This is a genomic window from Stenotrophomonas sp. 22DLJC03, from assembly GCF_056861405.1.
In genome coordinates, this window is record NZ_JBSPUG010000001.1 from 167,867 (window position 1) to 224,681 (window position 56,815).

The 56,815-nt window shown below is 65.4% G+C and carries 48 protein-coding genes and 1 riboswitch (2 of these 49 cut by a window edge); of the genes, 23 read left to right on the forward strand and 25 right to left on the reverse strand.

The genetic code is table 11. The features are described 5' to 3' along the window. The 3 genes from AC13GA_RS00780 to gph form a co-directional block, all read left to right on the forward strand. Positions 1-544, forward strand: the 3' portion of a protein-coding gene (locus AC13GA_RS00780; RefSeq protein ID WP_482997359.1) for a LysR family transcriptional regulator. It extends 386 nt beyond the left edge of the window; only the last 544 of its 930 coding nucleotides appear in the window; its start codon lies beyond the left edge, outside the window; its stop codon occupies positions 542-544. Next, entirely contained in the window at positions 541-1,332 is a 792-nt protein-coding gene (locus AC13GA_RS00785; RefSeq protein ID WP_482997360.1) for a class I SAM-dependent methyltransferase, read from the forward strand. Before AC13GA_RS00780 ends, AC13GA_RS00785 begins: the two co-directional genes overlap by 4 nt. 63 nt (positions 1,333-1,395) lie before the next feature. After that, positions 1,396-2,052 carry a phosphoglycolate phosphatase gene (gph, locus tag AC13GA_RS00790; protein ID WP_136639258.1) on the forward strand — a complete coding sequence of 219 codons (657 nt, stop codon included), beginning with the start codon at positions 1,396-1,398 and terminating at the stop codon, positions 2,050-2,052. Between the two features lie 141 nt (positions 2,053-2,193). Here gph and btuB read toward each other — a convergent pair whose 3' ends face one another. Continuing rightward, entirely contained in the window at positions 2,194-4,035 is a 1,842-nt protein-coding gene (gene btuB / locus AC13GA_RS00795; RefSeq protein WP_482997361.1) for a TonB-dependent vitamin B12 receptor, read from the reverse strand. Positions 4,036-4,152: 117 nt separating this feature from the next. Then, positions 4,153-4,375, reverse strand: a riboswitch (cobalamin riboswitch). A 131-nt stretch (positions 4,376-4,506) separates the two neighbouring features. Here btuB and AC13GA_RS00800 point away from each other — a divergent pair. Then, complete coding sequence (locus AC13GA_RS00800) at positions 4,507-5,085, forward strand: histidine phosphatase family protein (protein ID WP_136639260.1); 579 nt, start codon at positions 4,507-4,509, stop codon at positions 5,083-5,085. 91 nt (positions 5,086-5,176) lie between these two features. On the opposite strand, the gene AC13GA_RS00805 is transcribed toward AC13GA_RS00800, so the two are convergent. Together AC13GA_RS00805 and AC13GA_RS00810 are read right to left on the reverse strand one after the other, a co-directional pair. After that, positions 5,177-5,539 carry a TfoX/Sxy family protein gene (locus tag AC13GA_RS00805; protein WP_125892467.1) on the reverse strand — a complete coding sequence of 121 codons (363 nt, stop codon included), beginning with the start codon at positions 5,537-5,539 and terminating at the stop codon, positions 5,177-5,179. Beyond that, complete coding sequence (locus AC13GA_RS00810; RefSeq protein ID WP_004140850.1) at positions 5,536-6,018, reverse strand: GAF domain-containing protein; 483 nt, start codon at positions 6,016-6,018, stop codon at positions 5,536-5,538. Before AC13GA_RS00810 ends, AC13GA_RS00805 begins: the two co-directional genes overlap by 4 nt. A gap of 68 nt (positions 6,019-6,086) precedes the next feature. Here AC13GA_RS00810 and bioD point away from each other — a divergent pair, with 68 nt between their 5' ends. Continuing rightward, the gene (bioD, locus tag AC13GA_RS00815; RefSeq protein WP_482997362.1) at positions 6,087-6,770 is read left to right on the forward strand and encodes a dethiobiotin synthase; all 684 of its coding nucleotides are present in this window, start codon (positions 6,087-6,089) and stop codon (positions 6,768-6,770) included. Between the two features lie 75 nt (positions 6,771-6,845). On the opposite strand, the gene AC13GA_RS00820 is transcribed toward bioD, so the two are convergent. From AC13GA_RS00820 to msrB, 4 genes are all read right to left on the reverse strand, one after another. Then, a complete protein-coding gene (locus AC13GA_RS00820; RefSeq protein WP_046983059.1) occupies positions 6,846-8,294 on the reverse strand; it encodes an aminotransferase-like domain-containing protein in 1,449 nt (482 codons plus the stop codon). Positions 8,295-8,437: 143 nt separating this feature from the next. Next, on the reverse strand, positions 8,438-9,175 hold the full coding sequence (gene msrA / locus AC13GA_RS00825; protein WP_253077866.1) for a peptide-methionine (S)-S-oxide reductase MsrA: 738 nt from the start codon (positions 9,173-9,175) through the stop codon (positions 8,438-8,440). A gap of 14 nt (positions 9,176-9,189) precedes the next feature. Then, positions 9,190-10,959: a cytochrome c biogenesis protein DipZ gene (locus AC13GA_RS00830; RefSeq protein ID WP_482997363.1), complete on the reverse strand. Its 1,770-nt coding sequence runs from the start codon at positions 10,957-10,959 to the stop codon at positions 9,190-9,192. A gap of 2 nt (positions 10,960-10,961) precedes the next feature. Continuing rightward, positions 10,962-11,534, reverse strand: coding sequence for a peptide-methionine (R)-S-oxide reductase MsrB (msrB, locus tag AC13GA_RS00835; RefSeq protein ID WP_136639263.1), 573 nt, complete (start codon positions 11,532-11,534; stop codon positions 10,962-10,964). A 144-nt stretch (positions 11,535-11,678) separates the two neighbouring features. Between msrB and AC13GA_RS00840 the strand changes: the two genes are divergently transcribed. Both AC13GA_RS00840 and AC13GA_RS00845 read left to right on the forward strand, forming a co-directional pair. Continuing rightward, positions 11,679-12,398, forward strand: coding sequence for a response regulator transcription factor (locus AC13GA_RS00840; protein ID WP_046983055.1), 720 nt, complete (start codon positions 11,679-11,681; stop codon positions 12,396-12,398). Continuing rightward, positions 12,395-13,864 carry a sensor histidine kinase gene (locus AC13GA_RS00845; RefSeq protein WP_046983054.1) on the forward strand — a complete coding sequence of 490 codons (1,470 nt, stop codon included), beginning with the start codon at positions 12,395-12,397 and terminating at the stop codon, positions 13,862-13,864. The genes AC13GA_RS00840 and AC13GA_RS00845 overlap by 4 nt, the downstream gene beginning before the upstream one ends. On the opposite strand, the gene AC13GA_RS00850 is transcribed toward AC13GA_RS00845, so the two are convergent. After that, a complete protein-coding gene (locus tag AC13GA_RS00850; protein WP_482997364.1) occupies positions 13,861-15,207 on the reverse strand; it encodes an ATP-binding protein in 1,347 nt (448 codons plus the stop codon). The genes AC13GA_RS00845 and AC13GA_RS00850 overlap by 4 nt on opposite strands. Next, entirely contained in the window at positions 15,204-15,893 is a 690-nt protein-coding gene (locus tag AC13GA_RS00855) for a winged helix-turn-helix domain-containing protein (protein WP_004141029.1), read from the reverse strand. Before AC13GA_RS00855 ends, AC13GA_RS00850 begins: the two co-directional genes overlap by 4 nt. 349 nt (positions 15,894-16,242) lie before the next feature. Between AC13GA_RS00855 and asnB the strand changes: the two genes are divergently transcribed. Next, positions 16,243-18,144, forward strand: coding sequence for an asparagine synthase (glutamine-hydrolyzing) (gene asnB / locus AC13GA_RS00860; RefSeq protein ID WP_046983052.1), 1,902 nt, complete (start codon positions 16,243-16,245; stop codon positions 18,142-18,144). A gap of 448 nt (positions 18,145-18,592) precedes the next feature. Here the strand turns inward: asnB and AC13GA_RS00865 are convergent, their stop codons facing one another. Together AC13GA_RS00865 and queD are read right to left on the reverse strand one after the other, a co-directional pair. Continuing rightward, positions 18,593-18,946: a phasin family protein gene (locus AC13GA_RS00865; protein ID WP_046984142.1), complete on the reverse strand. Its 354-nt coding sequence runs from the start codon at positions 18,944-18,946 to the stop codon at positions 18,593-18,595. 117 nt (positions 18,947-19,063) lie between these two features. Then, complete coding sequence (queD, locus tag AC13GA_RS00870) at positions 19,064-19,426, reverse strand: 6-carboxytetrahydropterin synthase QueD (protein ID WP_046984141.1); 363 nt, start codon at positions 19,424-19,426, stop codon at positions 19,064-19,066. 192 nt (positions 19,427-19,618) lie between these two features. Here queD and AC13GA_RS00875 point away from each other — a divergent pair, with 192 nt between their 5' ends. Together AC13GA_RS00875 and AC13GA_RS00880 are read left to right on the forward strand one after the other, a co-directional pair. After that, positions 19,619-22,258: a TonB-dependent receptor plug domain-containing protein gene (locus AC13GA_RS00875; RefSeq protein WP_482997365.1), complete on the forward strand. Its 2,640-nt coding sequence runs from the start codon at positions 19,619-19,621 to the stop codon at positions 22,256-22,258. A 74-nt stretch (positions 22,259-22,332) separates the two neighbouring features. Next, entirely contained in the window at positions 22,333-24,927 is a 2,595-nt protein-coding gene (locus AC13GA_RS00880) for a M14 family zinc carboxypeptidase (RefSeq protein WP_482997366.1), read from the forward strand. 545 nt (positions 24,928-25,472) lie between these two features. Here AC13GA_RS00880 and AC13GA_RS00885 read toward each other — a convergent pair. Then, complete coding sequence (locus AC13GA_RS00885; RefSeq protein ID WP_136639268.1) at positions 25,473-26,891, reverse strand: DEAD/DEAH box helicase; 1,419 nt, start codon at positions 26,889-26,891, stop codon at positions 25,473-25,475. 873 nt (positions 26,892-27,764) lie between these two features. Between AC13GA_RS00885 and AC13GA_RS00890 the strand changes: the two genes are divergently transcribed. Further along, positions 27,765-28,754 (forward strand): fumarylacetoacetate hydrolase family protein, encoded by a 990-nt coding sequence (locus AC13GA_RS00890; RefSeq protein ID WP_482997367.1) that lies wholly within the window; start codon positions 27,765-27,767, stop codon positions 28,752-28,754. Positions 28,755-28,768: 14 nt separating this feature from the next. Continuing rightward, the gene (gene maiA, locus AC13GA_RS00895) at positions 28,769-29,437 is read left to right on the forward strand and encodes a maleylacetoacetate isomerase (protein WP_482997368.1); all 669 of its coding nucleotides are present in this window, start codon (positions 28,769-28,771) and stop codon (positions 29,435-29,437) included. 46 nt (positions 29,438-29,483) lie between these two features. Here maiA and AC13GA_RS00900 read toward each other — a convergent pair whose 3' ends face one another. The 3 genes from AC13GA_RS00900 to AC13GA_RS00910 all read right to left on the reverse strand — a co-directional run bounded on the left by AC13GA_RS00900 (position 29,484) and on the right by AC13GA_RS00910 (position 33,446). After that, complete coding sequence (locus AC13GA_RS00900; protein ID WP_046983206.1) at positions 29,484-30,944, reverse strand: UdgX family uracil-DNA binding protein; 1,461 nt, start codon at positions 30,942-30,944, stop codon at positions 29,484-29,486. After that, positions 30,925-32,208, reverse strand: coding sequence for a putative DNA modification/repair radical SAM protein (locus tag AC13GA_RS00905; protein WP_482997369.1), 1,284 nt, complete (start codon positions 32,206-32,208; stop codon positions 30,925-30,927). The genes AC13GA_RS00900 and AC13GA_RS00905 overlap by 20 nt, the downstream gene beginning before the upstream one ends. Positions 32,209-32,318: 110 nt before the next feature. Continuing rightward, positions 32,319-33,446: a PilT/PilU family type 4a pilus ATPase gene (locus AC13GA_RS00910; protein ID WP_046983204.1), complete on the reverse strand. Its 1,128-nt coding sequence runs from the start codon at positions 33,444-33,446 to the stop codon at positions 32,319-32,321. A gap of 121 nt (positions 33,447-33,567) precedes the next feature. On the opposite strand from AC13GA_RS00910, the gene AC13GA_RS00915 reads away from it, so the two are divergent. From AC13GA_RS00915 to AC13GA_RS00940, 6 genes are all read left to right on the forward strand, one after another. After that, positions 33,568-33,933: a DUF4398 domain-containing protein gene (locus AC13GA_RS00915; RefSeq protein WP_046983203.1), complete on the forward strand. Its 366-nt coding sequence runs from the start codon at positions 33,568-33,570 to the stop codon at positions 33,931-33,933. Continuing rightward, positions 33,930-34,814, forward strand: a complete 885-nt coding sequence (locus AC13GA_RS00920) for an OmpA family protein (protein ID WP_482997370.1) — start codon at positions 33,930-33,932, stop codon at positions 34,812-34,814. The genes AC13GA_RS00915 and AC13GA_RS00920 overlap by 4 nt, the downstream gene beginning before the upstream one ends. 323 nt (positions 34,815-35,137) lie before the next feature. After that, positions 35,138-35,374, forward strand: coding sequence for an HP1242/YdcH family protein (locus AC13GA_RS00925; protein ID WP_012509964.1), 237 nt, complete (start codon positions 35,138-35,140; stop codon positions 35,372-35,374). Positions 35,375-35,672: 298 nt separating this feature from the next. Beyond that, a complete protein-coding gene (locus AC13GA_RS00930; RefSeq protein ID WP_046983202.1) occupies positions 35,673-37,043 on the forward strand; it encodes a pyridoxal-phosphate dependent enzyme in 1,371 nt (456 codons plus the stop codon). Positions 37,044-37,162: 119 nt separating this feature from the next. Continuing rightward, positions 37,163-38,146: a glycosyltransferase family 2 protein gene (locus AC13GA_RS00935; RefSeq protein WP_482997371.1), complete on the forward strand. Its 984-nt coding sequence runs from the start codon at positions 37,163-37,165 to the stop codon at positions 38,144-38,146. Next, on the forward strand, positions 38,143-39,963 hold the full coding sequence (locus AC13GA_RS00940; protein ID WP_482997372.1) for a DUF2142 domain-containing protein: 1,821 nt from the start codon (positions 38,143-38,145) through the stop codon (positions 39,961-39,963). Before AC13GA_RS00935 ends, AC13GA_RS00940 begins: the two co-directional genes overlap by 4 nt. 99 nt (positions 39,964-40,062) lie before the next feature. Here the strand turns inward: AC13GA_RS00940 and AC13GA_RS00945 are convergent, their stop codons facing one another. The 8 genes from AC13GA_RS00945 to AC13GA_RS00980 all read right to left on the reverse strand — a co-directional run bounded on the left by AC13GA_RS00945 (position 40,063) and on the right by AC13GA_RS00980 (position 49,464). Beyond that, positions 40,063-40,440: a DUF418 domain-containing protein gene (locus tag AC13GA_RS00945; protein WP_482997373.1), complete on the reverse strand. Its 378-nt coding sequence runs from the start codon at positions 40,438-40,440 to the stop codon at positions 40,063-40,065. Between the two features lie 645 nt (positions 40,441-41,085). After that, complete coding sequence (locus AC13GA_RS00950; RefSeq protein WP_482997374.1) at positions 41,086-44,367, reverse strand: glycosyltransferase; 3,282 nt, start codon at positions 44,365-44,367, stop codon at positions 41,086-41,088. 43 nt (positions 44,368-44,410) lie between these two features. Further along, positions 44,411-45,163, reverse strand: coding sequence for an ABC transporter ATP-binding protein (locus AC13GA_RS00955; protein ID WP_482997375.1), 753 nt, complete (start codon positions 45,161-45,163; stop codon positions 44,411-44,413). Between the two features lie 5 nt (positions 45,164-45,168). Continuing rightward, positions 45,169-45,948: an ABC transporter permease gene (locus AC13GA_RS00960; RefSeq protein ID WP_482997376.1), complete on the reverse strand. Its 780-nt coding sequence runs from the start codon at positions 45,946-45,948 to the stop codon at positions 45,169-45,171. 97 nt (positions 45,949-46,045) lie between these two features. Continuing rightward, positions 46,046-47,209, reverse strand: a complete 1,164-nt coding sequence (locus AC13GA_RS00965; RefSeq protein WP_253077851.1) for a trans-sulfuration enzyme family protein — start codon at positions 47,207-47,209, stop codon at positions 46,046-46,048. A gap of 111 nt (positions 47,210-47,320) precedes the next feature. Continuing rightward, complete coding sequence (locus AC13GA_RS00970) at positions 47,321-47,707, reverse strand: GtrA family protein (RefSeq protein ID WP_482997377.1); 387 nt, start codon at positions 47,705-47,707, stop codon at positions 47,321-47,323. A gap of 72 nt (positions 47,708-47,779) precedes the next feature. Continuing rightward, the gene (locus AC13GA_RS00975; protein ID WP_253077849.1) at positions 47,780-48,718 is read right to left on the reverse strand and encodes an electron transfer flavoprotein subunit alpha/FixB family protein; all 939 of its coding nucleotides are present in this window, start codon (positions 48,716-48,718) and stop codon (positions 47,780-47,782) included. Further along, on the reverse strand, positions 48,718-49,464 hold the full coding sequence (locus AC13GA_RS00980) for an electron transfer flavoprotein subunit beta/FixA family protein (protein WP_012509979.1): 747 nt from the start codon (positions 49,462-49,464) through the stop codon (positions 48,718-48,720). The genes AC13GA_RS00975 and AC13GA_RS00980 overlap by 1 nt, the downstream gene beginning before the upstream one ends. A gap of 373 nt (positions 49,465-49,837) precedes the next feature. Here AC13GA_RS00980 and AC13GA_RS00985 point away from each other — a divergent pair, with 373 nt between their 5' ends. From AC13GA_RS00985 to rfbD, 5 genes are all read left to right on the forward strand, one after another. Continuing rightward, on the forward strand, positions 49,838-50,629 hold the full coding sequence (locus AC13GA_RS00985; protein ID WP_253077847.1) for a class I SAM-dependent methyltransferase: 792 nt from the start codon (positions 49,838-49,840) through the stop codon (positions 50,627-50,629). A gap of 117 nt (positions 50,630-50,746) precedes the next feature. After that, positions 50,747-51,802 (forward strand): dTDP-glucose 4,6-dehydratase, encoded by a 1,056-nt coding sequence (gene rfbB / locus AC13GA_RS00990; protein ID WP_253077846.1) that lies wholly within the window; start codon positions 50,747-50,749, stop codon positions 51,800-51,802. Between the two features lie 14 nt (positions 51,803-51,816). Continuing rightward, positions 51,817-52,704, forward strand: coding sequence for a glucose-1-phosphate thymidylyltransferase RfbA (gene rfbA / locus AC13GA_RS00995; RefSeq protein WP_253077845.1), 888 nt, complete (start codon positions 51,817-51,819; stop codon positions 52,702-52,704). Then, positions 52,701-53,258, forward strand: coding sequence for a dTDP-4-dehydrorhamnose 3,5-epimerase (rfbC, locus tag AC13GA_RS01000; protein ID WP_004141806.1), 558 nt, complete (start codon positions 52,701-52,703; stop codon positions 53,256-53,258). Before rfbA ends, rfbC begins: the two co-directional genes overlap by 4 nt. Beyond that, complete coding sequence (gene rfbD / locus AC13GA_RS01005) at positions 53,255-54,151, forward strand: dTDP-4-dehydrorhamnose reductase (protein ID WP_482997378.1); 897 nt, start codon at positions 53,255-53,257, stop codon at positions 54,149-54,151. The genes rfbC and rfbD overlap by 4 nt, the downstream gene beginning before the upstream one ends. Before the next feature lie 73 nt (positions 54,152-54,224). Here the strand turns inward: rfbD and AC13GA_RS01010 are convergent, their stop codons facing one another. Continuing rightward, a complete protein-coding gene (locus AC13GA_RS01010) occupies positions 54,225-55,628 on the reverse strand; it encodes a mannose-1-phosphate guanylyltransferase/mannose-6-phosphate isomerase (protein ID WP_482997379.1) in 1,404 nt (467 codons plus the stop codon). A 12-nt stretch (positions 55,629-55,640) separates the two neighbouring features. After that, on the reverse strand, positions 55,641-56,815 hold the 3' portion of the coding sequence (locus AC13GA_RS01015) for a phosphohexomutase domain-containing protein (protein WP_046983189.1). The gene runs 172 nt beyond the window's last position; only the last 1,175 of its 1,347 coding nucleotides appear in the window; its start codon lies off the right edge, out of view — the gene reads right to left on this strand; it ends in the stop codon at positions 55,641-55,643.

A 56,815-nucleotide genomic window follows, 5' to 3' on the forward strand; every position in this document is an offset into this window, starting at 1 on the left:
CCGCACGGTGAACCTGGTGGAAGAGCGCGTGGATCTGGCGGTGCGCATCGCCCGCCAGATCGACCCGAGCCTGATCGCGCGGCGGCTGGCCACCTGCCGTTCGGTGCTGTGCGCGACGCCGTCCTACCTGCAGGCGCGTGGCACACCGACCGCGCCCGAGCATCTGGCCGCGCACAACTGCCTGACGCATCACTACGTCGGCAAGAGCCTGTGGCAGCTGCACCGGGAAGGCCGTTCGCTGTCGGTGGCGGTAGGTGGCAACATCAGTGCCAACGAGGCCTCGCTGCTGCTGGAGGCGGTGCGGGCCGGTGCCGGTATCGCCATGCTGCCGACCTACCAGGTGGCGCCGCTGCTGCGCAGTGGCGAGCTGATCGAACTGCTGCCCGAATTCAGTCTGGACGAACTCGGCATTCATGCGGTGTACGCGTCACGGCGCCAGCAGCCCGCTATCATGCGGCGATTCCTGGACTTCCTGGCCGAGTGCTTCGCCAGCCCGGCCTTCCAGGATCTGGATTGGCGCCCACCGGGCAAGGAGAACACATGAACCATGGACAGGCCTTGATCGACCACAACCGTGCTGCCTGGGACCGCCAGGCCAGCGAAGTGCGCGAATGGTCGCGCCCGGTGGAAAGCTCAACGATTGCTGCCGCGCGCGAGGGCCGCTGGCAGGTACATCTGACCCCGCGCGCGCTTCCGCTGGACTGGTTGGGTGATGTGCGCGGCCGTCGCATCCTGTGCCTGGCGTCGGCCGGTGGCCAGCAGGCGCCGGTGCTGGCGGCGGCCGGGGCAGATGTCACCGTGTTCGACCTGTCCGATGGGCAGCTGGAACAGGACCGCGCGGTCGCCGCGCGCGATGGCCTGCAGCTGCGCACCGTGCAGGGTGACATGCGCGATCTGCACGTGTTCGCCAACGACAGTTTCGATGTGGTGTTCCACCCGATCTCGAACCTGTACGTGCCCGATGTGCGCCCGGTGTGGACCGAATGCCGGCGCGTGCTGGCGCGCGATGGCATGCTGATGGCCAGCTTCTACAACCCGGTGCTGTTCGTCGGCGCGCGCGATCCGCAGCTGGATGCACAAGGCCTGATCCGGCCGCAGTACGCCATTCCCTATTCGGACCTGGAAGACCTGGCACCGGCCGAGCGCGAGGCGAAGCTGGCCCGTGGTGACGCGCTGACCTTCGGCCACAGCCTGACCGAACTGATCGGCGGCCAGCTCGATGCCGGCTTCGTCATCGATCGCTTCATGGAAGACTGGCAGCCGCAGCCGCGCTTCCTGATCGACCGCTATGTGCCCACCTTCCTGGCGACCCGCGCACGCCGGATCGGCTGAGGCGGAACTGCCAAAAAGGGGCGGCGTACAATGGACGGCCCCACGTCATGCAGGTGCCGTTCCTTGTCGTATCCTTATCCGCTGGTCGTGTTCGACCTCGATGGCACGCTGGTCGACAGCGCCGCCGATATCGCCGAAGCACTGAACCGCACGCTGGAAGACATCGGCGTTGCGCGCGTGCCGGAGGCTACCGTGCTGGGCTGGATCGGCGACGGAGTGCGCCGCCTGGTGGAGCAGGCCGTGCATGCGGCCGGCCGCGAGGTCGACATGAGCGAGGTGATGCCAGTGTTCATGGTGCACTACCGCGAATGCCTGCTGCGCAGCCCGCGCCTGTTCGATGGCGTTGCTGAAGCGCTGGCGAAGCTGCGTGAACGCAATGTGCCGCTGGCGATCTGCACCAACAAGCCCGAAGCACTGGTGCCACCGCTGCTGCAGCACCTGGGCATCGGTGATGCGTTCGCGCTGATACTGGGCGGCGATTCGCTGCCGCAGCGCAAGCCCAGTGGTGAACCGCTGCGGCACATCGCCGCGCACTTCGGCCTGGCCGTGGGGCAGTGCCTGATGGTGGGTGATTCGCTGACCGACTACCGCGCCGCCGAAGATGCCGGCATGCCGATCGCGCTGGTGCGCTACGGCTACCCGCGCGGCCTGGACCTGGCCACTGCGCATGCGGTGGCGGTGATCGACGACCTGCGTGAACTGCCGGGGTTGCAGGGCTGATTCAACGGATAACGCCGGTCGCCGGGCGGTAACCCGGGCCGACGCAATGGGTAGTGCCGGCCGCTGGCCGGCAACCCGGAATGCGCTGCCGAAGGTCATGATGTTGCCGGCCAGCGGCCGGCACTACCATGAACGTTGCGCTCACTTCGGCTGGTAACGCACGCTCAACTGGTACTCGCGACCGGGCTGGTTGAACCACGCCACGGTCTCGTAGCTGCGGTCGAACACGTTGGCGGCACGCGCCAGCAGCGACCACGATGGCGTCAGCGCGTACTCGGCGCGCAGGTCCAGCGTGCCGTAGCCGCCCACCTTCACTCTGTTCGCCGCGTCGTCATAGCGCTTGCCCGCACCCTGCACGGTCAGGCCGGCGCGGAAATCGCCGAAGCGGCGGTCGATGTCCAGGCGTGCGGTCTGTTGCGCGCGGCGTGGCAGCCAGTTGTCGAACTGGGTGCTGCCGTGGGTGCGGTTGCGCGGGTCGGTGTAGCTCAGCTGCGCATTGATGTCGAAACCGGCCAGCAGCACGCCACCGGTCAGTTCGGCGCCACGGATGCGCGCCTTCTCCACCTGCTGCATTTTCATCGTGAATGCATCGTAGGTGATCAGATCATCGATGCGCGTTTCGTACACGTCCAGGCCCCAATGCCAGCCCTGGCCCTGCTGCGAAACACCGAGGTTGGCGCTCTTGGACTTTTCCGGGTTCAACGTCGGCACGCCGCTCCACGGGTCGTACAGGTCGCTGAAGGTCGGTGCCTTGAACGCCGTGCCGTAGCTGGCATTGACGCGCAGGCCGTGGCCCAGCTCCATGGCCCAGCCAACGCTGCCGGTGGCGTGATTGCCGAACTGCTGGTTGTCGTCGTTGCGCGCGCTGACCTGCAGCTGATGGCGGCCGAAGCGGCCCTGGTACTGCACGAACACGCCGGTGTTGCGGCGGCTGTCGACGAGGTAGCCGGCGCTGCTGCCATCCAGGTTGTCTTCGCTCCAGTCCACGCCAGCACTCAGCAGCTGGCCCTCGGCCAACGTGATGTCACCCTGCAGCGAGGCGCTGTTGCGATGGGTCTGTGCACTGCCGAACACCCCCGGTGCGCCGAAGTTGTCCGACTCGTTGTCGCTGCGGCCGACATTGGCGGTGAATGCCAGGCGTTCGGACGGGGTGTAGCGCACCTTGCCGGCCAGCACCTGCTGGCGGGTTTCGGAGTAGTTGTAGTAACCGTCGTAGTGGTTCTTGCCGTCGGCGCGCAGTGCGCTGCCTTCCACGGTCCACTGGTCGTTGAAGCTGTAGCCACCGCGCAGGCTCTTGGACAGGTTGCGGTAACCGTCGCGGTCGTGTTCGTCGGCAAAGCAGCCGGCGAACAGCGTAGCCGAGCCGCGGCAGGCATCAATGCCGTCGGAGTGCTGGTAGGCGATGTCGGCGCCGAACCAGCCGCGCTCGGTACCACCGCCGATGCCGCCGCTGGCTTCGCGCAGGCCGTTGCTGCCGCCACCGAGCTGGAAGTGCGGGGCGAAGTCGCCCTGGTTGCGGCGGGTGAAGATCTGGATCACGCCGCCGATGGCATCGGCACCGTACAGGCTTGACTGCGGGCCGCGTACGATTTCGACGCGTTCGATCTGCGCCAGTGGCAGGTCCTGGTACATGGCCAGGCCGAGGTCGGCACTGTTGATGCGAACGCCATCGACCAGCACCACGGTGTGGCCCGAGTTGGTGCCGCGCAGGAACAGCGAGCTCTGCTTGCCGAGGCCGCCGGAGTTGGTCAGGTTGATGCCGGCACGGCCGCGCAGCAGTTCCTGCAGCGAGGTGGCCTGGCTGGATGCGATCTGCGCGCGGTCGATCACCTGCGCCGGCGCGATGCTGTCCTGCAGGGCGATCGGGGTACGGGTGGCGGTGACCAGGATCTGGTCAAGCGCGGTGGTGTCATCGGCGGCCTGGGCCAGCGTGGGCAGGGCGGCAAGCACGGCCAGGGACAGCATTCGGGACTGCAGCTTCATCGGGGGAACTCCGGGTGCCACGTACGCCCGCGTGGCGAAGGGGAGGAGCCGCGAAGGCAGGCACGCGCCGATGCCGCAGCACAGGCCGCGATCATCCAGCGCCATGCCCACCGCATCGCGACCTGAGGCTTCCGGGCCGGTCTCCGGGCTTGCCGCCGGGTGGCGCGAGGCCACCGTCCAGGCGCCTTCCCATGCCTGCGGCACAGTGGCGGTACTGCCTGGAACTGACGTGCTTACCGTTGCGGGGGCAGCGCCGGCATGGCGTGGAAACACGCGTCACCGGCTTCCCGTTTCAACCTGCCGGCCATGGCCGCAGGTCACCTGGAAGTGCGCGCAGTCTACGGCATCGCAGGGAGCGCGTAGCGTCGAGTTTGCTCGACTGCCCTTAGAATGGCCCCTTGATCCCGTGGTGCCGTTGCCGATGTCCGCCCGTTTTCCGTTGTACCTGCGTCGCCCGCATGGGACGCACGCATGATCCTCGACCTGGTCCGCCACGCCGGCAATGGTCGCGATGAATTCCTTGATGGCCGCAGCGATCCGCCGCAGCTGGCCCGCCTGCCACAGGAACTGGTCGAGGCCTACGGCGGACTTCCCTGGGAGCGGGTGATCAGCTCGCCGCGGCTGCGCTCGCTGCACACTGCCATGGCACTGGCCACCCCGCGCGGGCTGGACGTGGACGCGGACGAGGAATGGGAAGAACTGGATTTCGGTGATTGGGACGGGCAGTCGCTGTTCGACCTGCCGGAGGATGCACTGGCGGCCTTCCACGCAGATCCGCATGCGTACCCACCGCCGAACGGTGAAAGCTGGGGCCACTTCGAGCGGCGCATCGCGCGCGCGCTGGATCGCCTGCTCGATGATGACGATCCGGTGCCGACGCTGGTGGTCAGCCATGGCGGCCCGCTGCGCATGGTGCTGTCGCAGGTCTGTGGCCTGCCGATGTCGCTGTGCTGGGCCCTGCGCATCGACCACGGCACCCGCCTGCGGGTGAGGCTGGAACGCGGTGAGGTAAGTGTGGTGGGCGAGCTGCTGGAGCTGCAGCAGCCCTGAGCCCACGCGCCGGGCATGGCCCGGCGCTACCGATCCCGCATCAAAGTGGTAGTGCCGGCCGCTGTCCGGCATCCCCAGGAACGCGGAGGCTTCAATCCTCGTCGGCGCTCTCGGCCACGCTGTCTTCCGCGTCATCATCGGTGTCGAAGCGCTGCTCATGCACCGGGCCCGAGGCCGGGCCGGCCGCTTTCAACGGATGTGCGGCGATGCGCGCCTCATAGTCCTGCACCAGCGCCTCGCGCTGCGGCTCGCTCAGTTCCTGCCAATGGCAGTCCAGCAGTGCGCCTTCCAGCGAGTACAGCAGGTTCAGGCTGGGCTTGAAGCCTGCGCGCTTGACCTTGACGAAGGCGCCCACGGCACCAATCGCAACCAGGTCTTCGCGGCTGCGCAGGCCGACCTGGCGCAGCCACGCCGCACTCTTCGGGCCGATGTTGCGCAGCTTCGGTGCGCTCATCCCAGCGCCTCGACGAACACGCGGGCGATGGCTTCCAGGCCGGCCTGGTCGTCGGCATCGAAGCGGCCGACCTTGGGGCTGTCGATGTCGAACACGCCGATCAGTTCATCGCCACGCAGCAACGGCACCACCAGTTCCGAGCGCGAGGCCGAATCGCAGGCGATGTGGCCGGGGAAGGCATCGACATCATCCACGCGCTGGGTCACGCGCTGGCTGGCGGCGGCACCGCACACGCCCTTGTCCAGCGGGATGCGCACGCAGGCCGGCAGGCCCTGGAACGGTCCGACCACCAGCTCTTTGCCGTCGTACAGGTAGAAGCCCACCCAGTTCAGGTCGGGCAGGGCGTGGTAGACCAGTGCCGAGAGGTTGGCCGCGTTGGCGATGCGGTCGGACTCGGCGTAGACCAGGCCACGGGCCTGTTCCAGCAGCTGGGCGTATTGTTCCGGCTTGCTGCCGGTAAGCGAGGCATTGGCGAACATGCCCGCAGTCTAGCAAGCGCGCCGGGCCGGCGATAATGCACGCTCTGTTGCCCCGCTGGAGCTTATCGATGCCGTTGCCCGCCACGCTGCCGCCTGCCCTGTTCGTCACCGGCACCGATACCGAGATCGGCAAGACCGCGGCCAGCACCGCGCTGCTGCATGCACTGCGCCGGCGCGGCCTGCGCGCGGTCGGCATGAAGCCGGTGGCCAGCGGCAGTGAGGATCTGGGACAGGGCCTGCGCAACGAGGACGCGCTGGCGCTGCAGGCGGCCAGCTGGCCGGTGCCGGACTATGCCGACCTGAACCCGTATGCGCTGCGGCAGCCGCTGGCGCCGGAGCTGGCTGCTGCCGAGGACGGCGTGCAGGTGGAGCTGGCGCCTATCGTGGCCGCGTTCGAGCGCCTGCGCGCGCAGACAGACATCGTGGTGGTGGAGGGCGTTGGCGGTTGGCTGGCGCCGGTCTCGGCCACGCTGGACCAGCTCGATCTGGTGCGTGCGTTGCATCTGCCGGTAGTGCTTGTGGTCGGCATGCGGCTAGGCTGCGTCAACCACGCACGGCTGACCGCGCAGTCACTGCAGGCCAGCGGCGTGGAGTGCCTGGGCTGGATCGGCAATCATATCGACCCGGCGATGCAGCGCCAGGATGACAACATCGCCACGCTGCAGCAGCGCCTGCCGATGCCGTGCTGGGGGCGGTTGCCCAATCTTCCGGGGGCGAATGGCGAAGCGTTGGCGGCGCATCTGCTCGAGTGACCCTGAGTAGTGCCGGCCGCTGGCCGGCAACTGCATCCACCCGGCGATCCCGAGGTTGCCGGCCAGCGGCCGGCACTACCGTGTTGCAGCTGCCAGCTCCTTCGCGATCGCACCGAGCCGCTCCACCGCACCGATGAAGCGCGCATCCAACGTCTGGCAGCATGAGAGTCGCAAGCAGTGACGGTAGCGCGCGCCGCGCGAATACACTTGGCCGGGCATGAACACGATGTCCTCCTGCAGCGCACGTTCGAACAGTTCGCGGGTATCCACCCCCGGCAGTTCCAGCCACAGCAGGAAGCCACCCTGTGGCTCGGTGGCACGGGTGCCGGCCGGGAAGTGTTCGGCCACCAGCTGGCGCAGGCGACCGACCTGTTCGCGGTACAAGCGGCGCATGCGATGCAGGTGGTGTTCGTAGCTGCCTGCTTCCAGATACGCCGCCACCGCATCGCCCAGCAGCTGCGGTTCGCCACCGGTGGACTGGAACTTGAGCAGTGCGATGCGCTCGGCGAAGCGCCCCCCGTCCAGCCAACCGATGCGGTAGTCCGGCGCCAGCGTCTTGGAGAAACCACCGACCACCATCACCCAGCCATCGCGATCAAACGCCTTCAGCAGCGGTGCCGGCGGCTCGCAGAACTGCAGTTCGGCGTACACCGCATCTTCGATCAGTGGCAGCTGGCGCGCGTTGACCAGTTCGGCCAGGCGTTGCTTGGCCACTGTCGGCATGGTGCAGCCCAGCGGGTTGTGCACGGTCGGCATCACCACCAGTGCGGCCAGCGGCGTGTGCTCCATCAGTGCGTCCAATGCGTCGACGTCCAGCCCGTGCTGCGGATGGGTGGGCAGCTCGATGGCCTGCAGGCCGAGGTTGGCCAGCAATGGGTACAGGTTGAAGTAGGACGGTGCTTCGATGCCGACCGCATCACCGGGTTGGGTCACTGCACGCAAGGCCAGCTGCAGGGCTTCCATCGCGCCGTGGGTCAGCAGCAGCCGCTCGCTGTGGGTGTGCAGGCCCATGCGCGGACCGCGCCGCACGATCTGCGCCAGCAGTCGCGGCGAGCCGTTCGGGCGCGCGTAGGTTTCCACTGTCTGCTGACCGTGGCGCAGTACCTGCGCGGTGTGCCGGGCCAGCTGTGCGCCGGGATAGAACTGGCGTCCGCGCGGACCGGCAAAGGCCAGATCGATCACACCGGAGCGGCGTTGTGCCTCCAGCACGCGGGCCATCAGTACCTGCTGCAGCGGCGCGGTGGGTGCGGACGGAGTGTCGCGCAGCGAACGTTCCGGAACCGACAGCCGCGGCGCAACTTCGAAGCCGGCCTTCGGCCGCGGAATCACCAGGCCGGCATCTTCCAGCTGGCGATAGGCCGCGATCACCGTGTTCAGGCTGAGCCGGCGCTGCGACGCCATCTGCCGCAGCGAAGGCAAGCGGCTGCCAACCGGAAGACGTCCGCCGTGGATGGCTTCGGCCAGTTCATCCGACAGCCGTTGGTAGCGGGGTGGGATCATCGCGCTCTGGTCATCTGTATCCATCGAACTTCCCGCCATCTGGTTCTGTACCCATGATGATGGCGAGCCTAGCATGTCGTTGTCGGACGGGCCTGATCGGGGCGTGGCCGATACTTCCCAAGCGCACGGCTGGATGGCCGTGCGTCTTTTTTTTGTGTGTAGAGCCGTCAGCGCATCGGAACCAGCACCGCCTCGCGCCGGTACAGCGCCGGGAACTGCCTGCCCAGCGCGGCCAGCTTCGGTGCGTCGTAGTAGCGGATGTAGGCCGCCTGCGGGTAGTTGGTCATGTAGTTCTGGTGGTAGCTCTCGGCCGGGTAGAAACGTTGGCCGTTGCCGAGCTGGGTGACGATCGGCGCGCGATAGCTGCCGGCCTGGCCGAGCTGGGCGATGTAGGCGCGGCTGGCAGCCTGCTGGCGCGCGTCATCAGAGAAGATCGCCGATCGATACTGGCTGCCGTGGTCCGGCCCCTGGCGGTTGAGCTGGGTCGGGTCGTGCACCACCGAGAAGAACACCTGCATCAGCTGCCCATAGCTGACCTGGCGTGGGTCGTAGTCGATCTTCACCGCCTCGGCATGACCGGTCTGGCCGCTGCTGACCCGCTCATAGCGTGCATTGGCAGCGCTGCCGCCGATGTAGCCGGACACTGCATTGCTCACGCCTTTGACGTGCTGGAATACGCCCTGCACGCCCCAGAAGCAACCGCCGGCGAACACCACGCTGGCGTGGGTGGCGTCATCGCGGAACGCGGCGTCGCCGCTGGGCGCCGGTAGTGCCTTGGCCTGCGCGCTGGCTTCCAGCGGTGCCGCGACTGCACCGTGGTCGACCAGCAGCACGCCAGCGATCAATGCAGTAGCCACCAGGCCGGCGACACCGGCGGCGATACCTTGTTCAAAAGAGAGTTTCATCGTGTGCTCCCGTTTCAACCGAAGGTGAAGGCGTAGGCCTGCACGCCCGTGTCGAGGAATTCGATCTCGAAGCGGTGCGGGCCGACCGTGCCGCGCTGGCGAACCAGCTGGTACAAGCGGTGCTCATTGACCACGCCGCTGCCATCGGCACCGACATCGCTGCCGGCATCGGCAGCGGTCAGCGGCTTGCCGTCCAGCCACACGCGGAACCGTACCGGCGTGCCGTCCTGGATCGGTGCCAGCACCAGGTGCAGGTCCCGCGCGTGGAACTGGAAGGCGATGCGGCCACCGGCCTGCTGCAGCTGCGCGGCCTCGTCGGTGACGGTCCAGCGTCCGGACAGGCCCCACTGGTTCAGTGCCAGGGTGGTTGGCAGCGTGTAGTCGAACGGGCTATCGCTGCGTTGGCCGCCGGGTGAGGCGAACTGCTCGGCACGCGCGTGGCCCAGATAGGTCTCCGGCGAGCGCAGGTTGCTCATGTCGGCCTGCACGGCCACGCCCTGCAGGTCGGCTGCGGCGGGGTTGGCCGGTGGTGGCAGGTTGGTCTGCCCGGCTTCGGTCAGCAGCCGGCGGATCACTTGTTCCGAGCGTGCATAGTTGCCCTCGCCGAACTGGTGGCCGCGGATGTTGCCCTGTGCATCGACGAAGTACTGCGCCGGCCAGTAGCGGTTGTTGAACGCGCGCCAGATCGTGTACTGGTTGTCGAGCGCCACCGGGTACTCGACCTTCAGTTCCTGCACCGCCTTCATCACGTTGCTCGGGTTGCGTTCGAAGGCGAACTCCGGCGTGTGTACGCCGATCACCACCAGCCCATGGTCACGGTAGCGACGTTCCCATTCGTGCACGAACGGCATCGCGCGCAGGCAGTTGATGCAGGAGTAGGTCCAGAAGTCGACCAGCACCACCTTGCCACGCAGCTGCTGCGCGGTCAGCGGCGGACTGTTGAGCCAACCCGTGGCACCGTCCAGTGCGGGCAGGGTGCCTTCCACTGGCAGCGGTGCATCTGCACCCGCATTGGGGCCAGCCATCATCATCATCGGCGGTGCCGCCGGCTGCGCACCGGGCACGGCGTCCAGCAGGCCCTGCTCGATGCGCGCGGTGCTGACCGTGGACAGGCGGGTCAGCAGGCCAGTGTCCCAGCCCAGGCCGATCGCCACCACGGCCAGCAGTGCGGCCACGCCCAGCACCTTGCGCAGTGCGTCGCCGAGGCCGAGCCGCGCCTGCAGCGCATGGAACACGCGGCCGCCGACCCACACCGCCAACGCCAGCGCAGTGATCGCACCCAATGCATAGGCAAGCAGCAGGGTACTGGTGCCGACGCTGGCACCGTGCAGCGCGGCACCGGTCAGCACCAGGCCAAGAATCGGACCGGCACAGGGCGCCCACAGCAGGCCGGTGGCGACGCCGATCAGCAGCGAGGTCCATGCGCCGCCACGTCCTGCGGCGTCCGCGGCATCGGCGCGTGCGCTCAAGCGTGCACCCACACGCTGGAACGGCGCCAGCAGATGGTCGGCCAGTCGTGGCCACAGCAGCGCCACGGCAAACAGCGCCATCAGCAGCAGGGCGATCCAGCGCCCGACCTGGTTGGCCTGCGTCACCCATTGGCTGCCCACGGCGGCCAGGCTGGCGACCACGGTGAAGGTGAGCGCCATGCCCAGCAGCAACGGCAGCGTGCTGCGCAGGAATGGACGGTCGGCGCGTGCGAACACGAACGGCAGCACCGGCAGGATGCAGGGACTGAGCAGGGTCAGCGCGCCCCCGAGGTAGGCAAGCAGCAACAGCAGCATCGTCAGGCTCCGGAAGCAGAGGAAGAACCGACCGGCACCCGCCAGCCATCGGCGGTGCCATCAGTGGCGCCGGGAACGAACACCATCGCCGCACCGTTCATGCAGTAGCGCAGTCCAGTCGGACGCGGGCCGTCGTTGAACACATGGCCGAGGTGACCACCGCAGCGGCGGCAGTGCACCTCTACCCGCAGCATGCCGAAGGTGACGTCGCGGTCTTCGCCGATGGCGTTGTGCAGCGGTGCCCAGAAGCTGGGCCAACCGGTGCCGCTCTCGAACTTGGTGGAGGAAGAGAACAGCGGCTGCGCACAGCCGGCGCAGGCGAAGGTGCCTTGCCGATGTTCCTTGTTGAGCGGGCTGCTGTACGGGCGCTCAGTGGCCTGCTGGCGTAGCACCGCGTACTGCGCCGGGGTCAGTCGCTGGCGCCAGTCGGCATCGCTGTGCATCACCTCGAACTGTCGTGACGGGCGCGCTTCGGCGGCGGCCGGGGCAGCGCGGCTGCAGGCCCCCAGGCCAAGCAGGCCGGCGGCGGTGGCAACACCGCCCAGGCCCAGCAGATGGCGGCGGGTGAGGGACATGACGGACTCCGGGAAGGGGCGACGGGGCCATGCTGCGCCCGCCCGGGTCAACGAATCCTCACGCAGGATTCAATTTTTCGTGAGGTATCGGCGGCCGTCCCGCGCCACAATGCGGGCAGCCTCCCCACTGGCCCCGAGCTGCCGATGTCGACCAAACGCGTGCTGATCGTCGAAGACGATGCCCACATCGCTGACCTGCTGCGCATGCACCTGGCTGACGAAGGCTATGACGTCGCCCATGCTGCCAGCGGAGACGCCGGCCTGCGCCTGCTCGAGCAGGACGGCCCATGGGATGCGCTGGTGCTGGATGTGATGCTGCCAGGCGTGGACGGCCTGCAGGTGTGCCAGCGTGCACGCGCGATGGCGCGCTACGTGCCGATCATCATCATCAGCGCGCGCGGCAGCGAGACCCAGCGCATTGTCGGCCTGGAACTGGGCGCGGACGACTATCTGGCAAAACCCTTCTCGATGCCGGAACTGGTGGCACGGGTGCGCGCCCTGTTGCGCCGCGCCGAGGCGATGGCGCAGAGCGCACGTATCGATGCTGGCGCGATCGAGCTGGGTGGGCTGCAGCTGGATCCGGTCGCGCGCACCGCCTCGGTGGATGGCAACGCGTTGGAACTGACCCCGCGCGAATTCGACCTGTTGCTGTTCTTCGCACGCCACCCGGACCAGGTGTTCGCGCGCATGGAACTGCTCAACCAGGTCTGGGGTTACCAGCACGATGGTTACGAGCATACGGTCAATACCCACATCAACCGCCTGCGCAGCAAGATCGAGCCGGACCCGGCCAACCCGCGGCGGCTGCTGACGGTGTGGGGCCGCGGCTACAAGCTGGTCGACCCGGCTGGAGCGGCGGCATGATCAAGCCCAATCTGTGGCAGAAGCTGGCAGCGGTGATCGCCGCGCTGATGCTGATGTGCTGCATGGCGCTGCTGGCGCTGCAGATGCGTGCCAATACCCGTCACGAACAGGAGGTGGTGCAGCGGTTGTCGCTGGGCCTGGCCGAACACATCGCCCAGCGCAGCGAACTGATGGACACCAGTGGCATGCGCGATGCGGCGGTACGCGCGCTGTTCGGCCAGCTGATGGCGGTCAATCCCAGCGTCGAGGTGTACCTGCTGGACGATCAGGGCCGCATTCTCGGCCACGATGCGCCCAGCGGCCATCTGGTGCGCAACAAGGTGGACGTGGCACCGCTGCGCCGCCTGCTGGCCGGTGCGCCGCTGCCGATCCTCGGCGATGACCCGCGCAGCGCTGATGGCCGCAAGGTGTTCAGTGCCGCACCGTTGATCGTGCAGGGTCGCCAGGCCGGCTACGTGTACGTGGTGCTGGTCGGCGAACACCGGCAGATGCTCGCCGACGACCTCGCGGCCGGCAGCCAGTGGAACACCACCTGGTGGTCGGTGATGCTGGTTGGCAGCCTCGGCCTGCTGGCCGGGTTGGTGGCGTTCTACTGGGTGACCCGTCCGCTGCGCCGGCTTACCCGGCGCATCCAGGCCTTCGACATCGATGCGCCGACACCGTTGCCGCCACCCGAGCCGCTGCGCCCAGGCGAGCGCGACGAACTGGTGATCCTTGAACATGCGCATGCGCAGATGGCGCAGCGGCTGGGTGAACAATGGCAGCAGCTGCGCCAGCAGGACCTGCAGCGCCGCGAGCTGGTCGCCAACATCTCGCACGATCTGCGTACGCCGTTGTCGTCGCTGCATGGCTACCTGGAAACGCTGGCGCTGAAGGACGCCACGCTGTCGCCGGACGAGCGCCGCCGGTACCTCGGTATCGCGCTTGCACAGAGCGCCAAGGTTGGTCGGCTGGCGCGCGCGCTGTTCGAGCTGGCGCGGCTGGAGCACGGCGAAGTGCGCCTGGAGTGGGAAGTGTTCGCGCTGCCGGAACTTCTGCAGGACGTACTGCAGAAGTTCGAGCTGGCCGCGCAGGCGCGCAACCAGCGCCTGCACGCGGAATTCCCGCCGGGCCTGCCGCTGGTACGTGCCGACCTGGGCCTGGTCGAGCGGGTGCTGACCAACCTGCTCGACAATGCATTGCGGCACGCACCGGAAGGTGGCCGGATCGAAGTGTGCCTGCGTGCGACCGCGGATAGCATCGAGGTGAGCGTGGCCGATGATGGTCCCGGCGTGGCAGCGGCGCTGCGAGCGCAGTTGTTCCAGGCGCCGGCCGCGCTGGGCGCACGGCGTGGCGAGAACGGTGGGCTTGGCCTGCTGATCGTGCAGCGGATCGTGCAGCTGCATGGCCGCCGCATCGAACTGCGCGACAGTGAGCGTGGCGCGCTGTTCGTGTTTGCCTTGCCGCGTGCGGAACCAGCGGCCTAGCAGGCCGCTTCGCACTCCACGATGCCGCCGGTTTCCAACGGCAGGTGCAGGCGGATACAGGCACCGCCCAGCTCTGAATCGGTTACCTCGACGTGGCCGCCATGCTTGTCGGCCACCACCTGCACCAGTGCCAGGCCGAGACCGAAACCGGGGCTGCCCGGATCCAGCCGCACATACGGCTGCAGCACCTGGCCGCGCAGTTCGGGCGCAATGCCCGGGCCGTCGTCCTCCACCTGCAGGCACAGCCAGCCGTCGTTGACCGTGCTGGCGATGCGGATCTGCCGCCGCGCATAACGCAAGGCATTGCCGAGCAGGTTTCGCAACGCGAGTTCCAGCATGTGCCGGTTGACGTTGACCAGGCCGGTAGGTGAGAGCACCTGCTGCACCGGCATCGGCAGCGGTGCGAACTGGGCCACAACGCCGCGCACCAGCGCGGCCAGCTGCAGGCGCTGGCGGGTCAGCTGATGGCAGCGGCCCAGCGCGGCGTACTCGACACCGGCATCGGTAAGCTGCTGCAGCCGGTCAACGTCGGTGCGCAGGCCACCCAGCGCATCGCGCTGGATCTCGTCGAGCGCGGTGTCCTCCAGATCGGCCAGGCCGAAGCGCATCCGTGCCAACGGTGTGCGCACTTCATGCGCCACCGCCTGTGCCAGCACGCGCTGGCTCTCCAGCAGTTGCTGCAGCTGCTCGGCCATGTGGTTGAAGGCGTTGGCCAGCGGCCGCACCAGCGCGGTACCGGCACGCGGCGCACGCGTATCCAGCTGGCCGTCGCGCATCTGCCGTGCGGCCTGTGCCAGCTGCGACACATCGCGCCACAGGCGGTAGACCATCACGTACATCGGCAGGGCTACGGCCACCATCAGGATCAGAAGCAGGATCGCCACGCCGGACACTTCGCTGTCCTGCCATCCCTCATCGGGTAGCGCTTCGTCCAACGGTCCCAGCATCACCGCATAGTCGCTGTCGCCGATCCGCTGCAGGCTGCGCATGTGTTCCAGGTCGATCTGCACGCGGCCGTTGTTGAAGGCGGGACGCTGGCTGGCTGGCAGTTCCTTCACTGCCTCGGCCAGTGGCAGCATGCGCAGCGCATAGGCGAAATCAGCGTCGAGTTCACGCGCCAGCGCGGGCCACTGGTCGCGCGGTGTCTCGGCGAAACGGTGCTGCAGCAGCGAGTGGGTACCGCGCATCTCGGCCTGCAGGCCGGCCTCGGTGCGGTCTTCCAGCAGGGCGTCCCAGGCCCACAGGCCGAGCACGATCAGCAGCAGGTGGGCGACCAGGAAGCCGATGCCATAGCGCAGGAAGTGGAAGGCGTGGCCGCGCATCGCCGAGGGCGTGCGCTTCATCCCCATGCCGAGCGGCTGAACAGGTAGCCGCGGCCGCGGACGGTCTTGATCCGTTCCGGCTGTTCCGGGTTGTCGCCCAGTTTGCGGCGCAGGCGCGAAATGCGCGCATCGATCGAACGGTCCAGGCCGTCAAAGGCGATGCCACGCAGGCCGCGCAGCAGCGCATCGCGGTCGAGGATCTGCCCGGCGTTGCTGGCCAGCAGGAACAGCAGGTCGAACTCGGCGGTGGTCAGCTCCAGCAGGCTGCCCTGCAGGTGCACGTTACGGGTGGACGGGTCGATGTTCAGCTCGCCGAAGCGCAGGCTGCCGTCACGCGGCTCGACCCGGCGGTGGCGGCGCAGATGGGCACGCAGGCGCGCCAGCAGCACCCGGGGTTCAATCGGTTTGCCGATGTAGTCATCGGCGCCCAGTTCCAGCCCGAGCACCTGGTCAATGTTGTCGGTACGCGCGGTCAGCACGCAGATGATGCCGTCATAGTGGGGCCTGATCTGCCGACACACTTCGAAACCATCCTGGTCGGGCAGGCCGACATCCAGCAGGACCAGGGCGGGCTTTTCGGCCAGGATCCGGGCCACCGCGCGTTCGCCACTGCGCTCGTGGGCGACCTGGTAGCCATGCCGCTGCAGATAGTCGCTGACCATCGTACCGAGGCGGGCATCGTCTTCGACCAGTACGATATCCAGCATTTTCAAGGCCTCCGTGGGGCGTACGTACCGCCACGGCACGAGCGCGGCGATGCTATCCCAGCCATCGGGCCGCCCGGGTCCTGGGGGCGGGCGCCATTCAGCCGGGGTTGCTGGCGCGCGGGCCGGGCCTCAGGCCTGGCAACAACTTGGCGTCCAGCATAGCTTGTTGCCGTTACAAAACGTTACCTTTGTGATACGTCCGGTGACCATCGCTGACAGCAAAGCGACTGACGCGGGGCAGGGGCCGGGCCGAGCATGGAGTCTCCTCCGTTCCGCGTGCCGTCCTCATGTCGCCCGCTGCCTTCTCCCTGCCGAACCTGTCCCGCCGCCGCCATTGCGGGGGTATCCGATGAGCGGCGTGGTCGGCGCCTGGCTGCCGCCGGCCGAGGACGAGCACCTGCTGCAGCAGCTGGCGCCGATGCTTCGCGCCCTGCAGCAACGTGGCCGTGGCCGCATTGGTTACTGGACCGATGCCGAGGCTGGCCTGGCGCTGGGCCACTGCCGGGCGCCGACCGACACCCCGCTGCAGCCGCTGAGTTCGGACTGTGGCCGTTACGTGCTGTGCCTGGACGGTCGCCTGTACAACCGGGCTGACCTGCAGTCGCAGCTGCGCGATCTGCCGCGCAGCTGCAGCGATGCACGGCTGCTGCTGCAGGCAATTGTCGAGTGGGGCGTGGAGCGGGCGCTGTCGCGTATCGAGGGCGCGTTCGGTTTCAGTGTGTGGGACCGCGAGTCGCGCGTGCTGTGGCTGGCACGTGACCCGGTAGGCGAGCGGCCGCTGTACTACGGTTGGTACCAGGGCCAGTTCCTGTTCGCCTCCGAACTGAAGGCGCTGCAGGCGTTCGCCGGTTTCGCGCCGAGCATCGACCAGGATGCGCTGAGCCTGCTGCTGCGCCACGACTATGTCCCGGCGCCGCACACCATCTACCGCGGCATCCATAAGCTGGTGGCCGGCGCGATGCTGCGTATCGACCTGAACGACCACGCCGCCGGTGGATCCAGCCAGGCCGCGCAGGGTGGTTCGCGCTACTGGTGCGCACGCGATGCGATGCACAGCGCCCTGCAGGAACCCTTGCACCCCGCACCCAGCCTGGAACAGGCCACCGACCAGCTCGAAGCAGTACTGCAGAAGGCCATTGCTTCACGCATGCATTCGCCGCTGGCCTGCGGCGCGTTCCTGTCCGGCGGCACCGACTCCTCACTGGTGACGGCAATGATGCAGGCGCAGTCGACGCTGCCGATCGAGGCATGGACGGTGGGCTTCGACGATCCGGGCCACGATGAGAGCGACTGGGCCTCGCAGGTCGCGCGTCACCTGGGCGTGCAGCATCACCTGCACCGGATGGACGCGCGGCAGGGTTTGGACCTGCTGCAGCGGCTGCCTCAGGTCTGGTGTGAGCCATTTGCCGACGCCTCGCAGCTGCCGACCCTGTTGGCCAGCGAGCTGCTGGGCGCGCGCAAGCCGGTGGCGCTGACCGGCGACGGTGGCGATGAGCTGTTCTTCGGCCATCCCAGCTATGGCCGCGCACTGCGTAACGCACGCCTTTGCGGTGGCCTGCCGGACTGGGTGCGTGACCTGGCGCGGCGCAGCGGCAACCGCATGAACGTCGAACGTGGGCGCCTCGGTGGCTGGCGCGCGCTGGTGGCCGAGGTTGCCGCCAATGACGTGGAAGGTCATTACCTGCAGCGCGTCACCCGCTGGCGGCAGCCGGCACAGGTGGTGCTGGGCGCGCGCGAACCAATGACGATCTTCCAGCAGCAGGACACCGCGCTGCCGGCTGAAGCGCGCATCCAGCTGCTGGATTTCCGCATGGACCTGGCCGAGGGCATCCTCGCCAAGGTCGACCGTGCCGGCATGGCGGCCGGCGTGGAGACACGTGCGCCGCTGCTGGACATGGAGGTGGTGCGTCTGGCCTGGCGCCTGCCGCAGCATTTGAAATACCACGACGGTGAGCACAAGCGGATCCTCAAACACCTGCTGGCGCGTTACCTGCCGGAACCGCTGGTGTACCGCCCCAAGCGCGGCTTCGGCCCTCCGATGGCACGCTGGCTGGCCGGTCCGTTGCGCGACTGGGCCGAGGCGCTGCTGGACCCGCAGCTGCTGCGCAACCAGGGCTGCTTCGATGCAGTACGCGTGCGCGGCATCTGGGAGGCCTTCCTGCGGGGTGAGCGCAAGTGGCACACGCACCTGTGGAACGTGCTGATGTTCCAGGCGTGGCACCAGCACTGGCACGGTGGCCGCGGGCGCTGAGGCGTTGCTGTCTTGCGTGTGGCGGATTCATTCTGCATGGCGCAGGGCGGATGCCCTTGCGTACGAATGTCCTCCGGCGCCGGCCGTTGGCCGTCACCTCCCCCTTTACTTCGTACGCAAGGGCCTCCGCCCTGCGTTCGGAGTTCGTCGGCGCCCCGTTGAAAGGCTGCCACGAGCACTGCGCTTTACCTGCCGCAAGCCGAGCCTCGTCGGGGCGGGGAGGGGTCTGGGCAAAGTAAAGGAGGAGGTGACGGCCAACGGCCGGCGCCGGGGGACATCTGCCCAAGCCCCTGCCCACCCCGGCGGGGCCCATCAGTTCGCGGCGAATCCGGACGAAGGCGCGCTTCGTAACTCAGACGCCAGGCAAAAAAAGACCCGGCAGAGGGAGGGATCTGCCGGGTCCGGATTGCATGGGGGGAGGGACCCATGCAATGAGCGTTGCGTCGCGTCAGTGGCTGTTGCCGTTCGCGTCCGCCGTTGATTGGTTGTAGCCCTGCACCAGTTCGGACCAGGCCTTGCCGGCCTGGAGGCCGAGGCCGACCACGTCCTGCTGGGCCTGGCCCAGCCGCTGCAGGTTGTCCTGCCACAGCTGTGCGCCCTTGTTGAGCACCCCGGCCGCGTCGTCACTGCGGGCCAGCTCGCCGAGCCAGCCGCCGGTCGCGGTCAGGTTGCGTTCCATCGCCTTCAGCTGCACCCCGAACATGCTTTCCGCGTTCTCCAACGCCAACCGGTTCGCGCGCGTTGCCGCGGCGGCGAGCTGGCGGGTGGCATCACTGAAGCGATCGCTGAAGGCGGAGGCCATGGGGGCATCAGGGAGTGGCTTGATGCAATGCAGCATACGCCGTTGATGCGGCAATGCAACAAAAATAACAAAGGCGCCGAAGGCGCCTTTGAAACACCTTTCAGATCAATGGGTTGATCAGGTCGTCGGGCCGCGGTAGCGGCAGCCGGAGGTGCAGGTTTCGTGCACGGTGATCTCGCTCAGCGCCGGCAGGCTGGGCTTGAGTTCGTTCCAGATCCACACCGCCAGGTTCTCGCTGGTCGGGTTCTCAAGGCCGGGGATGTCATTGAGGTAGTGATGGTCCAGGCGGTCGTAGATCGGCTGGAAGGCCGCCTTCACGTCGCCGAAATCCATGATCCAGCCGGTCTGCGCGCCGGGCTCGCCCTCGACCTTCAGTTCCACCCGGAACGAGTGGCCATGCAGGCGCGCGCACTTGTGCCCCGGCGGCACGTTGGGGAGGCGGTGCGCCGCCTCGAGCATGAAGACTTTGAAGATTTCCATGGCGCGATTGTACGCCGCACGCGGGCAGCGAGCCTGAGCGGATGTTGGGTCTTGGTGAAGAAATTCTTTCCATCCGGATGAAGAGATGATAGTTTCTCTTATATCCGTATGAAGAGATGTTATTGGCCGCCCCCCGGCCACGCATGGATTACTGCGGAACTTCGTCGCCCTTACCACCTCCCCCACATCGTCATGCCCAAGCACACCCTGCTCGTGGCGGCCCTGGCCGTCGCTCTGGCCGCGCCTTTGTCCGCCGCCGCCGAAACCTCCGCCGACGCCAGTGGCGAAGCCAGCACCCTGGCTGCCGTCCGCGTCACCGGTTCCAACATCAAACGTGCCGATACCGAGGCCTCAAACCCGGTGCAGGTGATTGGTCGCCAGCAGCTGGAACAGACCGGCAAGGCCACCGTGGCCGATGTGCTGCGTTCGATCTCGGCCAACACCGGCAACGCCAGCAATGAGACCACCAACAACGGCTGGGCCTCCGGCTCGGCCGGCATCGGCCTGCGCGGCCTGTCGCAGAAGAACACGCTGGTGCTGCTCAACGGTCGCCGCCTGGCCAACTATGGCTTCCCGGCCGGCGGCCTGTCCGACACCTTCGTCGATCTCAACGCATTGCCGCTGGTCGCGGTCGAACGCATCGAAGTGCTCAAGGACGGTGCATCGGCGGTGTACGGCAGCGATGCGGTGGCCGGCGTGGTCAACATCATCACCCGGCAGAACTTTGAAGGCGCCGAGATCGGCGGCAGCTTCGGCGGCGCCGACCAGGGCGGCCTGCACGAGCAGAACCTGAAGTTCGTTGGTGGCCTGGGCGACATCGACAAGGACGGCTACAACATCCTCTTCAGCCTGCAGGGCTACAACCGCGAGCGACTGGACCAGGACGAGCGCAACCTGACCAAGAGCGGCATCTACACCGACAAGCCCGGCGGCCGCTGGAACGGCTGGTCGGCCAAGGGCGCACGCTATCTGGTCAATGGCACCTCCGTGCCGATGCTCGATGCCAACGGCAACTGCCCCACCGGCACCACCCGCGTTGCCAGCGCGCCGATCGACGGCCTGGCCGGTGATACCTGCGGTTTCAACCAAGCGCCGTTCACCACGCTGATCCCTTCGACCAAGCGCTACCAGGCCTATGCCAACGGTACCTTCCGCCTGAACGACAACGTCGAAGCCTTCGGCGAAGTGCTGTACAGCCAGATCAAGAGCACTGCGTGGTTCGGCAGCAGCCCGTTCTTCACGCTGGAGAGCGGCCGCTTCGCACTGAACGCGGACAGTGGCCTGGCCGAGCCGGTGTCGTCGCTGCTGCCGGCCAACAATCCGTACAACCCGTACGGCCGTGCCATCCCGATCGAATACACCTTCTTCGACCTCGGCGGCACCCTCAAGACCAACCGCTCCACCGCCTACCGCGGCGTGTTCGGCCTGCGTGGCACCACCGCGAAGTGGGACTGGGAAGTGGCGGCGTTCGGCGCGCGCAGCAGCGAGCGCGAAACCGTCTCCGGCGGCTTCGCCAACCGCTGGGCGCTGGCCGATGCGCTGGCCACCGGCAGTTACAACCTGCTGAATCCGGCCGCCACGCCGCAGTCGGTGCGTGACTCGATCAACATCGCCACGCTGCGTCCGGCCGAGTCCAAGCTGCAGGGCATCGACGCGAAGATCTCCGGCAGCCTCGGCCATACCTGGGCCGGCGAGATCGGTTTCGCTGCCGGTGCCGAGTGGCGCCGCGAGAAGCTCGACTCCAACAACCCGTGGCAGATCGATGCCGGCCTGCAGGTGCGCCCGGCCATTGCCGAAGTGCACGGCAAACGCCAGGTCAGTGCCGCCTACGCCGAAGTGAACGTGCCGCTGGCCTCGACGCTGGAGCTGTCTGCCGCCGCGCGCGCCGATCACTACGATGATTTCGGCGATGCGTTCTCGCCGAAGATCGGGCTGCGTTGGCAGCCGTTGGACTTCCTGCTGGTGCGTGCCTCGGCGTCGAAGGGCTTCCGTGCGCCATCGCTGTCGGAGAACTCCAACAGCACCAGCATCGCCTACGGCAGCGTGGTCGATCCGCGTGATCCGGACGTGCCTGGCTCGCGGCAGAACCCGACCTTCTTCACCGTTGGCAACAACGAATTGAAGCCGGAGCGGACCAAGAGCCTGAACTTCGGCGTGGTGCTGTCGCCGTGGGCCAATACCAACCTGAGCGTGGACTACTACCGCATCCAGCTGGACAACCTGGTCGGTACCAACAACACCCAGACCCTGGTCAACGACAATGTCGCCGGTGCGGTGCAGCGCGACGAGCGCGGCAAGCTGCAGGCGGTCTACAACCGCTACCAGAACCTTAGCGAGTTGAAGACTTCGGGCATCGATGTCGAACTGCGCCAGCGGATCCCGACCGCTGCGTTCGGTGACTTCACCGTGTCTTCGGCCTATACTCATGTGCGCGATTACCGTCGCCCGACCGTGGTCGGTGGCCCGCTGGTGGACTATGCGGGCAGCAACCTGGGCGCGACCCTGCCCAAGGACAAGGCGACCACCACGTTGGACTGGAAGTACGGCGACTTCAACGCGGCGGTGACCTGGTACTACACCAGCAGCTATCGCCAGGAAGCCAGCACCGCCGCCAAGGCCGTGCAGCAGCAGGTCGGCAGCTACAGCCAGTACGACCTGTACCTGGCCTACACCGGCATCGACAAGCTGACCGTGTACGCCAAGGTGCAGAACCTGGCCGACAAGACGCCGCCGTACGACGCCTCGTTCCCGGGCATCCGCGCGCCGTACGACTTCAGCCAGTACGACCTGCGTGGCCGCTACTTCACGCTGGGCTTCGACTATCGCTTCTGATCCATCTGCCGCGGCCGGTCACCTGAAGGGACCGGCCGCGCGATCGTCTGCCGTTGTGTTCCAGGGGAGTCACCGTGTCCTTGCATCGCCATGCCGTTCTTCCGTTGCTGCTTGCCGCCGCCACCGCACTGTCCTCGCCGCAGCCGGCGCAGGCGCAGAGCGCCTACTTCTTCCCGCAGGTCAGCGACGCAGCGGCGTTCGATGCATCGGTGCCCACGCCCGAGCAGTTTCTCGGCTACCCGATCGGCAGCCGTTACACCCGGCACGACCAGCTGGTGGCGTACTTCCAGGAACTGGCGAAACGCTCGGACAAGATCAGCGTGCGCGAGATCGGCCGCAGCTATGAAGGTCGCCCGCTGCTGATCGCCACCGTCACCGCTGCAGGCAATCATGCGCGGCTGGAACAGATCCGCCAGCAGCACGCGACCCTGGCCGATCCGGCGCAGCCGCGCAGCGCCGCCGGTGACAGCCCGGTGGTGGTGTGGCTGGGCTACAGCGTGCATGGCAACGAGACCTCCAGTGCCGAGGCGGCGATGTTGACCGCCTACTACCTTGTGGCCAGTCGTAGTGCCGAAACCCAGCAGTGGCTGCAGCAGTCGGTGGTGCTGTTCGACCCGGCGCAGAACCCGGATGGCCGTGATCGTGCGGCCAACTGGCACAACGCGTGGGCCTCCGATCCAGCCTCGGCCGACCCGGCCGACAAGGAGCACGTCGAGCCGTTCCCGCAGGGCCGCACCAACCACTACTTCACCGATCTCAACCGAGACTGGCTTGCCCTGACCCAGCAGGATTCGCGGCCGAAGGTGGAGGTGTTCCACCAGTGGTACCCGAACGTGCAGATCGACTTCCACGAGATGGGCAAGGACAGTACCTACTACTTCGAGCCCTCGCCGAAGAGCATGCACAGCCCGCTGATTCCGCCGGCTTCGTACGAGTTCAACAAGACCCTGGCCAAGTACCACGCGCAGGCGTTGGATGCGTTGGGGTCGCTGTACTACACCGGCGAGAATTTCGACAACTTCTCGCCGGTCTACGGCTCAACCTATCCGGACTTCCATGGTGCAGTGGGCGTCACCGTTGAACAGGCGAGTTCGCGCGGCCGCGTGCAGGAATCAGTGAACGGCCTGTTGACCTTCCCGTTCACCATCCGCAATCAGGTCGCTACCGGTCTGGGTACAGTGCGCGGCGCGGTGAGCGAGCGCAGCGGGCTGTTCGACCTGCAGAAGCAGTTCTTCCAGAGCGCGCTGAAGCAGGCCGCGCAGCAGCCGGTGAAGAGCTTCGTGTTCGGTGATGCGCATGACCCTGCATTGACCCGGCGCCTGCTGGAACTGTTGCTGCTGCATCGCATCGAGGTGCGCGCGCTGGATCGTGCAGTCAGTGTCGATGGGCAACACTTCGAAGCGGGCAGCGCCTACGTGGTGCCGGTACAGCAGGCGCAGTTCCGCCTGGTGCATTCGATTTTTGCCGAGACACCGCCGATCAAGGGCGATGTGTTCTACGGCAGCACCAGCTATGCGATCGCACCGGCGTATGGCGTGGCCTTCGCCGGCAGCCGCAGTCGTATCGAAGGCGGCGCGCGCGTAAGTGCGGTGCCGGCGGAGCAGGGCGCGGTGCTGGGTGGCCAGGCCGGGTTCGCCTATGCCATCGACTGGCGTGACTACAATGCCGGGCGCGCGCTGGCCGCGCTGCAGGCCAAGGGATTGAGCGCGCGTGCGGCGTTCCAGTCGTTCACCACAGCGACCGCACAGGGCGAGGTCAACTTCGCTGCTGGCAGCCTGGTGATTCCGGTCGCCGGTCAACCGTTGCAGGATGCGGCGTTGCTTGAGGCGGTGACCGCTGCCGCACGCGACGCCGGTGTGCAGCTTCACTCGCTGGCGAGCGGCCGCAGTCGCGAGGGCATCGACCTCGGCAGTGACGGTGTCAAGGCGCTGCGCAAGCCCGCCGTCGCGCTGGTGATGGGCGAGGGTGTGGCCGCCACCGAAATCGGTTCGGCCTGGTTCCTGCTCGATCAGCAGCTGCACCTGCCGGCCAGCAAGCTGGACCCGCAACAGCTGGGCAAAGTGCCGCTGGACCGCTACACCACCATCGTGCTGTCGGGCGGCACTTACACCGGCGTCGATGCCACGGCAGTGGCCGCCCTGAAGCGCTGGGTGCAGGCCGGTGGTTCGCTGGTGACCTACGGTAGTGCCTCGAAGTGGGCGATCGAACAGAAGCTGGCCGACGGCGAGAAACTTGGCAAGTACGAAGACGCTGCTGACGAAAGCCGCCGCGCGTTCGGCGACCAGCGCGATATCGCCGCCATTGAACGCGTCAGCGGCAACATCCTCAGCGCTGATGTGGACACCAGCCATCCGCTGGCCTTCGGCGTGCCGCGCCGGCAGCTGGCGATCAACAAGGAGAACACGGTGACGTTGCAGCCGAGCGCGAACCCGTTCTCCACGGTGGTGCGCATCGATGACACGCCGCGGGTGAACGGCTATCTGTCCGAGCGCAACCGCAGCCGCGTGGCCGGCAGCGCGTGGCTGCTGGTCTCGGCGCAGGGGCAGGGCAACGTGGTGTTGTTTGCGGATGATCCGGCGCACCGCAAGTACTGGCACGGGACCGATCGGCTGTTGATCAACGCGATCTTCTTCGGGAATCTGGTGAATCCGAGTAAAAAGCGGGGTTGAGGCGTTTGGCGCCTTGTTGGCGCCTTGATTGATGCGTGTATGAGGAGGCCGGGCGGGCTGCGCAGGACACGCTGTAAATACGTCCATGTAAGCTCGATCGGCGCATCCATGCGCCTCACGGTCCTGCGCAGCCCGCCCGGCCTCCCCTCGACAGTTTCCTGCGGGCGCGGACGCATCGAACCGCAAGGCGGGAGCAAGGGCAAAAGCAAAGCCAGGAATTGCGACTTCGGCTTTTGCCTTTGAATTTGAATTTGAATTTGATCTTTCTTCCCACGGCTACCCGGAGGGAGAAGAAGGCGCAGGTAATGCTTGAAGCGGATGGGCGTGGGGCCAGCGCAAAAACCGTGAGGCGCATGGATGCGCCGACCGAGCCCCCATGGATGGGTTTACGGCGTGTTTTGCGCTGGCCCCACGCCCATCCGCCCTCAGCGCAATACACCGCCGGCTCTACTCACGGTAGCTGGCAACAAAAAAGGGACGGCGCGTCAGCGCCGTCCCTCGATAGCCCCCCGCGCAGCGGGAGACGCCATCCCTGTCAGCTGGGATCAGCCGGCGCGACCGCCGCCGCCGCCCTGGCCGCGGCCACGGCCGCCACCATTGCCACCACCGCCACGACGCTGGCCCTGACCGGCGCCTGCACCGGCACGCTGCTGGCCATTGCCACCGCCCTCACGACGACCACCGCCAGCCTTCTTCGGGCCGGCATGCGCGTGACGCGGTGCATCGCCGTGCGGACGGCGCGCGTGGTTCTTGCGCGGTGCGCGCTCACCGGTTTCGTGCTCGGCCTTGCCCGGTGCACTGTTGCCCCAGCGGATCGGCACCTGCAGCTCGAAGCCCGGCACATCGCGGATATCCATGTCGCGGCCGAGCAGGCGGGTGATCGCACGCAGCAGCTTCACTTCATCCTGCGCGACCAGCGAGATTGCCTGGCCGGTGGCGCCGTTGCGGCCGGTACGGCCGATGCGATGCACGTAGTCTTCGGCCACCATCGGCAGATCGAAGTTGATCACCTTCGGCAGCTCGTTGATGTCGATACCGCGCGCAGCGATATCGGTAGCCACCAGCACGGTCACCCGGCCGGCCTTGAAATCGCCCAGTGCACGCAGGCGCTGGCCCTGGCTCTTGTTGCCGTGGATCGCCGCGGTCTTGATGCCGGACTTTTCCAGGAACGCGGCCAGCTTGTCGCTGCCGTGCTTGGTGCGGGCAAACACCAGGGTCTGCTCGCGGCTGTCCTGCGCCAGCAGGTGCAGCAGCAGGTCGCGCTTGCGGCCGCCATCGACCGGGTGCACGCGATGGGTGATGGTTTCAGCGACGGTGTTCTTCGGCGTGACCTGGATCTGCTCCGGGTTGCGCATGAATTCCAGCGCCAGCTGGCGGATGTTGTCCTCGAAGGTGGCCGAGAACAGCAGGGTCTGGCGGTTCTGCTTGGGCAGCTTGGCCAGGATGCGCTTGATCGAGGGCAGGAAGCCCATGTCCAGCATGCGGTCGGCTTCGTCCAGTACCAGCAGTTCAATGCCGGACAGGTCGATGCTGCGACGCTCTAGGTGGTCGATCAGGCGGCCCGGGCACGCCACCAGCAGGTCCACGCCACGGCGCAGGATGTCCAGCTGGTTGCCCATGCCGACGCCGCCGTAGATGCAGGCGCTGGGAATGCGCAGGTACTTGCTGTAACCGCGCAGGCTGTCATGCACCTGGGTGGCCAGCTCGCGGGTCGGGGCCAGGATCAGGGCACGCGGCTTGCGCGGGCCGGTGCGCACTTCCTGCGAAGCGGTGCCGAGGTGCTGCAGCAGCGGCAGGCCAAAGGCGGCGGTCTTGCCGGTACCGGTCTGCGCGCCGGCCAGCAGGTCGCGGCCGGCCAGCACCAGCGGGATCGCCTGCTGCTGGATCGGGGTCGGGGTTTCGTAGCCCTGCTCGGCGAGCGCACGCAGCAGGAAGGGCGCAAGGCCCAGTGATTCAAAAGACATTGAGATTGCTCCAAGTACAAGAAACGCCTGTCCGAACGGACAGACGGGGGCAGATCAAACTGATCGGCTGACTCGGAGCGTTCCCGTGAACCGCGCTGCGAGAATTGGGTGCAGCCGGCACGGAGCGCAGGCTGGAATGCGTGACGAACGGCGTCGGAGTGGGGGCGGGCGAAGTGGGCGGACCCAGGTCGCCGGCGATCCCGGAGGGAAACGGACGGCCGCTGCAGACCCGCATAGTCTAACCGATGGTTGAGACCCCGCGCAAAACGGCCTGTTCAGGTAGTGGTTCTGTCTGCAGGGCTGCGCCCTGCACCCGCAGAGGCCGGAGCCAAGGCCAGAGCAACGTCAAAAGCCGGGTTCCTGTGGGTAGGCGGGGTGGGGCCGGTTGAGGGGGACGCCGTAAACCCATCCATGGGGGCTTGGTCGCGGCATCCATGCCGCTCACACCCCCTCAACCGGACCCACCCCACCTTCGACAGTTTTCCGCGATCTGTCGAATCTCACTCGATCAATATCGATATCTGACGGATTTCGACGACGAACGATGTGGATGTTCGATCCGTCATCGGGTAATTGGCGGGGGTGGGACGGTGTGGGTGGGCAGGACCGTTGGCGCCATGGATGGCGCCATCGAGCCCCCAAGGACGGGTTTACGGCGTGTCCTGCCCACCCACACCCTCCCGCCCAACTCACAGACAACCCAGAGCCGGCTGTTGCTGTTGACGTTGCCTTGGCTTGAAGCAGGTGCAGGGCTGCAAGCCCTGCCGAACCCCCCACTACGGTAGGGTGGGCCGATGCGGCGCTGCAGCTTGGCGTCGCCGCATATTTGATTACACTTGAAACTTGTTTGCCCATGACTCCGGACACCCACCCATGAAGCTTGGTTCTTTGAAGGAAGGCGGCCGCGACGGCACCCTGATCGTCGTCTCGCGTGACCTGCGCCTCGGCGTGCGCGCCACCGGCATTGCCGCCACCCTGCAGCAGGCCCTGGAAGACTGGAGCCACATCGCGCCGCGCCTGAACGCGCTGTACGAATCGCTCAACGCAGGCGACGCAGATGGCGTGTTCGACCTTGACCCGCAGGCGCTGGCCGCGCCGATGCCGCGCGCCTATGAATTCGTCGATGGCAGCGCCTATCTGCCGCACGTCGAGCGCGTGCGCCGCGCGCGTGGTGCCGAGGTGCCGGAGAGCTTCTACACCGACCCGCTGATGTACCAGGCCACCAGCGCCGGCTTCCATGGCCCGCGCGACGTAGTCAAGGTGGTCAGCGAGGACTACGGCATCGACCTGGAAGCCGAGATCGTGGTGATCACCGACGACGTGCCGATGGCGGCCACCCCGGAACAGGCTGCGGGCCATATCCAGCTGGTCGGCCTGGTCAATGACGTCTCGCTGCGCAACCTGATTCCGGGTGAGCTGGCCAAGGGCTTCGGCTTCCTGCAGTCTAAGCCGCGTTCGGCGCTGTCGCCGGTGTTCGTCACCCCCGATGAGCTGGGCGCCGCTTGGCAGGACAGCAAGGTGCACCTGCCGCTGCTGACCCACATCAACGGCCAGTGGTTCGGTGCGCCGGAAGCGGGCGTGGACATGCAGTTCAACTTCGCCCAGCTGGTCGCGCATGCGGCCAAGACCCGTCCGCTCAGCGCCGGCACCATCGTTGGCTCGGGCACCATCGCCAACGAAGACACCAGCAAGGGTGCCTCCTGCTTCGCCGAACAGCGCGTGGTCGAAACCCTGCGCGACGGCAAGCCGAGCACGCCGTTCATGTCCTTCGGCGACGTGGTTCGCATCGAGATGCTCGATGCCGCCGGCAACAGCATCTTCGGTGCGATCGAGCAGCGCATCGAACAGGCGGCCAAGCCCTGAGCATGGAGGCGGCGATGGAGATCCCGGTCGACGACGGCATCGTGCTGTACACCTATTGGCGATCCAGCGCCGCCTACCGCGTGCGTATCGGCCTGGAGCTGAAGGGCCTGGCCTGGGAGGCCCGGCCGGTGCACCTGGTGCGCGAAGGCGGGGAGCAGCATCTCGACGCCTATCGCGCGCTCAATCCGCAGCAGCTGGTGCCGACCCTGCTGCATGAAGGGCATGCGCTGATCCAGTCGCTGGCGATTCTGGAGTACCTGGATGAGCGCTTTCCGCAGGTGCCGCTGCTGCCAGCTGATGCTGCCGGTCGTGCGCGGGTGCGTGCGCTGGCCCAGCTGGTGGCCTGCGACATCCACCCGATCAACAACCTGCGGGTGATGCAGTACCTGGAGCGCAGCCTGCAGGTGCCGGCCGACGCCCGCACGCAATGGACCCTGCACTGGATCGCCGAAGGCTTTACGGCGATGGAGGCAATGCTGGCCAACAGCCGCGACACCGGCACCTTCTGCCACGGCGACCGCCCAGGCCTGGCCGACATCTGCCTGTTGCCGCAGCTGTACAACGCCCATCGCTTCGGCCTGGACCTGGCGCCGTACCCGACTCTGCGCCGCATCGAGGCCGCCTGCCAAGCGCTGGACGCCTTCGAGTGCGCACGCCCGGAAAACCAGCTCGACGCGGCCTGAAAGAAAAAGGGGACGGAGGGGATTAAGTCGTATGTGCACTTACGACTTAATCCCCTCCGTCCCCTTTTTGCTGCAATCGGGCCAGGTCATCGCGGAACAACCGGTAGGCATCCTCGCGGCGCGCATCGTCAGTCTGCCGCAACACCCATGCCGGGTGCACCGTGGCGTACCCGCGCGTACCTTCCTCGAGGGCGTGCCAGCGTCCGCGGTCGCGTGAGAGGTCGAAATCACGACCGAATACCGAGGCTGCCGCTGTCGCGCCGAGGCACACGATCACCTGGGGTCGCACGCGGGCGATCTCACCCATCAGCCAAGGGCGGCAGGCCTGGATGTGGCGGCTTTCCGGCCGCTTGTGCAGCCGCACCTTGCCGCGCCGTTCATGGTGGAAGTGCTTCACCGCGTTGGTGAGGTACAGCTGGGCGCGATCGATTCCCAGTTCCACCAGTGCGCGGTCCAGCAGCTGGCCGGCAGGTCCTGCGAACGGCTGTCCGCGCAGGTCCTCGGTATCGCCAGGCTGTTCTCCGACCAGCATCACCTTGGCGTCTGCCGGCCCCTGCCCGAACACGGTCTGCGTGGCCTGCTCCCAGAGCGGGCACTGGCGGCAGGCGCTGGCCTGTCCGCGCAGATTCTCCAGGCTGCTGGCTTCGGTCGCCGATGTCGCAGCGTTCGCTCGCAGGGGAATCCGGCGCTGCGGTGCCTGCGCGGGACGGTCATGCATTTCCTGCACGCGGTCGGCCGCATCGCGCACCAGGCGTGGCAGCAGCTGAGCTTCCGGCAGGTGGCGCCAATACTTCGCCGGCATCTCCTGCATCATCATCCGTGTATTGAGTCGCGCCGGATTGAAGATGCTGGCGTAGTAGGTCTGCCACAGTGATTCGCGCGCATCCTCGGCCGGGGCATCCTCGCGCCGTGCGCCGGGGCCGAAGGCAAGTGCCTGCCCATCCCAGGCGACGCTGCGCGAAGGCGTGAGAATGGCCCAGCGCATGCCGGTGAAGCGGCGCGCGAAGAACGGCGCGACCCGATCGACAATGTAGTGCTGTGGCTCGAACCAGGCGATGAACGCATCAGGTTGGCCAGGCACCTCGCGGAAGCGCACGAATGCCTTCATCTTGTGCGTGTCACGGCGGACCGCCTGGGCCATGGCCATCGCCCGCAGTACGTCGGCATCGGCGGGGTTTGACAGCACCGAGCGTTCGCCATGGGTGATGCGCCACAGCAACCGGTACAGGAGGGCCATGCGCTGCCCGTCGCGATGACACAGGCAGGTGGCCGCCAGCTCCAGGAAGTCGCGCGGTACGTTCGGTGTGCCAGCATCGGCCTGCACGGGCGCCGAGGTGACCGCAGGTGCATCCAGCAGTGATGCGTCGCTGCCCTCCAGCCAGTCCAGCTGCTCCGGCGCGACGTCGCGCAGCAGGGCTTCACGCGCACCGTTGCGCCAGGCCTCCAGCGACCATGGCGGATCCACCCGCAGCGACCAGCGCTGCGCGTCAGGCCGCGGACGGTGCATCGAACAGCGAACCCTGTCGCGGGGGCGGGGCCAGCTGCGCGCGCAGCGCCGCCGGGTCGTCCAGCGCCTTGCGCGGATGATGGTCAGCCAGCAGCACGAACGGCAGCATCTTGCTCATCGGTGCCTTCAGGCGCGCGATGTCGGCCACGCGCAGCCGCCCGTGGCGGCGTGCCATCAGCACGCGCTTGACGTTGCGCACGCCGAGGCCGGGAACGCGCAGCAGCATTTCCTTCGGTGCCCGGTTCAGATCGACCGGAAAGCGCTCGGGGTGGCGGATCGCCCAAGCCATCTTCGGGTCGATGTCCAGGTCCAGCATGCCGTTCTGGGCGGTATCGGTGATTTCTTCCACGCCGTACCCGTAGAAGCGCAGCAACCAGTCGGCCTGGTAGAGGCGATGTTCGCGCTGCAGCGGGGGCGGTTGCAGTGGCAGCTGCCGGCTGGCGTCCGGAATCGGGCTGAACGCGGAGTAGTACACCCGGCGCATGCGGTAGTTGCCGTACAGCGCATCGGCGCTGGCCAGGATCTGTTGGTCGTTGGCCCCGTCCGCGCCGACGATCATCTGCGTGCTCTGTCCGGCAGGTGCGAAACGGGGAGGGCGCGGGCGTGTACTGCGGCTGGCCGTCGGCGCCACCGCTGCGGGGGCTTTGCGCGCCTCCTTGGCTTCCTCGATGCGCCAGCGTAGTTCGCCCATGGCGCCGCGTATCGAATGCACCGTCTTCTCCGGCGCCAACGCGCTCAGGCCGGCCTCGGTGGGCAGTTCGACGTTGATCGACAGGCGGTCGGCGTAGCGACCGGCGCTGGCCAGCAGCTCGGGCGAAGCCTCGGGAATGGTCTTGAGGTGGATGTAGCCGGCGTAGCGGTGTTCTTCGCGCAGTTGCCGCGCCACCTCCACCATCTGCTCCATGGTGTAGTCGGCATTGCGGATGATGCCGCTGGAAAGGAACAGCCCCTCGATGTAGTTGCGCTTGTAGAAGTCCAGGGTGAGCGCGACCACCTCGTCCACGGTGAAGCGCGCACGGGCTACGTTGCTGGAGACCCGGTTCACGCAGTAGGCGCAGTCGTAGACGCAGAAGTTGGTCAGCAGGATCTTCAGCAATGAAACGCAGCGGCCGTCCGGCGTATAGCTGTGGCAGATGCCCATGCCCTCGGTGCTGCCGATACCGCCACTGGCGCGCGAATCGCGCTTGCCCGAGCCGCTGGAGGCGCAGGAGGCATCGTACTTGGCGGCATCGGCCAGGATGGCCAGCTTGCGGATGGTTTCCATTGAGGAAACCTACGGATGAAGGGTCTCATTGGATGAGACCGCCCCTGAATCCTTCAGGCTTCCGCCGGGCATGGCCCGGCGCTACCGGTATCGAAAGAGCAGTGCGGGGATCAGAAGCCGTGGGTGATGCTGGGCGCACCGGCCGAGAAATCGGCGTACGGGTCGTGGTCGCCGCTGCTGCCTTCGGACAGGCGGAACTTCAGGGCCAGGCCATCACGCGAGTCAGCCGCACGCAACGCTTCTTCCTGCTCGATGGTGCCGGCCTTGGCCAGCCGGAACAGGCACTGGTCGAAGCTCTCCATGCCTTCTTCCAGCGAGCCTTCCATCGCCGCCTTGATCTCGTGCACCTGGCCGCGGCGCAGCAGGTCGCGGATCATCGGCGTATTGATCAGGACCTCGGTGGCCGGGAGCCGGCGGCCTTCCTTGTTCTTCACCAGGCGCTGGCTGACCACCGCACGCAGGTTCAGCGCCAGGTTCATCAGCACATTCTTGTGCGCGCTTTCCGGGAAGAAGTTGAGGATGCGCTCGATGGTCTGGTCCGCGTTGTTGGAGTGCAGGGTGGCCAGGCACAGGTGACCGGTCTCGGCGAAGGCGATCGCCGCCTCCATCGTTTCCGCGTCCAGGATCTCGCCGATCAGGATCACGTCCGGTGCTTCACGCATCGCGTTCTTCAGCGCGTTGTGGAAGGCATGGGTGTCCAGCCCGACCTCGCGCTGGTTGACGATCGACATCTTGTGCTTGTGCAGGTACTCGATCGGGTCCTCGATGGTGAGGATGTGGCCGGTGGTGGTGCTGTTGCGGTGGTCGATCATCGACGCCAGCGAGGTGGACTTGCCGGAACCGGTGGACCCCACCACCAGCACCAGCCCACGCGGGGTCATGATGACGTCCTTCAGCACCTGCGGCAGGTTCAGCTCTTCGATGCTCGGGATGCGGCTGCGGATGGCGCGAATGACCATGCCGACTTCGCCGCGCTGCTTGAATACATTGACCCGGAAGCGCCCGGCATCAGGCAGAGCGATGGCCATGTTCAGCTCCAGCTCGCGCTCGAACTGCGGCACCTGGCCCTCGTCCATCAGCGAGTAGGCGATCTTCTTGACCATGCCCGGCGGAAGGCCGGTATTGCCCAGCGGATAGAGCTTCCCCTCGATCTTGATGTAGACCGGTGCCCCGGTGGTCAGAAACATGTCCGAAGCGTTCTTTTCGGTCATCAGCTTCAGGAAGTAGCCGATATCCATTGCGAATTTTCCCCAACGAAACGGTCGACGCCCGTTGCCAGCACGGTGTCGGCTTGACGACAATGGCCGTGAACCGACAACCGGTACGGCCTCCCCAATGAAACGACTTAGCTTCGCACGAATGCGCCATGGCCTGTATGTGATGGCGTTTGCATTCGCACTGTCTGCCCCCGCTTGGGCGCAGGACGCCGCACTGGAACTGGCGCAGGCCCGGCAGGCGGTCGACAAGGCCACCCAGGCCGATGCCGACCAGTACGCTCCGGACCTGATCGGGCTGGCCCGGCAGGGGCTGGAGCAGGCCCAGCGCGCCGCCGGCGACCGCCGCGAGCGCAAGAACGCCCCGGCGATGGCCCTGCGCGCTGCCGTCGATGCCGACCTGGCCCGCGTCCGCAGCGAGGAAGCCACCGCCACCGCGCAGCTGCAGCTGCGCCGCAACGAGGTCAACCAGCTGCAACGCCAGCTGTCGACCGGGGAGGACCGCCGGTGAAGCCGATGACCGCCGCAACCCTGGCCGCGCTGCTGGCGCTGCCGACCCTGGCCGTGGCCGCTGACAACCCGATGGTGGCGCAGCTGAGCCAGCGCCTGATGGCCATCCAGGCCAATCCCGACACGGCTGAGCTGGGCGCTTTCGAGCGCATGCAGGCGCAGCAGGCCATCGCCACCCTGGACAAGGCCAAGCGCCGCGACCAGGAATTGGCCACCTACCTGGCAGAACGCCGCGTCGAGATCGCCGAGACCGCCGTGCGTACCGCACTGGCGGCGCGTGAGGTCGATCGTCTCGAGCGTACCCGCAGCGACCTGCTGATCGAGGCCAGCCGCCGCGATGCTGCCCGTGCCCGCCAGGAAGCCGAGCAGCTGCGCATGCAGGCGCAGATGCAGGCCGAGGAGGCAGAGCGCCTGCGCCAGGCCGCCGAGGCCGAGACGCTGGCCCGCCAGGATGCCGAGAATGCCCTGACCAGCGTGGCCGGCAAGCAGCAGCAGCGCCTCAGCGCCGCGCAGCAGAACGCTGCCAAACTGGCCCGCGAGGAAGCCGAGCTGGTGTCCGGGCAGAAGCTGCCGAGCTCGAAGTTCGACGGCCGCGGTGAGGTGTTCACCTTCAATGGTGACGCCTTCGCCGCCGGTGCCTCCAGCCTGTCCGGTGGTGCCCGCAATCAGGCCAAGGCACTGGCCGAGTATCTGAACATCGGCAAGAAGGGCCGCCTGCGCATCGAGGCGTATGACAGTGCCAATGGCGTCGGCCAGAAGCGGGCCGAAGCGCTGCGCGATGCCCTCGTTGCCGGCGGTGTCGCAAGCAACCGGATACAGCTCAGCGGCAAGAAGGCGGCGTCCACCCGGGCGCGTTCGGCCGAGGTCATCATCGCCCCGTAATTGATTGATATTGTTTGTTTTTCGTTGTGATGAGCATTCAGCCTGAACCCCGCCCCGGCGGGGTTCGGTCTTTTTGACGCAGGGGCTTGAACCCCGCCCGGACCAGGCGTAGGGTCAATCGTCCGGGACGCAATGCCGCGGACCGGACGATGGGAGGGCCGGGCCGATGCAAGCAGGGCGCGAACCGCAGCGAATCGACGTGCGCAGGCCAGTGCCGCAGGTCGTTGCAGGCGTCCAGGTGGCCATCGACCGGCGCTCCTCCATGAACAACGCCCCGTGCCTTGCAGCCGGGGCGTTCGTGTATCTGTCGAAGGAGGTCCATCATGTTTGAAGATCAGCCCCAGAGCGAGATCGACGCCCGCCGCGCGCGCGATCCGGAGTTCCGGGCACTCCATGACCAGCACCGCAAGTTGAACAAGAAGTGCATGGACGCGGAGTTGGGTGTACTCCCGATCGATGATGTCACCCTGGGTCGCATGAAGCGTGAGAAGCTGCTGGCCAAGCAACGTCTTCTGCGAATGTACGAGACACCGCTTCCAACGACGTCCCCCGCGCATTGACGCACCCCGTCACGCCCGGAACGGCGTGACCCGGCCAGAGATGGCCCCGCCGGGCGCTCCTGCCCCGGCATCGCGGCACCGCCGATGAGGCGGCCGCGCCAAGGCACCACAGGCGGTGGTGCCTTGGCCTGCAGGCACACTCACCGATGCGGGCGGTACCGGTCTCCTCGTCGATCCGGGGCCGTCCGCATCCCTTTTTTACGGTGGACAGGCTGCGGCCATGCCGACCTGACTTTCATCGCCATCCGTCGGATAATCATCGGTCCGGCCCTGCGTGGCGCGAACCGAAAGTCCCCGAATGCCCATCCACTCTTCCGTCCTCGAACTCATCGGTCAGACCCCGATCGTGAAGGCCCAGCGCCTGGACACCGGTGTCTGCGAGCTCTACCTGAAGCTGGAGAGCGCCAACCCGGGCGGGTCGATCAAGGATCGCATCGGCCTGTCGATGATCGAGGCAGCGGAAAAGCGCGGCGACCTGAAGCCGGGCGCGACCCTGGTCGAGGGCACCGCCGGCAACACCGGCCTGGGCCTGGCCCTGGTAGCGCAGCAGAAGGGCTACAAGCTGATCCTGGTCGTTCCCGACAAGATGAGCCGCGAAAAGATCTTCAATCTCAAGGCGATGGGTGCCGAAGTGCGCTTGACCCGCTCGGACGTGGCCAAGGGTCATCCCGAGTACTACCAGGACCTGGCCAAGACCATCGCCGAGCAGACCCCGGGCGCCTACTTCATCAACCAGTTCGGCAACCCGGACAACCCGGCCGCGCACGAATTCGGTACCGGCCCGGAAATCCTGGAGCAGATGGACGGCGACCTTGACGCCATCGTGTTCGGCTGCGGCAGCTCCGGCACCATGACCGGCCTGTCGCGTGCCTTCGCGAAGCTGTCGCCGAAGACCGAGCTGGTGCTGGCCGATCCGGTCGGCTCGATCCTGGCCGAGTACATCAACGACGGCAATCTGAACGACAAGTCGGGCAGCTGGCTGGTGGAAGGCATCGGTGAGGACTTCCTGCCGTCGATCTCCGATTTCAGCCGGGTGAAGAAGGCCTACGCCATCTCCGATGCGGAGAGCTTCCACACCGCGCGAGAGCTGCTGGGCAAGGAAGGCATCCTCGGTGGTTCCTCCACCGGCACCCTGCTGGCGGCGGCGCTGAAGTACTGCAAGGAGCAGACCACGCCGAAGAAGGTGCTGGTGCTGGTGCCGGATACCGGCAACAAGTACCTGTCGAAGATGTACAACGACTACTGGATGCTGGACAACGGCTTCCTGCAGCGCCCCCAGCACGGCGACCTGCGCGACCTGATCCTGCGCCCGTATGGCCAGCGCGACACCGTGGTGATCGGCCCGAACGACCTGCTGACCACCGCCTATCAGCGCATGAAACTGTATGACGTGTCGCAGCTGCCGGTGCTGGACGGCGACCAGCTGGTCGGTATCGTCGATGAAAGCGACGTGCTGCTGCATGTCTATGGCGATGAAGCCCGTTTCCGCGACCCGGTGGCGACCGCGATGGTCAGCAAGCTGGACCGGCTGGACGTGAAGTCGCCGATCGAAGCGCTGCTGCCGGTGTTCGACCGCGGCCAGGTGGCGATCGTGATGGACGGTGACGCCTTCCTGGGCCTGATCACCCGTATCGACCTGCTGAATTACCTGCGTCGGCGTGTTCAATAAACGTCCTGCGAGAGGGGGCTCGATCTAGCCCCCTGCACACTCTGGACATGCCGTAGATGTCACAATCGGCTTGGTTTGTAACCCGCCGGGGCCATCCCGGAGAACTTCAGAGAGTGCGCATGCCTGTCCAGATCGCCGTTGTGATTCCGTCCTACAAAGTCATCAACCACATTCTTGGGGTGATCGCAGGCATCGGCCCGGAAGTTGGACGCATTTATGTCGTGGACGATCGCTGCCCCGTCGGTAGCGGTGATTTCGTTGAAGCGAACTGCACTGATCCCCGCGTAGTTGTTCTCCGCCATAGTGAAAACCAAGGCGTGGGCGGAGCCGTCATGACCGGATACCGGGCCGCCATCGCAGAAGGGGTGGAGATCATCGTTAAGGTGGATGGTGATGGGCAGATGGATCCTTCGCTGATCCCTCGGTTCGTTGCACCGATCCTGGCGGGAGAGGCTGACTACACCAAGGGCAATCGCTTCTTCGATCTGGAGCGCATTTCCCAGATGCCGCGGCTGCGGCTGTTTGGCAACGCAGGATTGTCCCTGCTGACGAAGGTGTCATCCGGTTACTGGAATCTCTTCGATCCCACCAATGGCTATACCGCGGTCCACACCGACGTAGCGCGTCACCTGCCGCTTGGGAAGATCAGCAAGCGCTATTTTTTTGAAACCGACATGCTGTTCCGGCTGGGAACTCTGCGGGCGGCTGTTGTGGACGTGCCCATGCATGCACGTTATGCCGATGAAGTCAGTAATCTTCGCATCGGCCAGGTGATCGGCGAGTTCTTCGTCAAGAACATGCGCAATGCAATGAAGCGGATCTTCTACAATTATTATCTGCGTGACATGTCGCTGGCATCCTTCGAACTGCCGGTCGGCATTCTTCTGCTGCTGTTCGGCGTACTGTTCGGCGCCTGCAGCTGGATCCACGCCAGCGCCACCGGAACGACCGCATCGAGCGGCACGGTGATGCTTGCGGCTATGCCGGTACTGGTGGGCGTGCAGCTCATTCTGGCGTTCATCGGTCACGACGTACGTGCCACACCAGAGAAAGCGATCCATATGAGGAGCCGCGTGGCACCTGAGCCGGAAGTGGCACCATGAATCGCGTTGGAGCCAGCGTTGTAAGCGGCCCTGAAGTTCGATCCATCGCCAGCTTTGGTGGGGTGGCCTGTCTCCTGCTACTGGTGTTTGGCATCATCTGGCAGGCGTTGACTCCGTCGTTCCAGGCGCCAGACGAATTTGATCACGTCAAGCGTGCCTACATGCTCAGCCGGGGGCAGATCCTGCTTGATACGTCCAATGGGCAGCCATCAGGTGGTGACGTTGATGTTGGTCTGGCAAGGTACATGGATCACTTCACCCCTCTCGCGGGCAAGCACAAGGTCAAACTGACCCGGGAAATTCTCGTGTCAGCGCGCGCTGAACGCTGGGCAGGACAGTCCGAGCGTGCCACCCAGCCGGGTACCGCCTATTACCTGCCTGTTCTCTATGTGCCGCAGGCTCTTGGACTGTGGATTGGAAAGACGATCGACTTGAGTGTTGATCAGTCTTACCGCTTGTCCAGACTGCTCACTCTGCTGGCTTGCGTAGGCTTGTTGTACTGGGCATTCCGACTGTTCCCGCCGCCGCCGCTGGTACTGGCATTGCTGCTGCTGCCGATGTCGAGTTTCCTGTTGGGTTTTGCTGTGCTCGATGGCATGTCCATGAGCATGGCGGTGCTGGCGTTCTCTGCTTTCTGGCGGATCGTGGCCCTCCAGGATGACAGAGGCTCGACCGCGATCATCATGATGGTCGCGCTGGGATTGTTTGCCGCATGTCGTGCCAATACGTTGCCGTTCCTGCTGTTGCCCTTTGTTGCGGCCTGGTACCGACGTGACAGGCGCCTGGCTGTCGGCGCCGCCATGCTCACGGTGCTGGTGCTGGCCTGGACCGTGGTAACGATCAAGACAACGGTATATCCGCCCGGAGCCCGCAACATTGATCACCTGGCGCGGCTCACGAGCTATCTGTTCGATCCCCTGAGGTTCGGCAGCATGTTGCACAAGACACTCACCAGCCCTGGCGTTGCGGAGTATTACTACAGCTCGTTCCTGGGCGTACTCGGCTGGCTGGACACGCCACTGGGCCCGCGCCATTACGCTGTGTTTGCCCTGCTGCTGGTGGCCAGTGGTGCCACTTCGATTGCCTGGACCCAGTTCCGCGGAACAGGGCTGGCACGCTTGTCGATGGTGCTCGCGCTCAGCGTTGCGATCTTGCTTACCTATCTGGCGATGCTGGTGCAGTGGACCATCGACGATACCGGCATTATTCAGGGTGTGCAGGGCCGCTACTTCCAGATCCCGGCCATCGCGCTGGCGTTTGCACTGGGGGCCAATCCGCGTCCGCTCGCCGTTCCGATGGAATGGATCAGCCGGATACTGGTGCTGTGTATTGCGCTCGCTACGGCGTTCTCGGTATCTACGGTTCTCACATTGCGCTATATGATGGTTGACGGTCAGCGCATTGGAGACGGGTTGACGCTCACACCAAGCAACGTGCTGAGTGCCGAACGTACTGTTGCCCTTGGTTTCCCGCAAGAGCAGTTGCAGAATCCGCAGCCACTTGCCGAGCTGAAGCTTCTGCTGGGGACTTATGCCCGCCGTAATGTTGGAAAAGCAGAGCTGCGCCTGTGGAGCAAGCAGGGCGACACCTTCAGAAGTACATTCGACCTGGAGAGTCTGGTCGACAATGGTTATCTGTCCATTGATCTGGACGGCAAGCCGTACGTTGGGGGAGAGCTGCGGTCGCTGGAGGGTGAAGGTGTCAGTGTATGGGAAGTGCGTCAGGCTGACGGCGATCTGCAGGGGACTTGCGTCGTACTGGTCCCCTCCCAAGGATCAGCGACGCGTCCCACCGAGGCCTGCCCGCTGCCGCAGTAGCGTCGGCTCGGCTTCACCGGGCGCCGGATTGCAGGACCTCGGTCCTGGAGCTGTGCCATCTACCCTCCGTCCGCATGCTTGCGGGGGAGGGTCAGCCTTTCATGAACTGGCCTGGGAAGTGCTCGACTCTGCGGATACGGCCACCTTCGCCTGTGGATCGGTGCTCTGGCCGATGCGGTTGGCTGCGCGGATGGAGGGCAGGTCGAACGCCCTTCGGAATGGCTCGGCAATCAACAGCGAGACCGCGATCGTGCAAAGGATGGCAAGTGCTGCCGCTTGACCGTAGCCGTGGCTGGTAAGGATGGACTTGAACACGCTCGGAGCGATCGTGCTGAGCACGAACGTGTGGGTCAGATAGAGAGAGAACGACCACTTGCCGAGCCAATCGAAGGCTTTGAGATTGAGCAACCACTGAAGTGGCCGGAGCGAAAGCACCGCCAAGATCAGAGCCGAAGCAGCCAGCAGTTCGATGAACACTGGCCAGAACAAATGGATACCGGTTGCCTCCCGCTCCAGGATACAGGGGCGTAGATGGCAGCATTTGATTTGTAGCTGGCCAGGTAGATACCGATCGCGAGCATGGGAAGGCCCAGCCCAGGAGTCAGAAGCCGTTGCGGAATCCGATTTAGGAAGGCGCCAACGATGAACATTGCCAAGTAGGTGCCGGGGTGGTGCCAGCGCAGGCACATGGCACTAACCAGTACGAAAGCGGCTACGCCGCTCCATCTCGATTTTCCGAACAGGGCGAGCACGAATCCGCTCAGCACGAAGAAAAGGCTGATCGCGAATCCGCCAGAGTAGAACAGGTAGAGCGGACTGTTGAATACAGTCTCTCCCCATGCCTAGCGGAGCTGGGCTGGGTTACCCGTGTGAAGGTATGGGAGAAATGCAAAGGCGCAGTGCGAGAGAAGTACCGCCAACGCAGCGACGCCGCGCAGCCCATCCAGGGCTGACAAACTGGATCCACCTCACTCCAATCCATCTTCTCCCCGATAGACGCTGGACTATCGCATGCCCCCACATCCCATGGCAGGGGATCTGGAGTGCCAGAAGCGGATACTACACCTGGGTGAACATCCATTCTCGCGTGGCAGCGAATCCGCTCTCCGGTCCATGCGGAGTTCAGTCGTGTGGCAGAGCGAGATGCTTGGCGGGAAAACGATCCATCACCTCGCCCATGAACCCGATCAGTTCGTCAGCTTGATCAGAGAAGATGCGGATCAGCTCCGGGTGAGGGTTGCGATAGCCATCCAGTTGTTCTGGGTTGTCCAGGAGTCGGCGCAGCGCATCGCGGAAAGGTTCAAGACCGTTGATCAGCGGAACGATGTCGCCGTTGGCCCCGTCAATGATGTCCTCGACAGCGCCGCCCGCATCCGTGGCGATGACCCAGGTATCGCGAAGCATTGCCTCGCGAACCGTCAAGCCGAAACTCTCTTTGCACTGGGTCGGGAACAGCAGCACATCCACGCTTGCGAAGAAGTTGTCGATGGTTGACTGGGTATACGCAGGGACGATCTTCAGCGTGCCGGGAATCTCCCAGGTTTCTTCGAAAATGTGCCGACGTCCCAGGTTGAGGGCGGCATCGACCACGTGCAGTTCGTAGTTGGTATGGGGGAGCTGGCGCAGCGCCTCCTTGATGAGCTCACTGCCCTTGGCCGGGCCTTCACCGCCAACGAATCCGAGCCTGAGCTTGCGTCGGGCAAGAGATTCACGGGTGACCGAGCTGCGCGGCGGCACTACGCCATTCTTGTTGACGCGTACGCGCGATGGATCGAATCCATTGTCCACGTAGACGCCCCGGAAGAAGCGGCTTGGGGCCAGCATCATTGCTGCGCCGGAAAGCACTTCGTGCAGGCGGTGCTGGCGGTAGGGGTTCAGTACGGGATTGGCCACGCACTTGGCGCAGACATTGAGATCCACCTTGCTCTGATGGCAGTACTTGCCCTCGCCGGTGATCATGAACTGACGTGCACAGATCCACCATGCGTCATGCATGGTGACGACGTAGGGAATACCGGCCTCCTGGCACGCCTCGGCGATCTGTACCCCAAAACCCTGGATGGAGTGCAGGTGCACGACGTCGGGCCGCCAAGCGCGGAGGATTTGACGGAACGCCCCGGGAGTAAAAGGATTGTCGAAATCGAACGCGGGATCGGCCTCGAACGGAAGGCCCATTGCGAACACTTCAGCAGCCGATGAGCGGTAGCGCACCAGATTGTAGGGTGGAGCATCGCTGCAGGGCAGGGAGGTGACCATGGCGTACTCAGCCTTCCCACTTGCGTTGATGCAGCGCGCGACTTCCTCGGCCACGATCGTAGCACCGCCAAAGCTGCGTGGCTCGAAGAAGATGTTCACACCCAGGATCCGGGGACGTTTAGGTTTGAACTGATCCATATCCTTGAACAAGGGAAGGACCTGTTCCCGGGCCACAACCTGGGGCGTGTAGTGCTCGACCACGTGTCGGTAGGCCCGTTCGCCAATGCGCCGACGAAGTGCAGTGTCGGCGATCAATTGATCCAGGCATGCTTTCCATTCCGCGGAGGAGGCGGCGAGCATGCCGGTCTCGCCATGTACGATTGTGTTGCGATACTCCTGCGAAGGCGAGCAGATGGAGGGCAGTTTCAGGATTGCTGCTTCCAGGTACTTGATGCTGGATTTGGCGTCATTGAACACGCTCGGTTCCAACGGTGCGATGTTGATATCGCAGCGGGATATCCGTTCCAGGAAGGATGCATAGTCGACGGGGGGGAGCCGTTCGATCTGGCTCTCGACCTCTTTGAACGCAGGCGGCAGATTGAGCGTCCCGACAATGGTCAGCCGGACGTGGTAATGCTCACGGAGAATCGCCAGCATTGCGTCGGCACATTGGCGGAAGTCGGAGTCATGCGACGCCGAGCCTGAGCCGTACACCACTCGGACCAGGCCATCCTTCCGCCGCGGCTTGGCGTTGATTTCTTCCGCAATCAGCAGCGTCTGGTCGTCGAGGGCGTTGTTGACCACGTCAACCCTGGCTGCCCCCACGCCACGCATGGCTTCGGCCAGTGCAACGGTAGAGGCGATGCAGCGGTCGCAGGCCAGCATCGCGGCTCGGTAGAGCGGAACACCGTTGAGCAATGACTGGCGTGTTCGTTGATCCAGGTCTGCCAGATTGCTATTGGTCTGATAGAGCGATTCGTCAAAAATAAGATCGTCCACTTCCCATATCGTGCGCATTCCAAGTGCCTTGGCGCGTGCGATCGATTCAAGCTGCTGCTCGAAGCCTGGCACTCGATAGAAGATGGCCACTGTGTGGGTGCTGAGAAGGCCGCGTGCATTGTCAAGGTCTTCCCAGCGCACAACGCTGCAATCCAGCCCCAGATCCTGGATCATCTGCTGCTTCTGCAGCACGCGATACTTGGTGCACTGGGCCAGATTCATGTCAGCGATGATGAGCACGCGCAGGCTCAGTTCGGTCAAGGCGGGGCTGGCCGACGGCAGCGTGTATATCGGCTGCTCCCGGTTTGCGGCGGCGTCCTTGTGGCGAAGGTACTTCATCACCGAGCGCGGATTGGAGGCAATTCTGATGAATTCCCTCATTACACCCTTCGTGCCACGTTCGGAGCGCAAGCGAAGAGCGGTACCTGCGTGCCCGCGCAGCCGGTAGTACATGTTGCGTGCACGACGAGCGAGCGTGCCGGCGGCCCGCATGGGTGCGGTCACCCGCCAGGAGCGTGAGTGCAGCAGTTCGGTGATGCGTGTATGTGCCTGGCTCATGGCGCCAACAGAGGCCTGTGCTGACAGGCTTGTACGGTTGAGGGAGCGCGTCAGTACATCTTGCCGATGCAGCAGTTGCCGGCGTTCATGGGATGCGCTCGCTGCATGGATCCTGGACAGCAGTAATTCGTTCCAGAGCGCATGGATCAGGCCACTACCGTCCGTGGTTGCCGAGGACGCAGCATCGAGCAGAGGCAAAAGCTCCGATGGAACGTTGATGCTCGTGTTTCGCGCCAGTTCGTTGCAATAGGCCAGGTCGACAAGGAGTTCGACCGCGGCATTGCCAGGCAGCGTGCGCGAGGGAAGAACCTCCTGCCAGAACGCCAAGGCGCCCAAGGTGCCGTCGGCAGTCTCGCCGTCCGTTACCAGCAGCAGGCGGCGAGTGTCCTGATGGTTGGACAGGTGGTCCAGCACGTGCTGCACTGATGCATGCAGGCCGCCGCCCATTCCCAGCACGAGTGCACTGCTGCTGCGGCCTGCCAAGGGCGTCAGGTGTGCATTTGCCTCGGACTCACCCAAGGCAAACGCATGCGTGGATGCTAACTGGACGCGCAGCAACTGCAGCGCGTCGTCGTTAATTTCTCTGAGGTATACCGCCTCAGTGCTCGTCCCTGCGGGAGTGGATGAGAAGACGTTCAGTACCTGGTCCATTTTTCTATCCACGAGGCTGCCTCAATCGGGTCGCTGCTAGGGATCAGACGCCTACAAACTGCTCGTAGGCGCTGACCACCTCTTCGGTTGGGCCGAACATCTTCACTTGTCCGTTGTCCATCCACAGCACCTTGTTGCAGACCCGGCGAATCTCCGCGTTGGAGTGCATGGCCAGCACTACGATCTCCGCACGGCTGTGCAGATCTTGGAGTCGCTTCTGTGCCTTATGCATGAAGGACGCGTCACCCACGCCCATGACTTCGTCCAGCAGCAGGATTTCGGCCTCGACCGCGGTGGAAACCGCGAACGCCAGCCTGACCCGCATGCCGCTGGAGTAGGTGCGTACAGGAAGGTCAAGATAGTCGCCCAACTCGCAGAATTCAGCGATCTCCGGCGTCTTGATGCGGATTTCTTCGTCGGTCATTCCCAGTAGAAGGCCGCGCAGCCGGATGTTCTGGATGCCTGTCGAGTTGTCATCCATGCCAAGGCTGATATCCAGCAATGGCACGATCTTTCCTTCGTGGTTGATGCTGCCCTGCGTTGGGGCATAGATACCGGCCAGTGCTCGCAGCAGGGTGGACTTGCCCGCACCGTTGTGCCCGATCAGGCCGATGCGATCACCTTTTTCAAAGCGCAGGCTGACATCATTCAGTGCACGCACGATGATGACGCCGTCGTTGTCGGCGGCAATGGAATTCTTCCGGCCAAGGCGCATGACCTGTCGCTTCAGTGAGCGGCCTTGGACCTCGAAGATGGGCAGGTCCAGATATACGTTGTCGAGTTGAATGAATGCCATGCGGCTCAGATCCAGTAGGAGATGCGCTTGATGTAGCGGCCGGTGAACCACAGGGCAAACGTCCAGCCGACAATCGCCATCACGATCGTGATCACGTACGTCTGCATCGACGGAACCTGTCCAAGCAGGGGCATACGGGCCACGTCCAGCAGGTATAGCAGGGGGTTGTAGCGCGTTATGAATGAATATTTCGTCAGCAGCTCGGCCTTGTACATGATGGGCGTTATGTAAAACGCCATCTGGACGATCGAAGCCACGATCTGTGGGAAGTCACGGAAGCGTGCCGAGATCAATGCGGTAATCATCGCCATCCACGTGGCGTTGACGACCAGCAGCAGCAGGCCCGGCAGGAAAAGGATGAGGGTGTCCCAGCGCTTTACCCCGAAGATGGCCAGCAACAGGATGATGATCGCCACGTTGTGGCAGAAGATCACTGAGTTGCGCCACGTTACCTGCAAGATATAGATCAGTCGTGAGGTCGCAACCTGGCGGATGTAGGAGCCATTGGAGATGTACGCCGTGCTGCCTTCCGTCACGATGTTTGAGAACAGGCCCCAAAGCACGAGACTGGCCGCCAGGTAGGGCAGGTAATCGCTCATCTTCTGGCCGAACAGCGTGCCGTACACGATGCCGATGGTGCCAATGATCACGCCCATGCTGATCGTCAGCCAGAATGGGCCGACACGTGAGCGGGCGTAGCGCTGGCGGATTTCCAGCCAGCCCAACAACGTCCACAGGCGCCAGGAGCGCAGGCTGCGTCCCAGGTCGGAGAGTGCTTCATTCATCAAGGAATTCTCGCGGGTTCAATACAGTCACCGCGCGCAGGACGCGGTCTCAGGCCGCCGCTTGCGCGGCGGCACGGAATCAACGAAGGGGAAGGGCTCAGCGCCCTAGGGCAGCGTCCAGCTCGTGACGCAGGTCGGCCAGGTCTTCCGTGCCCACCGACAGGCGTATCAGGTTGTCGGTGATGCCCAGTCGCTTGCGCTGGGCCGGCGGAATCGACGCGTGGGTCATCACCGCCGGCAGCTCGATGAGGCTTTCCACCCCACCCAGCGATTCGGCCAGTGCGAACAGTTCGCAACGTTCCAGCATGCGGCGGGCCTTGGTCTTGCCGCCCTTCACGCGCACCGAGATGATCCCGCCGAAGCCATTCATCTGGCGCTTGGCCAGGGCGTGCTGCGGGTGGCTCTTCAGGCCAGGGTAGATCACAGCCTCAATACGGCTGTCGCGTTCGAGCCAGCGGGCCAGTTCCAGCGCGCTTTCATTGTGTGCACGCATGCGCAGGTGCAGCGTCTTCAGGCCACGCAGGGCCAGGAATGAGTCGAACGGGCCGGCCACGGCTCCGATTGAGTTCTGCAGGAAGGCCATCTGTTCGGCCAGTGCATCACTGCCGGCCACCACGATGCCACCCACGATGTCCGAATGGCCGTTGAGGTACTTGGTTGCGGAATGCAGGACCAGATCGGCGCCGTACTCCAGCGGGCGCTGCACCATCGGCGAGCAGAAGGTGTTGTCCACGACCAGGAGCAGGCCATGCTTGCGGGCGAAGGTGCCTAGCTTGGCCAGGTCCACAACCTTGAGCATGGGGTTGGTGGGGGTTTCCGCCCAGATCATGCGGGTATTGGGCCGCATCGCCGCCCGTACCGCATCCAGGTCGTTCAGGTCGACATAGCTGAATTCCAGCCCCGCCGATCGTTGACGAACGCGCTCGAACAAGCGGTAAGTACCGCCATACAGATCGTCCATCGCAATGACGTGGTCGCCTGAGTCCAGCAATTCCAGCGTCGTCGACGCTGCGGCAAGTCCAGAGGCGAATGCGAAGCCGGCGGAGCCCCCTTCAAGACTGGCGACACAGGCCTCGTAGGCGTTGCGCGTCGGGTTCTGGGTACGCGAGTACTCATAGCCCTTGTGCTTGCCGGGGCTTTCCTGGACATAGGTCGAAGTGGCGTAGATCGGCGTCATGATGGCGCCGGTGCTCGGGTCGGGCTGCTGTCCTGCATGGATGGCACGGGTGCCGAGGCCGAGCGAGTTCGGGGTCTTTGCCATTCGGGGTAACCTGGAGGTACGGATGTCTGGGGGCCCTATTCTAGGGCAAGCCGCAGGAGGGCCCCGCCAAAGGGGTTCAGGAAGGTGGTGCCGGCGCCAAGGCCTGCGGGATCAGGCCGTCGGGCGCTGCCGGAAGACCAGTCGGGAGAAGATGACGTAGTTCCAGGATGCCACCATGACCATCACGATCAGTTTCGCCAGCAAGGGCGGAACGCCGAGGGGGCCTGCCAGCAAACTGATTGCGACATTGCCCAGGATCAGGTTGATTACGGCCAGCAGCCCGTACTTGGCCAGCTCCGCGCCCCAGGCTCCTTCACTGCGGAATACCCAGTGGCGATTGAGCATGTAGCTCACGATGAAGCCGCCCGCGAAGCTGACTGATTGGTTCAGCAGCAGCCAGTCCGTACCCAGTCCGGTCTGAAGCAGGAGGAAGATCGCATATTCGACGGCGGCGGCCGAGCCACCGGAAAGGAGGAAGCGAAACAGGCGCGGCATCATGGATACGACAGAAGTCCGGAAAGGGAGGGCACCGCTGGCGGCGCCCTCCGTGCAAGCGTCATGCGAGGGCGCTCAGAGTGCCTTTTCAAGTTCCGGCAGGATCGCAAACAGATCCCCTACCAGACCGATATCGGCAATCTCGAAGATCGGCGAATCCGCGTCCTTGTTGATCGCAACAATGGTGCCGGCATCCTTGATGCCGGTCAGATGCTGGATCGCACCGCTGATGCCAACGGCCACATACAGTTCCGGCGCGATGATCTTGCCGGTCTGGCCGACCTGCAGGTCGCTGGGGACGTAGCCTGCGTCGACCGCGGCACGCGAGGCACCCACGGCGGCACCGAGCTTGTCGGCCAGCTGGAAGATGACCTTGAAGTTCTCTTCCGAACCGACACCACGGCCGCCGGAGACCACGCGCTTGGCGCTCTGCAGGTCCGGGCGGTCGCTGGCACCGGCGGCGAGACCGACGAAGCGGGTGTGGGTCGGCAGGGCAGCATCGACGCTGGCCGCTTCGATGGCGGCGCTGCCGCCCTGGGCGGCTTCCGGCCACGAGGCGGCACGCACGGTCGCGACCACGATCTGGTCGGCCGGGGCTTCGACGGTGATGATCGCGTTGCCGGCGTAGATCGGGCGCTTGAAGGTGTGGCTGCCTTCGACGCTCATCAGGTCGGAGACCTGGTTGACGCCGAGCAGGGCGGCCACGCACGGCATCAGGTCCTTGCCGAAGGTGGTCGACGGGCCGAACACGTGGCTGTAGCCCTTGGCCAGCTGCGCGATCTGCGGGGCCAGCACCTGGGCCAGGGCCTGGGCATTGGCGGCGTTGGCCACGGTCAGGACCTTGGCGACGCCGGCAATCTTCGCCGCTTCAGCGGCAACGGCGGCCGGGTCGGCGGCCAGCACCAGCACGTCGATGCTGGCACCGGCGATGGCGGTGGCGGCGCTGACGGTCTTGGCGGTGGCGGCGTTGAGCTTGCCGTCGTGGTGCTCGGCGATGACGAGAATCCTGCTCATTACAGCAACCCCTTCTGCTTGAGTGCGGCAACCAGTTCGGCCGCGTCCTTGACCATCACACCCTTGCTGCGCTTGGACGGCGCGGCGTACTGGGTGGTCTTGAAGGTGTCGGCGGCTTCAACGCCGAGGTCGGCCAGCTGCAGGGTCTCCAGCGGCTTGGCCTTGGCCTTCATGATGTCTGGCAGCTTGATGAAGCGCGGTTCGTTCAGGCGCAGATCGGTGGTGACCACGGCCGGCAGATCCACTTCCAGCGTTTCCAGGCCGGCGTCGACTTCACGGGTCACCGTGGCCTTGCCATCGGCAATTTCAAGCTTGCTGGCGAAGGTCGCCTGCGGGCGGCCCCAGAGCGTGGCCAGCATCTGGCCGGTCTGGTTGGCGTCGTCATCAATGGCCTGCTTGCCAAGGATCACCAGGTCCGGCTGTTCCTTTTCGATCAGCTTGAGCAGGGTGCGCGACGCGGTCAGCGGCTGGATGGCCTGGTCGGTGACGACGTGGATGGCACGGTTTGCGCCCATGGCCAGGCCGTTGCGCAGGTGCGCCTGGGCGTCGGCCGGGGCGATGGTGGCAACCACGACTTCGCTGGCGATGCCCTTGTCGCGCAGGCGCAGGGCTTCTTCCAGGGCGATTTCATCGAAGGGGTTGGGGGACAGCTTGACGCCGTCGGTGACCACGCCGGAACCGTCCGGCTTGACCTGAATGCGGACGTTGTAGTCCACCACGCGCTTGTACGCGACGAGGATTTTCATCTGGTACGGGGTCCTTCAGTAACAGGGAGAACGTCCGGTCCTGCAACAGCAACCGGTTCGGGGGTGGGACCCCGATTCTAGCTGGCTTGGGGGGACCATGCGAATGCGTATGGTCTGATGGGGCGGCTGTCCGGGGATTGGCGTGTTGCAAGTGCAGCACGCCGGTGCGGGTTCGGGCGCTATGCTCCGGCAGTCATTGAAGCCACGTGATGTTTCCCGGACCTGGGGAGAGCAGGTCAGAAAGCGTCAGAATCTGGAGATGATGTCGATGGGATTCGATCAATGCCCTGCTTGTCAGGGCCCCCTTCAGTCGGGGTTGCAGTCCTGGCACCTGCAGTGCAGCCGGTGCAGTTACGAGGGAAGCTCCCTGGCGGTGGATATCGATGTGCAGGGCGATCGCGAGGTTCTGGACGAGGCGCTTCGTGAGGAGGGATTGAGCGATCTGCGGCAGCGCAACTTTGCCGTGCTCGCCGAGGAGCTGGTGGCGCGCTTCCCGCAGCGTGCGGATGGGCGTCCTCGGCTGTTGGATGTCGGCTGTGCCCACGGCTGGTTCCTGCAGGCCACGGAGGGCCATTTCGAAGTGATGGGCATCGAGCCGGACGCCCGCGTCGCCGATTCGGCCGCCGCGCGTGGCCTGCCTGTGCGCCGGGGGTTCTTCCCGGACGTGCTGCAGGCGGATGAGCGGTTTGACGTGATCGTCTTCAACGATGTCATGGAACACATCCCCGATATCGTGTCGGCGATGCAGGCCTGCGCCGAGGTCCTTCGCCCCGGGGGCGTGGTGGTGATCAATGCACCGGCACGCACGGGCGTGCTCTACCGGGTCGCGCGGGTGATGGCGCGGATGGGGGCACCTGCCAGCTTCGAGCGGTTGTGGCAGAAGGGGTTCCCGTCGCCACACGTGCATTATCTGGACGACGGCAGCATGCGCGCGATTGGTGCCCGCACCGGTTTGAGGCTGCTGCACGCCCGTACGCTGCCTTCTCTGAGCGTGAAAGGTCTGTATGCGCGCATCCGCTACGACCGGTCGGTGTCGGCGGCCAAGGCCATGGCGCTCACGGCCGCGTTGAGCGTGCTCGCGCCGGTGATGCGGCTGCTGCCTGCGGACATCAAGGTCTGGATGCTGCAGGCCGAGTCTGACCCCGCTGGCGGGATGGCCGGCTAGCGCCTGTTCATTCAGGTGTTGGGGGGGCGAGCGGCTGGGCATGTATCCTTGGCGGTCAACGTGCGGCGGGTTGCAGACGCAGCCCGCAGATTTGCCCACTTCAAGGAGATGCCTTTCGTGCCCACATGGCTTGTCACCGGCGGCGCCGGATTCATTGGCGGTAACTTCGTTCTCGAGGCAGTTGCCCGCGGCGTAAAGGTCATCAACCTCGATGCGCTGACCTACGCCGGCAACCTGAAGACCCTGTCCGGCCTCGAAGGCAATGCGAACCATGTGTTCGTGCAGGGTGACATCGGCGACAGCGCCCTGGTCACCCGCCTGTTGGCCGAACACCGGCCGGATGCCGTGGTGAACTTCGCTGCCGAAAGTCATGTCGACCGTTCCATCGACGGCCCGGGCGCGTTCATCCAGACCAACGTGGTGGGCACCCTGGGCCTGTTGGAAGCGGTGCGGGATTACTGGAAGACGCTGCCGGCCGAGCAGGGCGCGGCGTTCCGTTTCCTGCATGTGTCCACCGACGAGGTGTACGGCACGCTGGGTGAGACCGGCAAGTTCAGCGAAACCACCCCGTATGCGCCCAATTCGCCGTATTCGGCGTCCAAGGCCGCGTCGGACCACTTGGTGCGTGCGTTCCACCACACCTACGGGCTGCCGGTGCTGACCACCAACTGCTCCAACAACTATGGCCCGTACCATTTCCCGGAGAAGTTGATCCCGCTGGTGATCGCCAAGGCACTGGCCGGTGAGCCGTTGCCGGTGTACGGCGATGGCAAGCAGGTGCGCGACTGGCTGTTCGTGTCCGACCATTGCGAAGCGATCCGCACGGTGCTGGGCAAGGGCCAGGTCGGCGAGACCTACAACGTTGGCGGCAACTCGGAAAAGCAGAACATCGAGGTGGTGCAGGCGATCTGTTCCCTGCTGGACCAGCGCCGCCCGCGCGAGGATGGCCAGCCGCGCAGCAGCCAGATCACGTATGTTGCAGACCGTCCCGGTCATGACCGCCGCTATGCGATCGATGCTTCCAAGCTGAAGAACGACCTGGGCTGGGAGCCGGCCTATACGTTCGAGCAGGGCATCACCTTCACCGTCGACTGGTACCTGGACAACCAGGAATGGGTCAACGGCGTGCTGGATGGCAGCTACCGCCTGCAGCGCATCGGCACCACGGCCTGAACCCGGGAGACAACATGACGCAGCGCAAGGGCATCATCCTCGCCGGTGGCTCCGGCACCCGGCTGTATCCGATCACCAAGGGCGTCAGCAAACAGCTGCTGCCGGTGTACGACAAGCCGATGATCTACTACCCGCTCAGCGTGCTGATGCTGGCGGGCATCCGTGAAGTGCTCATCATCAATACCCCGCACGAGCAGGCGCTGTTCCAGCAGCTGCTGGGTGATGGTTCGCAGTGGGGCATGGACATCCAGTACGCGGTGCAGCCGAGTCCGGATGGCCTGGCCCAGGCCTACCTGATCGGCCGCGACTTCGTCGCCGGCAAGCCAAGCTGCCTGGTGCTGGGTGACAACATCTTCCACGGCCATGGCTTGCGTGAAGTGCTCAAGCGTGCAGATGAGCGCGACCACGGCGCCACTGTGTTCGGGTACTGGGTGAATGATCCGGAACGTTACGGCGTGGCCGAGTTCGACAAAAGTGGCAAGGTGATCGATCTGGTGGAAAAACCGGAAAATCCGCGCTCCAACTACGCGGTCACGGGCCTGTACTTCTATGACGGCAAGGCCAGCGATTACGCGGCCGAACTCACGCCGTCGCCGCGTGGCGAGCTGGAGATCACCGACCTCAACAAGCGCTATCTGCAGGAGGGCAATCTGCACCTGGAAGCGCTGGGCCGTGGCTACGCGTGGCTGGATACCGGCACCCACCAGTCGCTGCTGGAAGCGTCCAACTTCATCGAGACCATCCAGACCCGCCAGGGCCTGCAGGTCTGCTGCCCGGAAGAAATCGCGTTCGGCCAGGGCTGGATCGACGCAGAGCAGCTGGAAGCGTTGGCCGCACCGCTGATCAAGAACGGCTACGGCCAGTACCTGCATAAACTCGCTTTGCGTGGAGTGGTTCCGTGAAAGTAATTGAAACCAAGTTGCCCGGTTGTGTGGTGATCGAGCCGGCCGTGTTCGGCGATGCCCGCGGTTACTTCTTTGAAACGTGGAATGCCGAGCGTTTCGCCGCGCTGGGCCTGCCGGATCGCTTCGTGCAGAGCAACGTGTCCACCTCGGCGCAGGGCGTGCTGCGTGGTCTGCATTACCAGTGGCCGCGCCCGCAGGGCAAGCTGGTCAGCGTGCTGGAAGGCGAGGTCTACGACGTGGCCGTGGACATCCGCCGCGGCTCGCCGACCTTCGGCCAGTGGGAAGCGGTGGTGCTGAGTGCGGAAAACAAGAAGCAGTTCTGGATTCCGGAGGGCTTCGCCCACGGTTTCGCCGTGCTGTCCGAGCGTGCGGTGTTCAGCTACCTGTGCACCGAGGTCTACCTGAAGGACTTTGATGCCGGCGTGCGCTGGAACGATGCCGACATTGCCGTGGACTGGCCGGTCAGCGCGCCGACCTTGTCGGCCAAGGACGAGAACGCGCCGTTCCTGAAGGACATCGCTGAAGATCGCTTGCCGGTCTACGTGCCATGACCGTTCTGGTGTTCGGTGGCAATGGCCAGGTCGGTCAGGAGCTGCTGCGTGCGCTGGCGCCGCTGGGTGAAGTGGTTGCCACCACCCGCAGTGGTCAGTTGCCTGATGGCGGCGCCTGCGAGGTGGCTGATTTCGGCCAGCCCGACACTCTGCCGGCCCTGCTGGACCGCCTGCAGCCGTCGCTGGTGGTGAACGCTGCGGCCTATACCGCAGTCGATCGTGCCGAGCAGGACACGAAGGCCGCCTTCGCCGCCAATGCGGAGGCGCCGGGCGTGATCGCGCGCTGGTGTGCGGCGCACGGCGTGCCGTTCGTGCATTACTCCACCGACTACGTGTTCGATGGCCAAGGCAGCGCGCCCTACCCCGAAGATGAGCCGACCGCGCCGCTGGGTGTGTATGGCACCAGCAAGCGCGATGGCGAAGATGCGGTGCGTTCGGCCGGTGGCCGCCACCTGATCTTCCGCACGGCGTGGGTATATGCCTCACATGGCGCCAATTTCCTGCGCACGATGCTACGGGTGGGCGCCGAGCGCGACCAGCTGCGGGTGGTTGCTGATCAGATCGGCACGCCTACACCGGCCGCGCTGATTGCCGATGTCACTGCGCAGGCACTGCAGCATCCGGGGCAGCTGTCCGGTACCTGGCATCTGACGGCCAGCGGCCAGACCAGCTGGCATGGGTTTGCAGAGGCGATCTTCGCCGAGGCGCTGGCGACCGGTGTGTTGGCGAAGGTGCCGGCCGTCGAGGCGATTCCCAGTTCGGAGTATCCGACCCCGGCCAAGCGCCCGGCATGGTCGGTGCTGGACAACCGCAAGCTGCAGCAGGATTTCGGTATCGAACTGCCAACGTGGCAGGATGGACTGAAGCGGGTCATGGCAGAACTGACCCGCTGACGGTAGCGCCGGGCCATGCCCGGCGCATGCATTGAACCGCTGCGCTCGCCGGCCATGGGCCGGCGCTACCTCACTAGCTGCGCCCGTACGTATCCTCGAAACGCACGATGTCGTCTTCACCAAGGTAGCTGCCGGACTGCACTTCGATCAGCTCCAGCGGCAGCTTGCCCGGGTTGCGCAGGCGATGGGTCACGCCCAGCGGAATGTAGGTGCTCTGGTTCTCGCTGAGCAGGATCACCTCGTTGCCCCGGGTCACTTCTGCGGTGCCGCTGACCACGATCCAGTGCTCGGCACGATGGTGGTGCATCTGCAGGCTCAGCGTACCGCCGGGCTTGACCGTGATGCGCTTGACCTGGAAGCGCTCACCATTGTCGATCGAATCGTAGGCGCCCCACGGGCGGTAGACCTTGCGGTGCCACGTCGCTTCGCTGCGACCGTCGGCCTTCAGCTGCGCCACCACGGTCTTGACCTCCTGCATGCGGTCGGCCTTGCCGACCAGCACCGCATCGTCGGTCTCGACCACGATCACATCGTCCAGGCCGACCAACGCCACCAGGCGTTGCGCGTAGGCGTAGGTATTGCGGCAGTCGATGGCGATCACATCACCCTGGTGGGCGTTGCCGTCGCCGTCCTGCTGCGAGACATCGCGCAGTGCCGTCCACGAGCCGACATCGTTCCAGCCCGCGTCCAGCGGAATCACCACGGCGTCTGCGGTCTTTTCCATCACGGCATAGTCGATGGAATCGGAGGGGACGGTGGCGAACGCCTCCTTGTCGAGGCGGGTGAAATCCGAATCGCGACGGGCCTGCTGCCAGGCCTGGCGGCTGCTGGCCAGCATGTCGGGCTGGAAGCGCTCCAGTTCCTGCAGGTAGCGCGAGGCCTTGAACAGGAACATGCCGCTGTTCCAGTAATACTGGCCGCTGCTGACGTAACCGGTGGCGGTCTCAAGGTCGGGCTTTTCGACAAAGCGCTCGACCGCACGCAGACCTTGGCCATCAGCGGCCTTGATGTAGCCATAGCCGGTTTCCGGGCCGGTCGGCACGATGCCGAAGGTCACCAGCTTGCCGGCCTCGGCAGCGCTGGCTGCAGCCTGCACGACTGCGCGGAACGCGGCCTCATCGGTGATCACATGGTCCGAGGGCAGCACCAGCAGCAGCGCATCGGCGCTGTCACGGGTGGCCTCCAATGCTGCCACCGCGATGGCGGGCGCTGTATTGCGGCCCACCGGTTCAAGGATGATCGCGGCCGGTTCGGCACCCACCTGCTGCAGCTGCTCGGCAGCGACGAAGCGGTGTTCTTCGTTGGCGATCACCAGCGGGCCATGCGCAGCGATGGGTGCAACGCGCTGCCAGGTGGCCTGCAGCATCGTCAGCTCGCCCGCCAGTGGCAGAAACTGCTTCGGATAGGCCTCGCGCGAGAGCGGCCACAAGCGGGTTCCGGAACCACCGGAGAGGATGACGGGCTGGATGTTGCTCATGATCTTCCTTGATTACTGCTGGACAAGACGGGAAATTTCGTCGGTGCGCGCCTGCATCAACGCTGCGTCACCACGTGCCTCGACGTTCAGGCGCAGCAGCGGCTCGGTATTGGAGCTGCGCAGGTTGAAGCGCCAGTCGCCGAAATCGGCACTGATGCCGTCGGTGTGGTCCAGTACCGGCGCTTGCGCCGCGAAGTGCGCCATGACGCGTGCCACGGCGGCCTTGGCATCTGCAACCTTGAAGTTGATCTCGCCACTGCAGGGATAGGCCGCCATGCGGTCCTCCACCCAGTCGGCCAGCGACCGTCCACTTTCCGAGACGAGCTGCGCGATCAGCAGCCACGGGATCATGCCGGAGTCGGCATAGGCGAATTCGCGGAAGTAGTGGTGGGCGCTCATCTCGCCGCCATACACCGCATCCTCGGCGCGCATCTTTTCCTTGATGAAAGCGTGGCCGCTCTTGCACAGCACCGGCACGCCGCCTGCCTGCTCCACCATTTCCACGGTGTTCCAGACCAGGCGCGGGTCATGCACGACCTTGCCGCCCGGATTGCGCGCGAGGATGGCCTTGGCCAGCAGCCCGACCAGGTAGTAGCCCTCGATGAAACGCCCGCTGTGGTCGAAGAAGAAGCAGCGGTCGAAGTCGCCGTCCCAGGCGATGCCGAAGTCGGCGCCGTGCTCGCGAACGGCTTCAGCGGTGGCGGCACGGTTCTCCGGCAGCAGCGGGTTGGGAATACCGTTGGGGAAGTTGCCATCGGGTTCATGGCAGATGCGGATGAACTCGAACGGCAGGTGCGGGGCCAGCAGGTCGACGATGGCACCGGCGCCACCATTGCCCGCATTGACCACCAGCTTCAGCGGCTTGAGCTTGGCGGCGTCGACGTAGCTCAGCAGATGCTGGATATAGGCGCTCTTGTCATGCTGGGCGGTCTGCCCGGCGCGCGGCGGCTGGGCCTCGGACGCATCGGCGGCGACCGCATCGGAGATCGCGAACAGGCCGGTATCGGAGCTGATCGGACGGGCATTCTCCTTGACCAGCTTCATGCCGTTGTAATCCATCGGGTTGTGGCTGGCGGTCACCATCACGCCGCCGGCCGCGCCGAGGTGATCGGTCTGGAAGTAGACCTCTTCGGTGCCGCACAGCCCGATGTCGATCACTTCGCGACCCACGCCACGCAGGCCCGATG

What these genes read in the sequence shown, in the direction of transcription:
- AC13GA_RS00850 (WP_482997364.1), bottom strand. Translation starts at nt 15,207, where the DNA reads ATGAAGCGCACGCCCTCGGCGATGCGCGGCCACGCCTTCCACTTCCTG.
- AC13GA_RS00935 (WP_482997371.1), top strand. Translation starts at nt 37,163, where the DNA reads ATGCCTGTCCAGATCGCCGTTGTGATTCCGTCCTACAAAGTCATCAAC.
- AC13GA_RS00865 (WP_046984142.1), bottom strand. Translation starts at nt 18,946, where the DNA reads ATGGCCTCCGCCTTCAGCGATCGCTTCAGTGATGCCACCCGCCAGCTC.
- AC13GA_RS00950 (WP_482997374.1), bottom strand. Translation starts at nt 44,367, where the DNA reads ATGGACCAGGTACTGAACGTCTTCTCATCCACTCCCGCAGGGACGAGC.
- rfbA (WP_253077845.1), top strand. Translation starts at nt 51,817, where the DNA reads ATGACGCAGCGCAAGGGCATCATCCTCGCCGGTGGCTCCGGCACCCGG.
- AC13GA_RS00785 (WP_482997360.1), top strand. Translation starts at nt 541, where the DNA reads ATGAACCATGGACAGGCCTTGATCGACCACAACCGTGCTGCCTGGGAC.
- AC13GA_RS00975 (WP_253077849.1), bottom strand. Translation starts at nt 48,718, where the DNA reads ATGAGCAGGATTCTCGTCATCGCCGAGCACCACGACGGCAAGCTCAAC.
- AC13GA_RS00930 (WP_046983202.1), top strand. Translation starts at nt 35,673, where the DNA reads ATGCCCATCCACTCTTCCGTCCTCGAACTCATCGGTCAGACCCCGATC.
- asnB (WP_046983052.1), top strand. Translation starts at nt 16,243, where the DNA reads ATGAGCGGCGTGGTCGGCGCCTGGCTGCCGCCGGCCGAGGACGAGCAC.
- AC13GA_RS00940 (WP_482997372.1), top strand. Translation starts at nt 38,143, where the DNA reads ATGAATCGCGTTGGAGCCAGCGTTGTAAGCGGCCCTGAAGTTCGATCC.
- AC13GA_RS00915 (WP_046983203.1), top strand. Translation starts at nt 33,568, where the DNA reads ATGCGCCATGGCCTGTATGTGATGGCGTTTGCATTCGCACTGTCTGCC.
- AC13GA_RS00960 (WP_482997376.1), bottom strand. Translation starts at nt 45,948, where the DNA reads ATGAATGAAGCACTCTCCGACCTGGGACGCAGCCTGCGCTCCTGGCGC.
- AC13GA_RS00910 (WP_046983204.1), bottom strand. Translation starts at nt 33,446, where the DNA reads ATGGATATCGGCTACTTCCTGAAGCTGATGACCGAAAAGAACGCTTCG.
- AC13GA_RS00890 (WP_482997367.1), top strand. Translation starts at nt 27,765, where the DNA reads ATGAAGCTTGGTTCTTTGAAGGAAGGCGGCCGCGACGGCACCCTGATC.
- AC13GA_RS00800 (WP_136639260.1), top strand. Translation starts at nt 4,507, where the DNA reads ATGATCCTCGACCTGGTCCGCCACGCCGGCAATGGTCGCGATGAATTC.
- AC13GA_RS00810 (WP_004140850.1), bottom strand. Translation starts at nt 6,018, where the DNA reads ATGTTCGCCAATGCCTCGCTTACCGGCAGCAAGCCGGAACAATACGCC.
- AC13GA_RS00965 (WP_253077851.1), bottom strand. Translation starts at nt 47,209, where the DNA reads ATGGCAAAGACCCCGAACTCGCTCGGCCTCGGCACCCGTGCCATCCAT.
- btuB (WP_482997361.1), bottom strand. Translation starts at nt 4,035, where the DNA reads ATGAAGCTGCAGTCCCGAATGCTGTCCCTGGCCGTGCTTGCCGCCCTG.
- AC13GA_RS00840 (WP_046983055.1), top strand. Translation starts at nt 11,679, where the DNA reads ATGTCGACCAAACGCGTGCTGATCGTCGAAGACGATGCCCACATCGCT.
- rfbD (WP_482997378.1), top strand. Translation starts at nt 53,255, where the DNA reads ATGACCGTTCTGGTGTTCGGTGGCAATGGCCAGGTCGGTCAGGAGCTG.
- AC13GA_RS00830 (WP_482997363.1), bottom strand. Translation starts at nt 10,959, where the DNA reads ATGCTGCTGTTGCTGCTTGCCTACCTCGGGGGCGCGCTGACCCTGCTC.
- bioD (WP_482997362.1), top strand. Translation starts at nt 6,087, where the DNA reads ATGCCGTTGCCCGCCACGCTGCCGCCTGCCCTGTTCGTCACCGGCACC.
- AC13GA_RS00970 (WP_482997377.1), bottom strand. Translation starts at nt 47,707, where the DNA reads ATGATGCCGCGCCTGTTTCGCTTCCTCCTTTCCGGTGGCTCGGCCGCC.
- AC13GA_RS00855 (WP_004141029.1), bottom strand. Translation starts at nt 15,893, where the DNA reads ATGCTGGATATCGTACTGGTCGAAGACGATGCCCGCCTCGGTACGATG.
- AC13GA_RS00955 (WP_482997375.1), bottom strand. Translation starts at nt 45,163, where the DNA reads ATGGCATTCATTCAACTCGACAACGTATATCTGGACCTGCCCATCTTC.
- AC13GA_RS01010 (WP_482997379.1), bottom strand. Translation starts at nt 55,628, where the DNA reads ATGAGCAACATCCAGCCCGTCATCCTCTCCGGTGGTTCCGGAACCCGC.
- AC13GA_RS00905 (WP_482997369.1), bottom strand. Translation starts at nt 32,208, where the DNA reads ATGGAAACCATCCGCAAGCTGGCCATCCTGGCCGATGCCGCCAAGTAC.
- AC13GA_RS00845 (WP_046983054.1), top strand. Translation starts at nt 12,395, where the DNA reads ATGATCAAGCCCAATCTGTGGCAGAAGCTGGCAGCGGTGATCGCCGCG.
- AC13GA_RS00980 (WP_012509979.1), bottom strand. Translation starts at nt 49,464, where the DNA reads ATGAAAATCCTCGTCGCGTACAAGCGCGTGGTGGACTACAACGTCCGC.
- queD (WP_046984141.1), bottom strand. Translation starts at nt 19,426, where the DNA reads ATGGAAATCTTCAAAGTCTTCATGCTCGAGGCGGCGCACCGCCTCCCC.
- AC13GA_RS00925 (WP_012509964.1), top strand. Translation starts at nt 35,138, where the DNA reads ATGTTTGAAGATCAGCCCCAGAGCGAGATCGACGCCCGCCGCGCGCGC.
- msrA (WP_253077866.1), bottom strand. Translation starts at nt 9,175, where the DNA reads ATGAAACTCTCTTTTGAACAAGGTATCGCCGCCGGTGTCGCCGGCCTG.
- AC13GA_RS00885 (WP_136639268.1), bottom strand. Translation starts at nt 26,891, where the DNA reads ATGTCTTTTGAATCACTGGGCCTTGCGCCCTTCCTGCTGCGTGCGCTC.
- msrB (WP_136639263.1), bottom strand. Translation starts at nt 11,534, where the DNA reads ATGTCCCTCACCCGCCGCCATCTGCTGGGCCTGGGCGGTGTTGCCACC.
- AC13GA_RS00820 (WP_046983059.1), bottom strand. Translation starts at nt 8,294, where the DNA reads ATGGATACAGATGACCAGAGCGCGATGATCCCACCCCGCTACCAACGG.
- maiA (WP_482997368.1), top strand. Translation starts at nt 28,769, where the DNA reads ATGGAGATCCCGGTCGACGACGGCATCGTGCTGTACACCTATTGGCGA.
- AC13GA_RS00875 (WP_482997365.1), top strand. Translation starts at nt 19,619, where the DNA reads ATGCCCAAGCACACCCTGCTCGTGGCGGCCCTGGCCGTCGCTCTGGCC.
- AC13GA_RS00805 (WP_125892467.1), bottom strand. Translation starts at nt 5,539, where the DNA reads ATGAGCGCACCGAAGCTGCGCAACATCGGCCCGAAGAGTGCGGCGTGG.
- AC13GA_RS00900 (WP_046983206.1), bottom strand. Translation starts at nt 30,944, where the DNA reads ATGCACCGTCCGCGGCCTGACGCGCAGCGCTGGTCGCTGCGGGTGGAT.